The sequence below is a fragment of the Thiohalocapsa marina genome, assembly GCF_008632335.1.
GTDB classification, from domain to species: domain Bacteria; phylum Pseudomonadota; class Gammaproteobacteria; order Chromatiales; family Chromatiaceae; genus Thiohalocapsa; species Thiohalocapsa marina.
Map to the genome: position 1 here is coordinate 112,259 of NZ_VWXX01000006.1, position 55,385 is coordinate 167,643.

The window sequence follows — 55,385 nt, forward strand, 5'->3', positions numbered from 1 at the left end:
CGCGGCGGAGACTTCGGCCTGGGTGCGCCAGTTCATGGACGGACTGCCCGACGGACCCGTGCATTTCCATTACCCGGCCGCACCCCTGGAGCAGGATCTCTTTGGTGATGCGGCCGGTGTCGCAGCGATTACCGCTGCAGACGTCGCCGACGGAGAGGCGCGATGATCCGGTATCTGGGCGATCAACTGGCCAGACTGGGCCACACCGGCTTGCGGGCCATTGCCCACATCGGGCGCGCGCACCTGCTGCTGATCGGCATCCTGGGCGGCACGCCGTCGATGCTGGTCAGGCCGCGGCTGCTGATCCTGCAGCTGTACAACGCCGGCGTGCTGTCGCTGCTCATCATCCTGGTGTCGGGGCTGTTCGTCGGCATGGTGCTGGGCCTGCAGGGGCACTATGTGCTGTCGCAGTTCGGCGCGTCGGAGTCCCTCGGGGTCATGGTGTCCGCCTCCCTGGTGCGCGAGCTGGGGCCGGTGGTCACGGCCCTGCTGGTGGCCGGTCGCGCCGGTTCCGCGCTGACCGCGGAGATCGGCCTGATGAAGGCCACCGAGCAGCTGTCGGGCCTGGAGATGATGGCGGTGGACCCGGTGAAGCGGATCCTGACACCGCGCTTCTACGGCGGCCTGCTGTCGATGCCGCTGCTGGCGGCGCTGTTCAGTGCCGTGGGCGTGCTGGGGGGGTATTTCGTCGGCGTCGGCCTGCTTGGCGTCGATGCCGGCGCCTTCTGGAGCCAGATGCAGGCCAAGATCGATTTCGAAGAGGATCTGGTCAACGGCGTCATCAAGAGCCTGGTGTTCGGCGTGGTGGTGACCTGGATCGCGCTCTACCAGGGCTATGACGCCACGCCCACCTCCGCCGGTGTCAGCCGCGCCACCACGCGCACGGTGGTGCATTCGGCGCTGGCGGTGCTGGGGCTGGATTTCGTTCTCACGGCCTTGATGTTCGGAGACTGAGTATGGCAAAGATGCGCACGGTGGAGATCCTGGTCGGCGCGTTCATGGCGGCGGGCTTCGTCGCGCTGTTCTTCCTGGCCATGATGGTCAGCAATCTCAGCGCCGCCAGCTACAGCAACGGCTATGCCGTGACCGCCCGCTTCGACAACATCGGCAGCCTCAAGGTGCGCTCGCCGGTGAGCATGGCCGGTGTCCGGGTGGGGCGGGTGGAGTCCATCCACTATGATCAGGACACCTATCAGGCGCTGGTAACCTTGCGGATCGAGCCCGCCTACGATCGCATCCCGCTGGACACCTTCGCCAACATCTACACCTCGGGCCTGCTGGGCGAGCAATACATCGGGCTCGACCCTGGCGGCGATCCGGATTTTCTGCGCGACGGCGACCAGATCGAGCACACCCAGTCGGCCCTGGTGCTGGAGCAGATGATTGGCAGATTTCTATTCAGCAAGGCTGAGGAGGGTTCCGAATGACGGTCTCGACACGCAGGTTCGCACGCTTCACATCGCTTCTGGTCGCCGCGGCGTTGCTGCTGACGGCGGCCCCGTTCGTCGCCGCCCGGGCGGACGACTCCGCCACCCGCCTGGTGGAGACCACCGCGGAGGACATGTTGCGCACGCTTGAAGGGCGGCGCGCCGAGATCGACGCCAACCCCAGGCTGATCTACCAGCTGGTGGGCACCAAGCTGGCGCCGCACTTCGATTTCGAGATGATCACCCGCGCCGCCGTGGGTCGCGACTGGAACAAGGCCACCCCCGCCCAGCGCCAGGAGCTGACCAACGCCTTCCGCGAGGTGCTGGTGCGCACCTATGCCACCGCATTGCTGAAGTACTCCGGCGAAGAGATCGTCTACCAGACGGCGAAGCCCGGTAGCCGCGACCACACCGTGGTGGTGCCGACCCAGGTGCGCGCCCCCGGCTCTACGCCGATCCCCATCGACTACCGCATGCACAACCAGTCCGGCAGTTGGCAGGTATACGATGTCGTCATCGACAATGTGAGCCTGATCTCCAACTACCGTGGCCAGTTCCGCTCCACCATCGGCCGCGCCGGTATCGATGGCCTGATCCGGGAACTGGAATCCAAGAACGCCACCGGTGCCTGAGCCCGGCATGAGCGACGCCCGTACCGAATCTGGTGCCGAAGCCCGTATCGTCGAGACCGCGCCCGGCCGCTGGCGTCTCTCCGGAAACCTCGGCCTGGACGGCGTCACGGCGCTGGCCGACCAGGGTCGGCGGCTCGTCGCCGGTGTTGGCCAGGCGCGTGATCAGCTCCGCGATCAGGCCGTGTCGGACGCCGCCGAGATCCGGATCGATCTGGCCGGCGTCAGCCACGCCAGCAGCGCCGCCGTGGCCCTGCTGCTGCATTGGCGCCAGCAGGTGAGCGCCGCCGGCGGTCGGCTGCAGCTGCAGCAGGTGCCGGACGCCCTGGCCCGCATCGCCGCCTTCTCCAATGTCGACGGCCTGTTGGGCGTCGGCCCTGTCTCGCAGGACGACGCCGGCCCGATGGACGGCGCCTGATCCGGTGCCAGGCCGGTCGCCGGTTCCGCGTCGCTCATTTCCAGCATCCCCGTATTCTCGTTAGCATGTCATGGACAAACTCCTGATCACCGGCGGCACCCGCCTCGAAGGTGAGGTCCGGGCCTCCGGCGCCAAGAACGCTGCGCTGCCGATCCTGGCCGCGACGCTGCTGGCGGAGGGCGAGTCGGTGCTGTCCAACGTGCCGCATCTGCGCGACATCACCACTACCATGGAGCTTCTGGGCCGCATGGGCGTGGTGCTGACGGTGGACGAGCGCATGCGGGTGCATGCCGACGCCACCCAGGTCGACCGGCGAGAGGCCCCCTACGAACTGGTCCGGACCATGCGCGCCTCCATCCTGGTGCTGGGACCCCTGCTGGCGCGCTTTGGCGAGGCCACCGTGTCGCTGCCCGGCGGCTGCGCCATTGGCGCCCGGCCGGTGAACCTGCACATCGACGGCCTGCGCGCCATGGGCGCCAGCATCAGCGTGGAGGGTGGCTACATCCGTGCGCGGGCGGGGCGCCTGCGCGGCACCCGTTATGCGATGGATACCGTCACCGTCACCGGCACCGAGAACCTGATGATGGCCGCCGCGCTGGCGGAGGGGCGCACGGTGCTGGAGAATGCCGCCTGCGAGCCCGAGGTGACCGACCTGGCGGATTTCCTCAACCGCATGGGCGCGCGCATCCGCGGCGCCGGCACCGGTACCATCACCATCGATGGCGTCGACCGGCTGTCGGGCTGCGAATACCGGGTGATGCCCGATCGCATCGAGACGGCGACCTACCTGGTGGCCGCCGCCATGACCGGCGGGCGCGTGCGGGTGCGCGACACCCGTGCAGACCTGTTGCAGGCGGTGCTGGAGAAGCTGCGCGACTGCGGCGCCCGGGTGGACACCGGCCCCGACTGGATCGAGCTGGACATGCAGGGCCGCCGGCCGCGGGCGGTGGATGTGGAGACGGCCCCCTATCCGGCCTTCCCGACGGACATGCAGGCCCAGTTCTGCGCCCTGAACAGCATCGCCGAAGGCACCGCCACGGTGACCGAGACGGTCTTCGAGAACCGCTTCATGCATGTGCTGGAACTGCAGCGCATGGGGGCCGATCTGGAGATCGACGGTAATGTCGCCGTCTGCCGGGGGGTCGAACGCCTGACCGGCGCACCGGTCATGGCCACCGACCTGCGGGCCTCCGCCAGCCTGGTGCTGGCGGGCCTGGTGGCCGAGGGCGAGACCCTGGTGGACCGCATCTATCACATCGATCGCGGCTACGACAATATCGAGGAGAAATTCGCCGCGCTGGGCGCGGTGATCCGACGCTTGCATGGCTGAGCGGCGGATACGAACCGAAGAAATCGCCTGTGGCGGGGCACACGGAACGCACCGCGCGAATGGCATAATGAACACGAAACTGAGCCGAGACCATGGGCACAGATGAGACACTGACCATTGCGCTGTCGAAGGGGCGCATCTTCGAGCAGGCCATGCCGCTGCTGGCCGCGGCCGACATCCGCGCGCTTGACGACCCCGAGCGCAGCCGCAAGCTGATCCTGGACACCAGCGATCCGCGGGTCAAACTGGTGATCATCCGCGCCAGCGACGTCCCCACCTACGTGCAGTACGGCGCCGCCGATCTGGGCGTTGCCGGCAAGGACGTGCTGCTGGAGCACGGCGGAGAAGGCCTGTACGAACCGCTGGACCTGCGCATCGCCCGCTGTCGCATGATGGTTGCCGGCAAGCCCGATCCCGGCCTGGCCATGCATCCCGGGCGCCGGCGGCTGCGGCGCATCGCCACCAAGTACGTGCGCTGCGCCGAACGCCACTTCGCCGCCAAGGGCGAGCAGGTGGAGATCATCAAGCTGTACGGCTCCATGGAACTGGCGCCGCTGGTGGGGCTGTCCGACCTGATCGTCGACCTGGTGGAGAGCGGCAACACCCTCAAGGCCAACGGCCTGGTGCCGCTGGAGCACATCTGCGACATCAGCTCGCGGCTGATCGTGAACAAGGCCGCATGGAAGATGAAACACGCCCGCGTCAATGACCTGCTGCAGGCCCTGCGCGGTGCGGTGGCGAGCAGTGTGCCGGCCGCTGCCGATTGATCGGCCATTGTCACTGCCCGCGAAAACCAGAAGTATCGTCCGTAACGAGCCTACAAACCGGGGTAACCGCATGGTTCAGATCACCCGTCTCGCCACCACCGAACCGGACTTCGCCCAGCGGCTGGAAGGCCTGCTCGCCTGGGAATCGGTCTCCGACAAACAGGTGCAGCAGACCGTCGACAACATCATCGACGACGTGCGCGCCCGCGGCGACGCCGCGCTGCTGGACTACACCGCCCGCTTCGACGGCTGGCAACCCGCCGATGCCGCCGCGCTGGAGATCCCGCCTGCGCGACTGGCCCAGGCCCTGTCGGCCATCCCGGCGGCACAGCGCGAGGCGCTGCAACTGGCCAGCGAGCGCATCCGCGCCTATGCCGGGCACCAGGCGCTGCAGAGCTGGGAGTACCGCGAAGCCGACGGCACCCTGCTGGGGCAGAAGGTCACGCCGCTGGACCGGGTCGGGCTCTATGTGCCCGGGGGCAAGGCGGCCTATCCGTCGTCGGTGCTGATGAACGCCGTGCCGGCCAAGGTGGCCGGCGTGCCGGAACTGATCATGGTCGTGCCCACCCCCGGCGGCGAGCTGAACGAGCTGGTGCTGGCCGCGGCGCAGATCGCCGGAGTCGATCGCGCCTTCGCCATCGGTGGCGCCCAGGCCGTGGCCGCGCTCGCCTACGGTACCGACACCATCCCCGGTTGCGACAAGATCGTCGGCCCCGGCAACATCTACGTCGCCACGGCCAAGCGCGCCGTGTTCGGCCAGGTCGGTATCGACATGGTGGCCGGACCTTCCGAGATCCTGGTGCTGTGCGACGGTGACACCGATCCGGACTGGATCGCCATGGACCTGTTCTCCCAGGCCGAGCACGACGAGGACGCCCAGTCCATCCTGGTGACCTGGGATGCCGCCTACCTCGACCGCGTCGCGGCCAGTATCGACAAGTTGCTGCCCACCATGGAGCGCAGCGACCTGATCGCCAAGGCCCTGCAGGCGCGGGGCGCGCTGATCCTGGCCCGCGACGAGGACGATGCCGCCCGGGTCGCCAACGACATCGCACCGGAGCATCTGGAACTGTCGGTGGCCGACCCCGAGGCCCTGAGCCGCAAGATCCGCCACGCCGGCGCCATCTTCATGGGCCGCTATACTGCCGAGGCCCTGGGCGACTATTGCGCCGGGCCCAACCACGTGCTGCCCACGTCGCGCACCGCCCGCTTCTCCTCGCCGCTCGGCGTGTATGACTTCCAGAAGCGTTCCAGCCTGATCATGGCCTCTGCCGCCGGTGCCGCGGAGCTGGCCGGCACCGCGTCCGTGCTGGCCCGGGGCGAGGGCCTCACCGCCCACGCGCGGTCGGCGGAATACCGCGGCAGCGGCGACGCCTGACCCCGATGCACGCCCTGATCGACCGCCTGATCCGCCCGGAGATCCGGGCCCTGCGCGCCTATCACGTCCCGCCGGCCGCCGGGCTGATCAAGCTCGACGCCATGGAGAACCCCTACGCCTGGCCGGAGGCGCTGCGTGAAGACTGGCTCGAGGCCCTGCGCGACGCCGCCATGCACCGCTACCCGGACCCCCGCGGCGGCGCCCTGCAACCGGCCCTGCGCGAGGCCATGGGCATCCCGGCGGACATGGGCCTGCTGCTCGGCAACGGCTCCGACGAGCTGATCCAGATGCTGGCCCTGGCCGTTGCCGCCCCTCGGGCGGGTGAGCGGCCCAAGGTGCTGTCGGTGGAGCCGTCGTTCGTCATGTACCGCATGATTGCGCTGTTCGCCGGCCTGGACCATGTCGGCGTACCGCTGCAGCCGCAGGACTTCTCGCTGGATGCCGAGCGGCTGCTGACCACCATCGAGCAGGAGCAGCCCGCGCTGGTCTTCCTGGCCTATCCCAACAACCCCACCGGCAACCTGTTCGACCCCGACCTCATCGAACGTGTCATCGAGGCGAGCCCCGGCCTGGTCATCGTCGACGAGGCCTACGCCCCCTTCACCGATGCCAGCTTCATCCCCCGGCTCGGTCACTGGCCGAACCTGCTGGTGATGCGCACCGTCTCAAAGATGGGCCTGGCCGGGCTGCGGCTGGGCTACCTGGCCGGCCCGCCGGCCTGGCTCGAGCAGTTCGACAAGGTTCGCCTGCCCTACAACATCAACGTACTGACCCAGGCCAGTGCCGCCTTCGCGCTGCGCCGCCGCGACGTGCTCGACCAGCAGACCCAGGCCATCCGCAGCCAGCGGGCCGCGCTGCTCGCGTCCATGGGGTCCATCGCCGGCATCCACTGCTACCCCAGCGACGCCAATTTCATCCTGTTCCGCACCGCCCCCGGGCAGGCCGGCGCCGTCTTCGACGGCCTGCTGCACCGCGGCGTGCTGATCAAGAACCTGGACGGCGCCCACCCGATGCTGAGCGACTGCCTGCGCGTCACCGTCGGCACCCCGGACGAAAACGCCGCCTTCCTGGAAGCCCTGTCCGAGTCGCTGTCGTCCACCCAGCGCTAGTCCATCCTCGCACCAGCGCGCCCCTGTCCAGCACAATTGCTGACACACCAAGAGCGGGTTGGGTATCGGCGCTCAGGGGTCTCGATCGCAGGGATGCGATCGTGATGCCTACCAGGGGCTATTCCATCCCTGTCCAGCACTACTGCCGTTACACCAAGAGCGGGTTGGGTATCGGCGGTCGGGGGTCTCGATCGCAGGGATGCGATCGTGAAGCCTACAGGGATGTATTCACGGCGTCCCCAGACCGCCGATACCCAACCCGCGAAACGAAGCTATCGTCGCGATCGATCCGCCTACCAACCCAGGATATGTCCGGTTAGAGATACTGTCACTGTATTCTGGACATGCCGGAAAAAAATACTGTCACTGTATTAGGTGGGTAAAGGTACTGTCACTGTATTGCCGGGCACTAGTCCCGCGTCCGTCGGTCGCTGCTCTTCCGCACTGCCGGCTGACGCGGTCCCCGGCTAGTGGACCTGTTACTGGTCCGGTTATTGACCGCAGCTTCCTTGCTTCGGGATCCCCTCGACACCGACCCCTTCCGACCCGTGCCCGGCCTGCGCTCAGACTGCTTGCGCCCCGATTGCCTCCGCCCAGCCCTCGGCTCGCCATCCGAAATGGCCAGCGCCAGCCCCAGACCCACGAACACCGTGATCAGACTGCTGCCGCCATGGCTAATGAACGGCAGGGTAATGCCCGTGAGCGGAATCGACTTGGTCACGCCCCCGACATTCAGCAGGGTCTGCACCGCCAGCACCGTGGCGATGCCCGTGGCAACCAGTGCGCCGAACGGACTGCGCGCCCGCGCCGCGATGCCGTCCAGACGCCCAATCAGCAGCACAAAGAACACCAGCACCAGCGCGCTGCCCGCGAAGCCCAGCTCCTCCGCGATCACCGCATAAATGAAATCCGACTCCGCGATGGGCGTATACTGCGGACGGGCCTGGCCGAAACCCTCGCCCCAGAGACCGCCGGCATACATGCCCGACAAGCCCTGCAACACCTGCCAGCCCGCCCCGGTGGGGTCCTGGAACGGGTCCAGCCAGGTCTCCACCCGGCGCTGACCATGGCTGAACACCGACAACAGCGCCCAGCCCCCCAGCGTGGCCCCCAGCGCACCATAGATCGGATAGCCCAGGTGCCCGGTGCCCGCCGCAAGCAGCGCCAGCAGAGTCAGACTCAGGATCAGCGCCATCCCCAGATCGCGCTGCACCAGCAACAGCCCCAACAGCACGGCGGCAAAGGCCAACAGCGGCCACAACGGGCGCAGCGGCGGAAAGGGGATGGGCTTGCTCCATTGCGCCAGCGCCTTGGCGTGTTGCGCGATGAAGGCCGCCGCGAACAACACCACGGTCAGTTTCAGCGGCTCCGTCGGCGTGACGTAGCCGGCGGCATAGACGCCGCCGCGAAACCGCTGCCCGGTCACCAGCAGCAAAGCCACCAGGGCCACCGACAGCAGCGCCCAGAACCAAAGCGGCGGCGCCAGCAGGCGATAGCGGCCGTTCATCAGCAACAGCGTGGCACAGAGCATCAGCGCCACCCCGCCGGGCAGGATCAGCACGTCCAGCAGGCTGGCCTGATTGCCGCTGAAGGCGCCCATGCGAAACTGCCCCAGCAGACCGATGCCGCAGAGAAAGGCCGCCACCGGCAGCAGCACCTGATCGCCGCGAAAACCGAGCAACGTCAGCAACAGATGGGCGACCCCAAAGCTCAGCGCCAGGCCGGCCAGGGGCACCAGGTCCGCCCAACGCACGGCATAGCCCTCCTTGGGCCCGGCCCCCAGCAGCATCAGGAAACCCAGCGTCATCGCCACCAGCACCCAGAACAGCAGCTGCCGCTCCGGGCCCCGTCCGGCCCAGCGCTTGGCCAGCGACTCGGGTCGCGCAACCCGGCTCACGGCAGCAGCCCCCGCTGTTGCGCCCGCAGCAGCAGGTCGCGGGCGATGGGTGCGGCGGTGGTGGAGCCGTATCCGCCCTGTTCCACCAGCACCGCCACCGCCAGGCCAGCGGCCGCCTGCCCCGAACTGGCCGGTGCAAAGCCGATGAACCAGCTGTGCGACGCACCAAAGGGATTCTGCGCCGTACCCGTCTTGCCCGCGATGGCCAGCTCCGGCGTGTCGATGCCGCGGCCGGTGCCCTCGCTGACGACCCGGCGCATCATGCCGCTCAGGCGCCGGGCGGTGGCGTCGCTCATGAAGCGCCCCAAGGTCGCCGCGGGCTCGCCGGTGGTCAGGCGTGGGCGCATGGCAACGCCGTCATTGGCCACCGCCGCGGCAATCAGCGCCATCTGCGCAGGGGTCACCAGCACCTTGCCCTGGCCGATGGCTGCCTGGGCCAGGCCGTAGCGGTCAGAGGTGGCGATGGGCTCGATCCGGGCCGTGCGCATGAACTGGCTGCGGGACAGCCCCTCCGTCAGCGCGATGCGGTGATTGAACAGAAAGCGGTCGCCAGCCCGGTGGAAGGCCTCGTGGCCCAGCTGCACGCCGAGCTGGGCGAAGTAGACATTGGACGAGTCGATCAGCGCCCGATCCAGCCCGATGCGGCCATGTCCGCCCCAGGTGCGGCCGGCCCGGCGAGCGGCATAGTAGTCGTGGTCGCGGATCCTGGGGTAGCGACGCGACGTGGTGAAGCCCTCCGCCGGACAGTCCAGCACCGGATCGAGGCCGGCATCCAGCGCCGCCGCCGCCAGCACCACCTTGAACACCGAGCCCGGCGGATACAGGCCGTCCACCGCCCGATTCAGCAGCCGGGCATCCGGATCCGTGCCGCGGAACAGCCCGGCGTCCACCCGGTTGGGATCGAACGACGGGCTGCTGGCCAGCACGCGCACCGCGCCGTCCGCCGGCCGCAGCATCACCACCGCGCCGGCACGCCCGCGCAAGCGCTCGTAGGCCAGTTGCTGCAGGTCCGCATCCAGGTTCAGCACCAGGTCATGGCCCCGGGCGCGCTTGTCGCGAGTGACCAGTTGACGTGTCAGCTCGCCCCAGTCCAGCAGGGTCTCGGGGCTGCCGCCGTTCAGGCTGACGTTGGCCGCCGCCTCCATGCCCGAGGTGCCGAAGCGCGGGTGGGTGTAGCCGAGCACATGTGCACAGGCCGGACCATGGGGGTAGACGCGCCGCACCTCCAGCCGCTGCCCATCCGTGGTCGGCCCGGCGCGGCTCTCCGCCAGCACCTCGCCGCGGTGGTCCAGGATGCTGCCGCGCTCGATCCAGTGCGCCGGGTTGAACTGTCGCCGGTCGTGCAACTGCATGAAGGCAACGAACGCCGGACGTGCCGTGCCCGACAGCTGCCAGGACGCCTGATAGCCCAGCACCGCCAGAAACAGCAACGCCACACCAGCCACTGCAAACCGGAAGCCAGCCCGGGGCCGGGCCAGATGCCGCAGCCCCAACGCCGCACGCAGGTCGTAGACCTGCTTCAGCACGTAGAGCGCTACCAGCAGAAAGGCGATGTGCAGGCCCCCGCGCAAGGTGGCCCAGGGGGCAGAAACGAACAGGGCGTTGAGCAGTTCCATGGCCGCGCATGGTTACGAGTGAGCGTGGTCGACGTCAAGGGCGGGGCGGGACTGGCGTGCGTGAGCACTGATCATCCTCGCGAAAACCGTCTATCATTCCGCCCGCACTCGATTGCTGGCACTCGATTACTGGTGCTCAATCGCTGGCATGAAAGCGCCGGCACCCGGGCGCTGGCATCCAGCCCGCGACGACGGAAATCGCGCCTGCAACGGGTATATCATGCCAACGACGTTCAGCCGCTCTTCCGGTTAGGCAGCGGCATTTTCCAGTCAACCGCAGCGAGGATACCCGTGATGTCCAGACAGACGCCGGCGCGGCACGGCAAGACCGGCCAGCCCATTGATACCGACAAGCTCGACCGGGTGGTGGCGGCGGCCCGCCAGGCCAGCGACGAGCGTGCCCTTGGCTACCGGGAGCGGGCGCTGAAGCTGTATCCCTGGGTCTGCGGGCGCTGTGGGCGCGAGTTCACCCACAGCAACCTGCGGGAACTGACGGTGCACCACAAGGACATGGACCATGACAACAACCCGCCGGACGGCAGCAACTGGGAGTTGCTGTGCCTGTACTGCCACGACAACGAGCATCAGAAGTATGAGGAACACCTGGCGGCCCTGGCGGCGGGACATGCGCCGAAGGCGTCGGGCCGGCAGCAGCCGCAGACCGTGCATCGGCCCTTCGACGGCCTGGCCGATCTGCTGAAGAAGTAGAACCAGGGCGCCCGTTTGCGGGGGCAGCGTCAGCGCAGGAAGCCGGCCAGTATCTCCACGGCCTGGTCGACGCCGGTGGGCGGCGTCGGCTGGACCGGGCCGGCGTCCAGCAGGGCCTGCAGCGGTTCGGTGATCCGGCCGGCGGCGAAGGCGTCGGCATCCACGGCGCGGGTCGGCACCCGCTGCGCGAGCCATTGCACCAGATGGGGTTCCTCCGGCCAGTCGTCGCGGGGCACATAAAGCACCGGGATGCCGTTGCAGGCGGCCTCGGCAAAGGTGCTGTAGCCCGGCTTGGTGATGATGGCGTCGCAGCAGGCCAGCACGTCCAGCACATCCGGACCCGGCGGGCCGATCAGGCTGACACCGTCGCGGCCCGCGGCTGCGGCGTCGGGGGTCAGCAGATGGACGTCTTCGGGCAAGGGTTCGCCGTCGCCCAGCTGCAGGCGTCCGGCGCCGCCGAACTGCATCAGCACCAGGCGCTTGTGCGGGGCGATGCCGAGTCGGGCGCGCAGTGCCCGGGGATCGCGCCGTCGCCGCGTTGCGATGGGGCCGATGTCGCTGCCGTTGGGCAGCCAGGCCATGGGCATCGACGGCGCCGGGCGCAGGAACAGCTCTGCGCCGGCATAGGCGGATTGCATGCGCTGCACCAGCTCCGGGGGTAGCTGCGAGCCGACCGGGCTCTCAGCGAGGATGTCGTACCAGCTCAGCGAGCACAGGCCGACGGCGGGTATGCCGAGGAGTCCGGCGGCCTCCAGCGGCATCCAGGGGATGTCCGCCAGCAGCAGGTCCGGCGGGTCTTGCCGCAGGATGTCCATTTGCGCGCCAAGCTGCTGAGCGTGGGCGGCGTCGAACGCGGTGTACAGCGCCAGCCCCTGCGGCCAGCGGGCCTTTAGCGGGCCATCCATGGGGAGCGCCACGTCGGCGGCATGGGCCAGATGGCGGTAGCCCGCTGGCATCCGGGCCGCGCAGAAATCCGCCGACACCGTACCCTGCAGGGTTAGGCGCAGCCCGGGGATGCGCCCGGCCAGCGCCCGGGCAATGGGCGCGACCTGCCCCAGGTGGCCGTAGCCGTGGGCGGTGACGACGATATGCAGGTGGGGCATGGCCTGACGTCTGATCAGGAGGGCCGGTCGGGCAGTCTGGTCGAAACGTCTGGCCGGGAAGGTTGGCTGGAACGTCTGCCCGGAAAGCCCGGCAAGCAAGCCTGCTGGCCGGGACGACAGGCCGGCTGTCAGTCGGCCGGGTCGAGATGGATGGCGAGCCAGACGCAGGGCGGCTGGGCGGACGTGGCGATCACTCGGTGCCGTGTGTGGGCCGGCAAAAAGGTGTAATCACCCGCGCCCAGCTCCAGGCGCTCGTCGCCGACCTGCAAGGTGGCATGCCCGCACAGCAGCAGCACCCACTCGTCCTGCGTCTGGTCGTACCAGGTCGGCTCGGGCTGCGCGCTGCTGACAATCCGCTCGACGCGCAGGTTGCGGCAGTGCAGCAGCTGGTCGAAGCACTCGCCCGTCTCGGGTGACGGCAGCGCCTCGAACAGGTTGGCGACGCCGCGACGGGCGGTGGCTGGCGGCGGGCGGTCGATCGGAGCGCCTGCAGATGTCCCTTTGCGCCGGATGGCTTAGAGGGCCTTGATGTGGGCGTTCAGGCGGCTCTTGTGGCGGGCGGCCTTGTTGGCGTGCATCAGGCCCTTACCGGCGGCGCGGTCGATGATGGACACGGCAGACTTGTAGGCGTCGGACGCTGCGCTCTTGTCGCCGAGGCGGATCGCCTTGATCACCTTCTTGATGGCGGTGCGGTAGGTGCTGCGCTGTGCGGCATTGCGCTGACGGTGTGTCTCCGCCTGACGGGCGCGCTTGCGGGCTTGTGCAGAGTTGGCCAACAGTCGTCTCCTGAAAATGCTAATGGCTGGCGCCAAGCGCCTGGCGCGATTGACGCGTTGCGAGTGGCCTCTGGCAGGCCATTCTGGAATACGGGTGCGACCCAAAGGCGGATCGCGAAAGACTGCGCAGCATGGCATGCCGAAGACCTATTGTCAATGGCCTGCGGGGACGGTCCGGGGGGCCGGCGTTGGGTATACTCGACGCATCTTGCTGCAACAATGCGCGCTGTGCCGTTTCTCGGCGGCGGTTCGGTGACCGCCTGAGTCGCCGCTGCGCACCCTGTCCCCGGAGCCGCCGTGACCGCCCTCGCTGCCGCTGCCGCCAAGGTTGGCGGAAATACCCTGTTGTCGCGTCTGCTGGGGTTCGCCCGGGACCTGGTCATTGCGCGCCTGTTCGGGGCGGACGTGGCTACCGATACGTTCTTCGTCGCCTTTCGGTTACCGAATCTCATGCGTCGGCTTTTTGCCGAGGGGGCCTTTTCGGCGGCCCTGGTGCCGACGTTGACCGCGCATCGTGAGCAACACGGCGAGGCCGGGCTGCGGCTGCTGCTGCAGGGACTGGCGGGGACCCTTGGCGCCCTGCTGCTGCTGCTCAGCGCCCTTGGGGCGCTGGCGGCGCCGCTGCTGGTGCTGGTGTTCGCGCCCGGATTCGCCGACCAGGCGGAGGCGCGGTTGCTGGCCACGGACATGCTACGCCTGGTCATGCCGTATCTCATCTTCGTCGGCCTGACCGCCCTGGCCGGCAGTGTGCTGAACACCTACGAGCGCTTCGGTGTGCCGGCCTTCACGCCGGCATTGCTCAATCTGGTGCTGATCGCCTGTGCCCTGTGGCTGTCGCCGCAGCTGCAGCAGCCGGTGCTTGCGCTGGCCTGGGGGGTGCTGCTCGGCGGTGTCGCGCAGCTGGCGTTCCAGTTGCCCTTTCTGGCTCGGTTGGGGCTGCTGTGTCGTCCGCGTCCGGCACCGCGGGATCCGCAGGTGCGCAGCATCGGGCGTCGGCTACTGCCGGCGCTGTTCGGTATTTCGGTCACGCAGCTGGGGCTGCTCATCGACACCCTGCTGGCGTCGTTTCTGGTCAGCGGCAGCATTTCCTGGCTGTACTATTCCGAGCGTCTGGTGGAGTTTCCGCTGGGTATTCTCGGCGTTGCGTTGGGTACGGTGATCCTGCCGCGTCTGTCGCGGCGCCATGCGACGGGCCTGACTGCCGATCAGTCGGCCGGGCAGGCGATCGAGGACGCCGATCCGGCGGGTCGGACCCTGGACTGGGCCTTGCGCTGGGTGGTGCTGCTGGGGTTTCCGGCGGCCATGGGTCTGGCGGTGCTGGCTGAACCGATCCTGGCGATCCTGTTCCAGTCGGCGGCCTTCGGCGCTGCCGATGTGCAGATGGCGGGCCGCAGTCTGGCCGCCTATGCCTTGGGGCTGGTGGGGTTCATGGCGATCAAGGTGCTGGTGCCGGTCCTGTACGCGCGGCATGATCTGAAGACGCCGGTGCGGTTGGGCGTGGTGGCGTTGGTGCTGAATCTGGGGCTGAGTCTGGTGCTGATGGGACCGCTGGGTCATGTGGGTCTGGCCCTTGCCACGGCGATCGCCACTACGGTCAACGCGGCCTTGTTGCTGGGGGTGCTCGTTCGGCGGCGGCTCTATCGGCCGCAAGGGGGCTGGGTTCGGCTGTTGCTGCAGGGTGTGATGGCGACGCTGATCATGGGCCTGGCGATAGGGCTCGGGAGCGGTCCGGCGGCGGACTGGATGGCACCGGGTGAGGCCGCGGGCGTCGGGCGTCTGGTGTTGTTGATCGGCGGCGGGGTGCTGGTCTACGGTGCGAGCTTGTTGGTGCTTGGGTTGCGACCTCGGCAGTTGATGCAATCTTGAGGTGGGCTGGCGGCTGGTTTGCTTCCACTTCTGTGGGGGCGGGCTGGGGGGCTGGTTTGTTTTCACTTCTGTGGGGACGGGCTGGCGGGCTGGGTAGCGGCCGGCGGGGGACGCCGTGAATCCGTCCTTGGAGGCTTCACGATCGCATCCCTGCGATCGAGACCCCCGCCTGCCGCCACCCAGCCCACCAGCCCTGCACAACCATGGGTTGGTCGCTCGTCGTGGGCAGGGCCGATGGCCGCTTTCCGCTGGTGGCTGGCTCTGACTTCTGTGGGAGCGGGCTGGCGGGCTGGGTAGCGGCCGGCGGGGGCCGCCGTGAATCCGTCCTTGGAGGCTTCACGATCGCATCCCTGCGATCGAGACCCCCGCCCGCCGCCACCCAGTCCACCAGCCCTGCACAACCATCTGTTGGTCGCTCGTCGTGGGCAGGGCCGATGGCCGCTTTCCGCTGGTGGCTGAAGCTGGAGTCCGGCCCCGGTGTTCGGGATAATCACGCGCTACCCTCTGGACGGAGAACATGGCCATGAGGCTGATTCGGGGTCTGCATAACCTGCGCGAACAGGACCGCGGCTGCGTCGCGACCATCGGCAATTTCGACGGTGTGCATCTGGGGCATCGTGCCGTGTTTCAGCGTTTGCGCGAGCACGGTCAGGCCCTGGGGCTGCCGGCGACGGTGATCATCTTCGAGCCGCAACCGATGGAGTACTTTGCGCCGGACGCGGCGCCGGCACGGCTGACCCGGCTGCGGGAAAAGCTGGCGGCCATCCGCGCCGACGGCATCGACCGGATCGCGCTGCTGGAGTTCGGCCCCAGGCTGGCGGCCATGGAGGCGCGGGAGTTCGTGCGGCGCCTGCTGGTGGACGGACTGGCGATCCGCTTTCTGCTGGTGGGGGATGACTTTCGCTTCGGTCACAACCGCGAGGGCGACTTTGCGCTGTTGCAGGCGGCTGGCGCCGAGCATGGTTTCAGGGTGCAGGACCTGCACACCATCAAGCATGCCGAGGAGCGGATCAGCAGCACCCGTGTCCGCGAGGCGCTGGCCCTGGGCAATCTGGAACAGGCGCGGCATCTGCTGGGCCGGCCCTACAGCATCTGCGGTCGGGTGGGCCACGGCGACAAGCGGGGGCGGACCATCGGCTTTCCCACCGCCAATATCAGTCTGCACCGGCGTGTGAGCCCGTTGCGCGGGGTCTTCGCGGCCTGGGTGCATGGCATCGGCGACATGCCGCTGCCGGCGGTGACCAACATCGGCCAGCGGCCTACCGTCGGCGGTGCCGGACACCGGCTCGAGGTGCATCTGTTCGATGTCGAACTGGACCTGTACGGTCGGCACCTGGAGGTGGAATTCGCGCTCAAGCTGCGTGATGAGCAGCGCTTTGAGTCGTTTGACGCGTTGAAGACCCAGATCGGTCGGGATGCCGCGGCGGCGCGTCAGTATCTGATGGGGCAGGGCGCTGCTGAATCAAGCATGGATAGCGTCAGGCAACGCGTTCTTAGTCCGGCTCTTTCTTCCCGTCCGCCGGCTCCGTGAGCTCGAAACCAGCGGCCCGCAGGAAGCCCTTCTGGGCTTCCGCCCACAGCTCCATGTTCTGCTGCGTCATGCGCCCGAAGGTCTCCATGGGGTTTGCGCCCCAGGCGTCGGCCACCTGCTTCTGCTGCTCGGCGAAGGCGTCCAGCGAGTGTTCCAGATAGCGGGCGAAGACGCCCTGCAGGGTGCCGCCGTAGAAGCGGATGATCTGGGCCAGCATGTTGGCGCTGAACAGGGGTTCGCCGTCGGCCTCCTCCTCGAGCATGATCTGCAGCAGGATGGAGCGGGTGAGGTCGGCGTCGTTGGCGGTGTCGAGGACTTGCAGCGGGACCCCCTGCATTACCAGGTCGCGGACATCCGACACGGTGATGTAGCGGCTCAAGTGGGTGTCGTAGAGCCGGCGGTTGGGGTACTTCTTGATGATGCGGATACTGGACATGGCTGGCTACCGGGTCGGTCTCTCAGCGCGAGGGGAGCGCCGTCATCGCCGGCCATGGGGCGGCCGACAATGACGGCGGGCGGGATCAGTCGCGCTCGACAGCCAGTGCCACGCCCTGACCGCCACCGATGCACAGGGTCGCAAGGCCCTTCTTGGCATCGCGCTTCTGCATCTCGTGCAGCAGGGTCACCAGCACGCGGGCGCCGGACGCGCCGATGGGATGGCCGATGGAGATGGCGCCGCCGTTGACATTGACCTTGTCCAGATCCCAGCCCATGTCCTGGTTGACCGACATTGCCTGGGCCGCGAACGCCTCGTTCGACTCCACCAGATCCAGGTCCGCGGCGCTCCAGCCGGCCTTCTCCAGGCACTGGGTCGAGGCGGGGATGGGGCCGGTGCCCATGATGGCCGGGTCGACGCCGGCACTGGAGAAGGCGACGATGCGTGCCATCGGCTTCAGGCCCAGGGCCTTTGCCTTGGACTCGCTCATCACCACCACCGCCGCGGCGCCGTCATTGATGCCGGAGGCATTGCCGGCGGTGACGGTGCCTTCCTTGTCGAACGCAGGCCGCAGCTTGGCCAGGCCCTCTGCCGTGGTGCCCGGACGTGGGAACTCGTCCTTGTCGAAGACGACCGGATCGCCCTTGCGCTGGGGGATCTGCACCGGCACGATCTCGTCGGCAAAGCGGTTGGCGTTCTGTGCCGCCTCGGCCTTTTGCTGGGATTTTGCGGCGAAGGCATCCTGTGCCTCGCGGGAGAAGGCATACTTCTTGGCGATGTTCTCCGCCGTCACGCCCATGTGGTAGTGGTGGAAGGCATCCTGCAGGCCGTCGACGATCATGGTGTCCAGCATCTTCCAGTCACCCATGCGCTTGCCGTCGCGGGAGCCTGGCACCACGTGGGCGGACTGGCTCATGCTCTCCTGACCGCCGGCGATGACCACCTCCGCATCGCCGCAGAGCACTGCCTGCATGGCCAGGTGCACGGCCTTGAGGCCGCTGCCACAGACCTTGTTGATGGTCATGGCCGGCACTTTTTCCGGCAGACCGGCATTCAGCGTCGTCTGCCGGGCCGGGTTCTGGCCGGTGCCGGCGGTGAGCACCTGGCCGAGGATCACCTCGTCTACCTGTTCCGGCGACAGGCCGGTCTGCTCCAGCAGCGCCTTGACCACGGCGCTGCCCAGGGCGGTGGCCGGCAGCGAGGCCAGGCTGCCGGAAAAACTGCCTACGGGCGTGCGCAGGGCGGCGACTATGACGGCGGCTTCGGTCATGGAAAGTCCTCCTCGGGGATTCGGGATGGTTGGTCGGGGCAACGGAGCCTAGGCGGCGCGCAAGCGATACTGTGATCCGTTGCATCGTCGGGCAGTTTAAGCCCTTTTGTTGCACTGCACAAATCGACATGGTAGGTTGCCCTCCAACAATACCCGATGACGAAACAATCGAGGCGGTGGAGACAATGAGCAACGAGACACTGTTCAACGATGACTGGCTGAAACTGCAGCAACGCTACTGGGACGGCCTGGCCGAAATGGGTCGCAAGGCCCTGGGCACCGAGTCCGCCGGCGCGAGCAACCCGTGGCAGGCGGCCATGGACCAGTGGTGGAAGACACTGTCCCCGGGCGCCTCCCAGCCAGGTCAGGAGTTCATGGACCGCCTGATGGAGCAGGGCAAAAGCTACTTCGAGACGGTGGAAAAGCTCACCAAGGGCATCGCCGGCACCGACATGACCCAGGGCTGGGACACCATCACCCGCAACCTGGAGGACATGCAAAAGGCCTTCATGGGCGGCATGGCCGATGGCGACAACTCCATGCGGCGCATGGCCGGCTTCTGGGAGATGCCGCTGGACAACTGGCAGCGCATGGTGTCGTCGCTGTCGCCGATGATGCCGGGCGACCTGCTGCGCAACATGCCGCACAATCCCATGCAGGGCGACGTTGAGCGCATGCTCTCCGCCCCCGGCCTCGGCTACAGCCGCGAGGAGCAGGGCCAGTATCAGGACCTGATCCGGCGCAGCATGGACTACCAGCGCGCGCTGCAGGAGTACACCGGCTTCTTCAGCAAGCTGGGCATGAAGTCCGTGGAGCGCATGCGCGACTTCCTGCAGGCGCACGCCGACGGCAGCAAGCCCATCGACTCCGCGCGCACCCTGTACGACAGCTGGGTCAGCTGCTGCGAGGCGGTCTACGCCGAGGAGGTGGCGACGCCCGAATACGCCCGCATCCACGGCCAGCTGGTCAATGCCGAGATGGCGTTGAAGAAGCGCATGTCCGTCATGGTCGACGAGAGCCTGGGGGCAATGAACATGCCCACCCGCAGCGAACTGCGCACGCTGCAGGAACGGCTGCAGGAGAACCGTCGGGAGAACAAGCACCTGCGTCGCGAGCTGGAGATGATCAAGCGCAGCCTTGCCGGCGCCGAGAAGAAGCCGGCGGCGGCTGCGGCGAAAAAGGCCCCGGTACGCAAGAAGGCCGCCGCCACGCCCGCCGGCAACGCATCCCAGGGCTGAGGCCCCACCAGACAACCCACCGCATTCCCCAGAGGAACCTGAGTCATGTTCCCCATCGACATTCGCCCGGACAAGTTCAGCGCAGAGATGCTCGACTACAGCCGCAAGCTGGGTCAGGGCATGGAAAACCTGCTCAACGCAGACGCCATCGACACCGGCGTCACCCCCAAGGACGTCGTCTACAGCGAGGACAAGCTGGTGCTGTACCGCTACCAGCGCCCGTCCGACGTAGCCCAGCAGGCGGTACCGCTGCTGGTGGTCTACGCCCTGGTCAACCGACCCTACATGACCGACATCCAGGAGGACCGCTCCACCATCAAGGGCCTGCTGGCCACCGGTCAGGACGTCTACCTGATCGACTGGGGCTATCCGGACCAGGCCGACTGTGCCCTGACCCTGGATGACTACATCAACGGCTACATCGACCGCTGCGTGGACCACATCTGCGAGACCCATGGCATCGACAAGGTCAACATCCTGGGCATCTGCCAGGGTGGTGCCTTCAGCCTGATGTACACCGCGCTGCACCCGGAGAAGGTGCAGAACCTGGTCACCATGGTCACGCCGGTGGACTTCAAGACCCCGGACAACCTGCTTTCCGCCTGGGTGCAGAACATCGACATCGACCTGGCCGTCGACACCATGGGCAACATCCCCGGTGAACTGCTGAACTGGACCTTCCTGTCGCTGAAGCCCTTCAGCCTCACTGGCCAGAAGTACGTCAACATGGTCGACCTGCTGGATGACCCGAACAAGGTCAAGAATTTTCTGCGCATGGAGAAGTGGATCTTCGACAGCCCAGACCAGGCGGGTGAGACCTTCCGCGAGTTCATCAAGGACTTCTACCAGCAGAACGCCTTCATCAACGGCACCGCCAAGGTCGGCAATCACCCGGTGGACCTGAAGCAGATCACCTGCCCGGTGCTGAACATCTACGCCATGCAGGACCACCTGGTACCGCCAGATGCCTCTAAGGCGCTGAACGGCCTTACCGGCAGCCAGGACTACACCGAACTGGCCTTCCCCGGCGGGCACATCGGCATCTACGTCAGCGGCAAGGCGCAGAAAGAGGTCACGCCGGCCATCGGCAAGTGGCTGAACGAGCGCGCCTCCTGATCCAGCCGCGCCCGTCGGCTCAGCCGCCGGTCCGCGGCGGCTGACCATCCACGCCCGGGAAACGCCGAACTGGTCGGCGTTTTCCGCCTCCCTGCCGATCTCCGGCCCTAGAACCGCACCCGCACGCGATAGCTCAGCGTGGTCTCCCCCTCCGCGGGTACCTCTAGTTGCCAGCGGGCGATGTGGGCGTTCGGCCGGTCGTGGGGCGCACTCTCCTCCAGCATGGTCCAGTCGCCCGGAATCTGCTCCTGCAGGATCACGTCCTGGGGCTCCGGCTTGGCGTTGCGAACCGAGATCTCGAAGGCGCTCTCGAACTGGTACTGCCAGGGGCCGGTGCCGGAGAGCTTCTTGAACGCTGTCTGCCGTTTCTCGGCGGTGACATCGAAGGACTGGCCCAACTGCAGATGCAGGGTCTCGTTCCGCGGCGTGTGCTCGATCCGATCCTCGCCGATGAACTGGGCGTTGCCCTGGCTGTCACGCTGGTAGATGCGCACGACGCCTTCCGGCAGCGGCAGGCCCAGGTTGGAGGCCTCATCATTGGTCAGCACCAGCCGGGCCGTGACCGCGAGGTCTTCGGCAATGTCGCCACGGGATTGGCGGAAGCTGGAGGACTGACCCTGGATCAGCAATTCCTTGGCCACGGCGACCCCTGCCGCAGACAGCAGCGACACCTGCTTTGACTGATTGTCGGCGATGGTGGTGGGGAAGCCCAGGGTATAGAGGTGATATTCGAACAGGCTCTCCTCGGCCATGGGCGCAGGGGCGGCCGCCATTACCCGCATACCGTCAGCAATGTCCTCGAACGCCTGCTGCTCGGGCACCTGATTGACGTCGCCGGCAACCAGTTGCAGCGTGGCGTTGCGGTAGCTGGTACCGCTGCGATTCTGCAGGGTCACCCAGCCGGTCAGGTCCAGCCGATCCTCGCCCGGGCCGAGTTCCCCCACATAGTCCGCCTGCCAGCTCAGGCCGCCGGTGAGATAGCTCAGCTCCAGCGCCCGCGCCCCGGCGGCGGCATTGTCCAGGCGCAGCACCAGGGTCGGGCGGTCGCGCAGATTCGACGGGATGTCGCGGTAGACCAGGCGGCCCGGCAGGCGCTGGCCGCCGTCGTCGAACACCCCCGTCTCGATGCGATCGCCAATACGCAGTACCACGCCGTCGCCGCCGGCGGCGAGCACCGTCGCCTGCTCCTCGGTTTCCTCGCCGCTGGTGGGGTGGGTGCGGATGATGCCTACCTCGCGGCCGACGTACTTCTCCAGCAGCTTGGCCGGGGTCAGCAGGTCGAAGTCGAAGTTCTGCTCGATGACGTGGATGTCACCGGCCTCGTCCAGCGACCGCAGCAATGCAGTCTGAGGGCGGATGCGGGCACTGACATCGCGAAACGCCAGGTCGCTGCGGCCAGTGGGCAGGGTCACCGCGCGCTGGTCCTTCACCAGCGCGAGGTCATCGTTGTAGATGGTGACGGCGACGGACCGCTGGTCCGCCAGCGTGCTGCGCAGTTCCTGCGCGGAGGCGTCGTCGGGGGTCTGTGCCATGGCCGGCTCCTGAATCATCAGCGGGATGGAAGTCGCGACGGCAACGGCCAGCAGCAGCGGGCCAGGGCGGCGGCGGGGCGGGACTCGGGGGCTGGGGCTTACGGGGCTGGGGCTCATGGTGCTGGCCTGTTCTGAACGCGTCTGCAAACGCACATGCGCTGAGTATAGGCCAGCCACCGCGGACGGCGAGACGTGAGACGGCGGGTTCAGCCGGCGGCCTTCATCTTGGCGGCGATGAAGGCGCCGTGGGGCACATGCAGCAGGTCGGCAAGCTTGCGCGCCAGATGTTCCTCGTGCCGGTGCAGGCCCTCGTCGGCATAGGCGATGTGCCACAGCGCCTCAACGAGCCGCACCTTTTGCTCCGGGCTGTAGCTGGCATTGATCAACGACGTGAACTGGAAGTAGTCGGTGGCGTCCCGGCGTTCCGCCTCGGCCAGCGCCAGCAGCGCTGAAGTCTCCTCCGACGTCAGGTCGAAGCAGGTCAGTACCGCGGTTTCCACCGCCGCGCGCTCCTCGGCGGAGATGTCGCCGTCCATCTGCATCATCTCCAGCAGCAGCGCGGCTACCGCCAGGCGGGTCCGATGCTCGCCATCGGCCTGCGCCGCATCGGCATCCGGCAGCAGATGGGCGTCGAAGAAGGCCTTGATCTTTTTCAGCATGGGAGTCTCCTGTTCAGGCGCTAATGCACTGCGATCTATCCGTACCGGACGCGCTTGCGCTGTTTGCGCGCGCCTCAGCCGGGCTTGCCGTTGCTGTCCTTGACCTCCTGGTAGCCCGTCAGCATCGCCTTGAGATAGGCATTCCAGGGGGTACCGGTGGTGGCGGCCATATAGACGTGCCCGATGAGGAAGACCACCAGCGCATAGGCGGCGGCCAGGTGCGCGGCGGCAACCCAGTCCGGCTGCAGCCAGTCGCCCAGCAGGCTGGTCTTCCAGGCGCCGACGAACATCAGCAACAGCCCGGAGACCCAGAGCGCGGGCGCGATCAGCAGCTTGAAGCCCAGATAGGCCAGGCGCTGCAGCGGGTTGTGCCGGGCGGCGGGGGTCACGGTAAAGGGCTTGGGCTCGCCGGAGAAGATGCCGTAAGCATAGTACAGCACCATGGGCAGCAGTCCCCGGGTGGTGGGCAGGTACTGCCGCCACTGGCCCGTGGTCACGTGCCAGAAGATGGCGAAGGCCCAGAGCCCGATCAACAGCCAGGCCAGCGCCAGGTGGACCTCCAGCGCCGTGCCGAAGGGCATGAGGTGGTGGATACCGTAGATGGCGAAGCCGGTGAACAGCAGGCCGAAGATCAGCGCCGCCTGGGTCCAGTGCCAGAAGCGGATGAACCCGGTGTAGAGCTTGACGCGCGTGGTCATCGTGAGAGTCTCCGTTGGGTACGGCGGTCCGGTGCGGCTGACCTGGAGGGGCGGTTCAGGTGCGCGCGCGAGCGCGGCGCGCCATCAGAAAGCGCCCGAGCCCGTGCAGGAGCACGCCCAGCAGGGTCGCGGCGATCACAAGCCCGCCGATACGGTCGACCTGCGGATGGCTGTCGCGACCGGGCAGATAGACGCCGGTGAGCCCGTCCATGCGCCCCTCCGGGCTGTGACAATCGGCGCAGTCCAGAGACTGATTGGCCGGCGCCACCATGTGGTTCAGCGACCAGAACATCTCGGTGCGCACGAAATCGTGGCTGCCGCTGTAGGCAACCGGGCTCTCGCCGGCCTGCATGGCGCCCTCCATGCCGGCGCGGATCGCCGCATCGCGGTCGAACCCCTTCCAGAAGGCCGCATCGGTATCGCCGAACAGGTGTTTCACGACCAATGTCTTGTGCTCCACATCGTATGGCTGGACGCCTTGCATGACCTTGAACGGCCAGATGCGCGCCGCGGGGTCATCCGGGCCGCCGTCGAGGTGGTTCAGGGCCACCACCGTCTCCGGATCGATGGCGTCGCCCACCAGGGTATAGCGCACGGTGCCGTTGAACCAGCGGTATTCGGGGATCAGGTCCTCGCCCCAGCGCAGGGCCCCCTTGGCGCTGTTGTAGACCACCCGGCCGTTCTCCTCCAGCTTGAACGGCTTGCCGTCCGCGTCGAGGTGGCCTGCCTCGGACCAGTCCCACCACAGCATGGTGGGCACCCCGCCGCGGGAAAAGCTGGGGATGTGGCAGGTCTGGCAGGCGATGCGTTCCACATGCTGGTTCAGCGTGTCACCGATGCCGGACGCATGCGGCGCCCGACCATGGCAGGACTCGCAGGCCGGGCGCTCGCTGTCGCGCCCGGGGATGGCGATGCGCCCCTGGGCATCGGTCTTGACCAGGTAGCGACTGCCCTGCTGGCGATGGGCGATGAACTCATGACAGGTGGAGCAGCTGAAATCCAGGCTATCCGCGGCCATGTGCACGTCCAGGGTCTTCGGCGGCTGGATCAGGGACGAGTCCAAGTCGCCGTGTTTCACACCGTCGCCGCCGCCGCCGTAGAAATGGCAACTGCCGCAGCTGGCGCGGGTGCTCTTGCCGACGTGCTGCGCGATCCGGGCCAGGTCCGCCACGGTGGCTTCTGTGGGGTGGCCGGCGCCGGTGGGCGACTTGGTGTAGTCGCCGGTGGTGTCGTGACAGGCGAGACAGTCCACGCTGTTCTCGTCGCCGAAATCGAAATCCGCGTCGTCCCAGCCGAAGCCCACGTGACAGCTGCTGCAGCGTGCGTAGTTGGTGGCCACGCTGCCGCAGTAATTGTTGATTACATGTCGCTTGCCGAGCTGCTGCCCGGTCCGCGGGTGGGCGTACTCCCAGGTCCAGTGGATGCTGTCGTGGATCTGTTTCGCCCCCTCGGTGTGGCATCTCAGGCAGGCGGCGGTGACCTCGGGGCCGCTGCTGAAGGGGCCCTGCAGGCTCGGGAACTTGCTGTGATCCGCGGTTGAGGCGCCGGAACGCGGCGGCGATCGGTCCGCCCCGCCTTCAGCGGCGAGGGCCTGGGCCGCCGTCGTGGCGGCGAACAGGACGGCCACCAGAGTCGCGGCCGCGGCTGGAGTGTTTTGCTCCGGGCTGCGATAGGCCAGGACGATGAGGAGCGTAAGCCCCAGCAGGATACCGATCAATCCCATTGCTTCAATGCCTCCTCGAGCAGGTAGTCCAGATCGAAACTGGCGCGTTGTCCCAGGTCGGTGCCGTGTTGTTGCAGGAAGGTCTCTGCGCGCCCCTGCAGCGCCAGGTCCGCGGACAGGGGCTCGCAATGATCCACCGGCGGCGGTGAGGACTCTGAACTGGCCATGGGTGTTGCCCTGATTCTTTGCTTAGGCACGATTCAGAAATAACCTACACGGATGCACGGTAGGGCGGATAAGCGAAGCGCATCCGCCACAGGCCACAACGGCGGATGCGCTTCGCTTATCCGCCCTAGAGTGTTCACCTTGTTTTGGGCGCGTTCCTTACCGTCCCTCCTCCGCCGGCGGTGTGAACAGCCCCAGCCCGCGCGGCCGGGCGGCGTTGCCGCCGCTGGCAAACTGCCGGGCCGCGGCCAGCAATTGCTCGTCGGTGGGCTCGGCGGTGGGTGACATGGTCTGGCCGGGCAGATTCTCCACCGCAACCGTCTGGGTCGGGAAGGCGAAGCGCACGTCCAGCTGCGCCGCCAGGCGCACGATCTCCAGCAACACCCGCTGGCGCTCCACCAGCTCGGCGGACCAGTCGGGCACCTTGACGAAGAAATACAGCATGATCTTCAGGCTGTGTGGGCCAAAATCGTGCAGCACCACGTGGAAGTAGTCCTTGCGGGTGCAGGGGTTGGCCTTGATGACCTCCTTGATGCCCTCCAGGAAGGCCTCGATGGCGGCCGGTGGCGTGTCGTAGCGGATGTCGACGAAGGTGCGCACGCGCCGGTACTTGCGCCGGCCCATGTTGTCGATGGTGGCGTTGGTGGTGACCGAGTTGGGCACCGAGAGCAGGGAGTCGTAGAAGGTGCGGATGCGCGTGGTGCGAAAGCCGATGTCTTCCACCGTGCCTTCGTCATTGCCGATCTTGATCCAGTCGCCGATGCGAAATGGCCTGTCGAGCATGATGGAGATGGAGCCGAGCAGGTTGGCCAGGGTCTCGCGCGCGGCCAGCGCCACCGCGATGCCGCCGACGCCCAGACCGGTCAGCACCGAGTAGGCCGGCAGGCCGATGCGATCGGCGGCGTCGATGACGATGGCGGCGATGGCGATGAGCGCCAGCAGCCGGAAGCCGAGCCGCAGCAACTGGCTGTCGATGCCGCGCGGGCGCAGTCGGCGCGAGCTGATGATGGCCTCGGGGATGCTGGTCAGCAGCGAGGCCGCGATCCAGGCGGCGAGGCTGTAATTGAGGATGACGAAGGCGCGCAGCTTGAAGAACAGCACCTCACCGGTGAAGTTGACCACGCTGTTGATGAAATACCCCGTGGCGTTGGTCAGCAGCAGGGCCAGTGCCAGCGCGAACAGGGTGGGCCAGCGGGTCTTCACACCCTGTGATGCCAGGCGCTTCTCGCGCCGGCGGGCGAGCCGGTAGACACCATAGGCGACGAGCAGCGTCAGGAGGATGGACAGCAGCGCCAGCAGCCATTGCCAGAGCGCCTGTTCCAGCGCCACCTGGCTGAGCCAGCCGGGAAAGTGTGCATGCTCGGCCCAGTAGAAACTGATGCCGGCCCCCGGGGTCAGGGTGTAGGCCTCCAGCAGGCCGGGCGTGGCCCCGGGGAGGTAGGGCAGATCGGCCACCAGTTCGTGGAACTCGCGCGCGTTCTCCACCGTGGCCGGGCTGAACAGCCATTCCCCGGTGCGCGGCCCTGACGCGACCCGGTGTATCACCATCTCGGTGTGGGGGATGCGCCATTTCTCCAGTTCCTTGTCGACCACGGTGTCGGCATCGGGAATGCTATCCAGCGGCGGCAGGCCGACGCGATCCAGAACCTCCTTCAGCAGCAGCGCCGTTTCGGTGCCGGTCTCGTTGACCAGGCTGCGCGGCACCTCGCTGAGGTCCAGGGTGCGCTTCGCACGGCGCAGCGGCGCAAGCGTGGCCTCGGCGGGCTGGCTTTCGTCCTGGCCGATGCGGTAGGCCTGCTCCAGATTGCGGAACAGGCTTTCCAGCGTCGTGCGGGGGCTCGAGGTGTCGGGGGTGCGCAGCGGATTGGCCTGCGGGTCGATGGCCCTGGGTGGAGCGGCGGCCAGGGACTGCCATGCGACGACCAGCGCCAGCAGCAGCATGGAGAGGGCGGTCGCGATGCGACGGTGGGGCCGAACACGGTCTAGCTGAGTCATGCAAGATCCCTGCGGGTGATGATTCGGCCCATTGTAGTCGAGGTTCAGTCCAGCCGGCCCAGTATATTGCGCGCGACGGACCAGCGCGGCGGCCGTGATGGCGAAGACATCGTTGGGGCGAGCCGGCCGATGAAGTCGGTCATGGTCATCAGGGTGTCGCCGGCGGTGGCGAGCAGGTCGATGAAGCGCTGCTTGCACTTCACCCTGATCAGGGCCACGCCGAACAGGATGCAGCAGACCACGATAGCCTTCGCGGTCGGGTACTATCGAGACATCGGCGCCTCATGTAAGCGTCAAGTGAAATCAGCCCGCGATTCTGCCCGGGTCCGGGCGCGGTCGGGAGGGCGCAGGCGCAGATGGTTTGCATTGGCTAAGTATTGATTCAGCCGGGCTCATTTCCTGGTCCGGGCAAGCATCCAACGCAGAGGTCGTCCATGGAAGCACTCATCTCAACCTTCGTGTTCTTTTTTGCGGTCATCGACCCCATCGGCACAGTGCCGGTGTTTCTTGCGGTCACGCGTGGTTATGACGCCAGGGACAAGCGGCAGACCGCGCTGATCGCCGTGCTTGTCTCCGCGGGCGTGCTGCTCTTTTTTGTCGTCGCCGGAGAGTTCATTCTCAAGGCCATTGACATTCCATTGCCGGCGTTTCAAACCGCGGGCGGCCTTGTGCTGTTCCTGTTTGCCATGACCATGATCTTTGGCGAAGGCAAGCCCGAGGGCGAGGTCCGGATTGCGAAGAAGACCAGCGAGACCGCGATCTTTCCGCTGGCCGTGCCGTCGATCGCCAGCCCGGGCGCGATGCTGGCGGCGGTGCTGCTGACGGAGAACAGTCGCTACAGCATCCTGGAGCAGGTGCTGACCAGCCTGACCATGCTGGTTGTCTTGTTCATCACCCTGCTGCTGATGCTGGCGGCCAGCCCCGTGCACCGCCTGATCGGCGACAGCGGGGCAAGCATCATCAGCCGCGTCATGGGGCTGATCCTGGCCTCGGTGGCCACGGCCAGCGTGATGGCCGGGATCAAGGCCTACTTCGGGCTCTGATCGGCGGTCAGGCGCTGACCGGGTTTTTTGCCGAGGGTTCAGTTATTGTCGGGTGCGGCTCAGATCCGTTCTCAACGAGATTTTGCTCTTCGTGGTTTACGTGTCTGCTGTGGAGACCCCCCGACGGCCGGCACGCAGATGACGAAGCTGTGAACATTCGGCCCCGGTCGCGCCTTGGCAGGCGCCGCGACGGGTCATCTTGATTGGGGTCATAGACAGCTTTGCGGCCCACGACTACCCTGACATCCAAGTCGTATCCGTCCGCCTCCAATGCCCTTCGTAAACCGCCCGCGGGCGCGTCTGAACCATGGGGTCGGTCACCACACTGCATGAGCTTTCCGGCCTCACCATGGTCCCCCTGCTTGCGATCCTGCTGCTTTTCTGGGTGGCGCTCAACGCCTCCCTGTCCTGGCAAGTGCTGTCGGTCGGGATCACGGTGTCCCTATTGATCGGCTGGCTGTTCCGTCGCGGCTTGTCGCCGCTGACCGAACTGCGCGCCACACCGGCCTCCTATCGAGCCGGCCTCGGCTTTGTCTGGCACTTCCTGCGGGAACTGGTCCGCTCCAATCTCAACCTCGCCCGAGTGGTGCTGTCGCCGGACCTGCCGGTGAATCCCGGTATCGTCAAGGTACGTACCCGGCTGCAGAGCCCCATGGGGCGGCTGCTGCTGGCCAACGCCATCACCCTGACCCCGGGCACCCTGACCGTCGAACTGCAGGACGAATGGCTGTATGTGCACTGGGTGCAGGTGGAATCGGCTGACATCGACGCGGCCACGGCCCGCATCGTCGCCGGCTTCGAGCGCTATCTGGAGGTGATGTATGGTTGACGTCCCGGTCGTGACTTCGGTGGCGGCGCCGGTGATGTTGCTGGTGTCGCTTGCCGCCATCCTGGCGGGCGTGGCCTTTCTGCTTGCACTGTGGCGCTTCCTGCAGGGGCCGACCGCCGCGGATCGCGTGGTGGCCTTCGATGTGCTCACCATCGTCTCCATCACCGGGATCCTGCTGACCGCCCTGGCGGAGGGGCGGGGCATCTACCTGGACGTGGCCCTGATCTATGGTCTGCTGTCGTTCCTCGGGGTCATCGTGGTGGCCAGACACCTGGAGGGCGGGCTGTGATGATCGCTGCCCTGCTCGATCTGCTCGGCGCCCTGCTGCTGCTCGTCGGCAGCGTGTTCATGCTGCTCGGCGGGCTCGGGCTGGTGCGCATGCCCGATGTCTTCAACCGCATCCAGGCCGGCACCAAGACCACCACCCTCGGCACCCTGCTGACCCTGTCCGGCGTCGGTCTGCTGCAACCGGACTGGGCGCTCAAGCTGCTGCTGATCGGCCTGTTCATCCTGTTCACAAATCCGCTGTCGGCCCAGGTCCTGGCCCGGGCGGCGCACCGCATCGGGCTGCGCAAGACGCCGCTGACCCGGGTCGATCGGCTGGCGGAAGACACCGGAGAGGACGCATGAGCAGCCTCGGCATGGATCTGGCGTCCAACCTCACCTCGGGCCTGGCCCTGCTGCTCGGCCTGGCGATGGTGCTGGCGGCACTGGTGGCCATCCTGGTCCGCAGCACGCCCATCGCCATCCTGTCCGCCGGGCTGGTGAGCCTGTTCGCGTCGGTGCTGTTCCTGATCCTCGCCGCCCCGGACGTGGCCATGACCGAGGCGGCCATCGGCAGCGGGCTGACCACATTCCTGTTCTTCTTCGTTCTGGCGCGGGTGCGCGGCGGCGAATCGGAGGCAAGCGACGATGATTAGGCGGGCCCTGGTGTTGGTGCTGCTCGCGGTGCTCGGTGCGCTGTTCGCGGCCCTGTGGCTGGGCTTCACGCCCGCCGAGGAGCTGGGCCTGACGGGCCGTTACTATGCCGAGCACACCGCCCCGGACCTGGGCGCGGCCAACCTGGTCACGGCCATCATCGTCACCTATCGCGGCCTGGACACCCTGGGCGAGGTCACGGTGCTGTTCCTGTCCGCGGCCATCGTTGGTCTGGTGCTGGCGGGTGGGCGACCCGCGGCGCGGCGCAAGCCGCCGGTGCCCGCGGGCGAACTGCTCGCCACCGGCAGCCGGCTGCTGGTGCCGCTGATCCTGCTGCTTGGCGCCTATGTCATCGTCAATGGCCACCTGACGCCGGGTGGCGGTTTCCAGGGCGGCGCCATCCTGGCCTCGGGCACCCTGCTGCTGTTGCTGGCAGAGCCGCTGAAGCGCTTCAGCCATGGGCTGATCACGCGCATCGAGTCGCTCTCGGGCGCCACCTTCGTCGCGCTTGGCCTGCTTGGTCTGGTCTTTGCCGGCGGCTTCCTCGACAACCGCCTGCTGCCCGTCGGCACCCTCGGCGAGCTGTTCTCCGCCGGGCTCATGCCGGTCATCTCGGTGCTGATCGGGCTCAAGGTGGGCGCCGAGTTCTCGTCCATGCTGGCCAGTCTGTCGGAAACGGAGGATTCCTGATGCCGGAGGTCGCCCACATTGCCCTGGCTACCGGCTTCGCGCTGGTGCTCATCGGTTTCTACGGTGCGCTGACGCAGCGCAACCTGCTGCGCATCATCGTCGCCTTCACGCTGGCCACCACGGGCGTGAATGTGGTCATCGTCGCCATCGGCCACATGAGCGGCCGCACCGCGCCCATCCTCGACGCGGCCGTGCCCGCCGCCGAGGCCGTCAGCCGGGTCATCGATCCGCTGCCCCAGGCGCTGGTGCTGACGGCCATCGTCATCGGCGTCGGCATCACCGCGCTGATGCTGGCCTACGCCTACCGGCTGTTCGAGACGCGCGGCACCCTGGATATTGCCCGGCTCACGGAGCTCAAGTGGTAAGCGCGATGCCAAGCCCGATCCTCATCATCGCCTCGGCGCTGGGCGCCGCCTTCCTGCTCGGACTGCTGGACGAGCGGCGCACGCGCACCGCCTGGGCCATCACGCTGGCAACCCTGGGCTTCATGGGCCTGGTGTCCGCGCTCTGGCTGCTGGCGCTCGCCACGGGCCAGAGCAGCACAGTGGACGTGTTCACCGCCGGTACCCCGCCGCCGTTTGCCATCAACCTGCGCATGGGCCTGGCCGAGGCGGCGTTGAGCACCCTGGTGACCCTGACCGGGCTCTTCGCGGCCATCGCGCTGAAGGCGCCCCTGTGGGCACACGGTCGCCGGGCCATGGCCGTGCTGCTGATCCTGGTGATGGCGCTGGCCGGCATCATCCTGACCCGCGACCTGTTCAACCTGTTCGTCTTCTTCGAACTGGCGGTCATCGCCACCGCCGGCATGATCCTGCTCGCCGACGATGAGCGCGCCTTGTCAGCCGGCTTCAAGTACCTGATCGTGGCGCAGTTCTTCTCGGCGTTGCTGCTCATCGGCATCATCTTCGCCTACCAGGTCACGGGTACCCTGAACCTCGACGGCATGCTGCCGGACGCCGGCGGTGCCCACGCCGGCGTGACCGCAACCCAGGTCGGCGCCATCGCCTTCTTCCTGATGCTGATCGCGCTGATCGCCGAGCTCAAGCCCTTCCCGGCCAACGGCTGGGCGCTGGATATCTACGAATCGGCGCATCCGGCATTCTCGGCCATCTTTTCCGCCGCCAGCGGCGCCGCGGCCCTGTTCGCGGTGGACAAGCTGCTGGCCATCGGCGGCGACGCCTGGCTCGGCATCGCCACGGGGGTCGGCATCGTCACCTTCCTGGTTGCCAATGTGCTGGCCCTGCCCCAGCGCAACGACCGGCGGCTGCTCGGCTATTCCTCGGTGGCCCAGACCGGCCTGGTGCTGGTGGTCATCGGTCAGCGCGACATCCTTGGCGACGGCTATCTGTTCATCGCCTTCGGCATCCTGGTGGCCCATGCGGTGGCCAAGGCCGGGCTCTACTGGCTGTCCGGCCTCATCGCCGGACGCGGGCTGGAGGACTGGGCGGCGCTGCGCACACGGCCGCTGCTGATGCTGGCCTTCGCGAGCTTCCTGGCCCTTTTGACGGGCCTGCCACCCTTCCCGAGCTTCTATGCCAAGTGGGACCTGGTGCATCTGCTGGCGAGCCATGACCGTCTGGCACTGCTCGGGTTCGTGCTGTTCGGCACCCTGATCGAGGCCGGCTATCTGTTCCGCTGGTTCGGCCATGCCATCAAGCGCGCGGCGCCGGCGGATAGCGTCGCCTGTCCGGCCGAGCGGCTGATCCCGATCCTGACAGCGCTGGTGGCGGCCTGGGGTCTGGGCTATCTCTGGGGCGCCTTGTCCGGTCAGGCCAATCTGCTGCTGTCGCTGCCGCTGCTCTTCGCACTGGCCTTCGTGCTGCTGGACTGGCTGCCGGCGCGGATCAAGAACACCCTCGCCATCGCCGGCATGCTGGGCTACTTCGCGCTGACCTATCAGGACTACGATCCGCTGCGGCTGATCTTCGCTCTCATCTTCCTGGTCGGTGGCGCCATCGTGCTGCTGGCCAGCTATCACGCCCCCGGGCGGCGTGCAGGCTTCTATCCATCGGCGATGCTGATGTATGCCGGTCTGGCCATGCTGGTGCAGGCCCAGGACAGCTTTGCCTTCTTTGCCGCCTGGGAACTGCTGACGGTGGGCTCCTACTTCCTGATCCTGCGCGGCAAGGCCTCGGAGCCCCATGCCCTTTCCTACATGCTGTTCTCGCTGGGCGGCGCCTTCCTGATCCTGGCGGGCTTCGCGCTGGCGGCGCAGGGTCAGCTGCAGTTGCCCCTCGAGGCCCTGGGCGCAGTGGTCGAGCCGCTCTCGGGCTGGGTCTTCCTGCTGCTCGCGGTGGGCTTCATGAGCAAGACCGCGGTGCTGGGGCTGCACATCTGGCTGCCCGGCGCCCATGCCGAGGCCGAGACCGATGTGTCCCCCATGGTTTCGGGCATCCTGCTCAAGGCCGGTCTGCTCGGGCTGTTCATCCTGGTCATGAACATGGGCAAGCAGCAGCTCTACGGCGTGGAGCTGACCCATCTCATGCTCTGGCTTGGCGCCCTCACGGCCCTGGCGGGCAACCTGCTCGCGGCCTTCCAGGAGGACGCCAAGCGGCTGCTGGCCTATTCGTCCATCGGCCAGATGGGCTATGCCGTCTTCGGTCTGGCCCTGATGAACCACCTGGGCTGGCTCATGGCCCTGATGTTCGTCATCAACCACTACATCTACAAGTCCATGCTGTTCCTGTCCGTGGGCGGCGTGGCGAAGCGCACCGGCACCCGTGACATGTACCGCATGGGCGGCCTGATCACGCTGATGCCGCTGTCGTTCATCGCCGTGCTCATCGGCATCATCGCCATCTCTGGCGTGCCGCCGCTGTCCGGCTTCGGCGGGCGCTGGATCTTCTATAACGCCATCCTGGACAGCGATGCGCGGCTGCCTATGATCGTGCTCTTCTTCGCCGGGCCCATCGCCTTTCTGTACCTGTTCCGGCTGATCCATACCATCTTTCTCGGCCAGCTGAAGGACGAGCATCGCCGGGTCAGGGAGGCCCCGTTCTGGATCGTGCTGCCGCAGATGCTCTTCGTCACCATGCTCATCATCTTCGCCGTGGTGCCGGGGATGGCGCTGCGCCATGTGGACGCCTACATCAGCCAGTTCATCCCCAACGGCGCGCTGAGCTGGCAGGGGCTGACCATCACGAGCCAGTACGGCTACTGGAGCCCCGTCTCCATCATGATCATCATCGGCGTGATCTTCATGCTGGTGTTCGGCTATCTGCTGCTGATCAACCGCCGCGCGCAGAAGGTGAAGCAGTTCAACATCGCCTTCGCCGCGGAGCGCCCGTACCGCCCCGAGACCACGCACTTCGCCTGGAACTTCTTCGCCCCCTACCGCAAGGCGCTGGGCTTCCTGATGCTGCCGCTGGTGACCCGTTTCTGGTCCACGCTGACCGATCTGCTGAATACGGCGGGTGATCTGGGCCGGCGCCTCTACACCGGCAACGGGCAGACCTACGCCATCCATTTCCTCGTCTTCGTCGTCATCGTCTTCCTGCTCGGCATGGGTGGCCAGCCATGAGCTTCGACTGGATCAAGATCCCCCAGGCCCTGCTGACGGTCTTCGTCGTCTTCAACTTCGGCCTGCTGCTGAATGCGCTGATCGCCAAGATCGCCGCCCGCGTCGGTCGCCGCCAAGGCATCCCGATCTGGCAGAACTACGTCGATCTCATCAAGAACATCGGCCAGCGCAGCCTCATCACGCATGGCGTGCATTTCTACCTGGGACCAGTGTTCCGGCTCACGGGTGGTGTCGGCCTGCTGTTGTTCGTGCCGACCATCTACGGCAGCGAGATGTTCTCGAACCTCTCCTTCGCCGGCGACCTGATCCTGGCGCTCTACTTCGTCTTCTTCGGCACCCTTGGCATGGCCCTGGGTGCCGCCGAGAGCGGGCATCCCTACTCGGCCATCGGCGTGAGCCGCGGCCTGTCGCAGGTCACCGCCGCCGAACTGCCCTTCGCGCTCGCGGTCTTCGCCGTGGCCCTGCAGTATCAGACCCTGTCGGTCACAGACATCGTCGCCGCCCAGCAGGGGGGCATCCTGCACTGGACCCTGTTCACCAATCCGCTGGCCGTGGCCGCCGCCATGCTGTCCTTCCTGGGCTCGATGATGCGCCCGCCCTTCGACGTGGTGCTGGCGCCCCAGGAGATCCCCATCGGCCCGCCGACCGAGTACCACTCGTCCTATCTGGCCCTGCTGCAGACGAACCGGGCGATTTTCCCCATCGCCAAGATCGTCATCTACATGAACCTGTTCTTCGGCGGCGCCGCCAGCTGGCCGGTGTTCGCCCTGAAGGTGTTCCTGATCTACATGGTCTCGGTCTTCGTCGGCGTGGTCTTCCCGCGCTTCCGTGTCGAGCAATCGATCCGCTGGTTCCTGATCTGGGCCGTGCCGCTCGGCGTGTTGGCGATCCTGTGGGTTTGAGCTGCGGAATTTGAACCGTGGAAGTTGAACCGCAGAGGCGCAGAGAACGCAAAGGTAAGAAGAGAAGGTGTAGTTGGGAAGGGCAATAAATGGAATTCTTTGTGTCTTCTCTGTGCCCTCTGCGCATCTGCGGTTAATCTTAAGAGCCGTCGAATTCGAACCGCTGAGGCGCAGAGAGTGCGAAGGCAAGAAGGGGAACATAATGAATAAGACAATCACTCTGTGTCTTCTCTGTGTCCTCTGCGCCTCTGCGGTTAAACCTTATACTGCGACCATTGAGCTACCGGACTTGGAATGAAAGAAGAGCTGCAGAAACGCGTCGTCAAGGGCCCGGACGGTGTCGAGTTCGAGGTCGAGCCGCTGCGCGACTATTACTGCGAGGCGCTGCCCCAGGTGGAGCGGCCGGCCTATGCGCAGATCATCGAGGACCTGTTCAACTGGGCCCGGTCGGAGTCCATCTGGATCCTCGGCTTCGGCACCGGCTGCGGCGCCATCGAGATGCGTCCGCTGATGACGCCGCGTTTCGATGCCTATCGCTACGGCATCCAGTGGCGGCCGACGCCGCGCCAGGCCAACCTCTTCGTCATCTCCGGCTATCTGTCGGTGAAGACCCTGAAGCGCGTCATCCGCTCCTATGAGCAGATGCAGAATCCCAAGTATGTCGTGGGCCTGGGCTCCTGCACCATCAATGGCGGCATGTACTTCGACTCCTACAACACCATCAAGCGCCTGGACCAGTATCTGCCGGTGGACCTCTACATCACCGGCTGCATGCCGCGGCCCGAGGCCCTGCTGGCGGGCTTCCTGGACCTGAAGAAGCTCATCCGCGCGGGCAAGGCGGACGGCGCCAACCACTACGCGGAGAATTTCGCCTGGTACAAGGCCAACCAGAAGCAGGTCATCCAGGACTGGGACATGCCGGACTACAACTGGTGAGCGTGATGCAGACGAACCTCCTCGACATCCATGCGCGCCTGCAGGCCCTGCTGCCCGTCGGTGAGCTGCAGACCCAGCGAGCGGATCTCGCTTTCCTCGACGTGCCGCCTTCGCTGCTGCGCGCGACGCTGCTGCAGCTGCGCGACCGCGAGGGCTTCACCCATCTGGTGCTGCTCACGGCGGTGGACTGGATCGAGCAGGAACAATTTCAGCTGACCTATCTCGTCTGCAACCGCAGCGCCCGGCTGGACCTGGGCCTGCGTGTGCGCATCCCCCGCGAGCCGGCCAGCATGGAGAGCATCCATGAGCTCTGGCCCACGGCCGCGACCTATCAGCGCGAGCTGCGCGAGATGTTCGGCATCGACTTCCCGGGCAGTCCGCGTCTGGACGAGGACTTCATCCTCGAGGGCTGGACCGCCACCCCGCCCTACCGGCGCGACTTCGATACCCTGAAATACGCCGAAGAGACCTACGCCGAACGGCCGGGACGGGTGACCTACGATCCCGCCGCCCACATGCAGCAGCAACTCTATCCCGGTGAGCGTTGACATGGGACTCTTCACCCCCGACCGCAGCCAGTATCCGGCCGAAAAGGTCGACGGCAGTCTCGATATCGACCTCAGCTCGGGCAAGTACCTGAAGCTCTGGCAGGGGCCGCAGCACCCCGGCATCACCGGCAACATGTCGGTGGAGCTCACCGTCTGCGGCGACGAGGTGGTGGAGGGCAAGACCCACGTGGGCTATCTGCACCGCGGCTTCGAGAAGCTCATGGAGCGGCGCAGTTTCATCCAGTGCTTCCCCATCGTCTGCCGCATCTGCGTGCCCGAGCCGGACTTCAACGAATACTGCTATGCCGCCGTGGTGGAGGAGCTGGCAGGGCTCGAGGTGCCGGAGCTGGCCCATTGGATCCGCAACCTGATCCTGGAGATGGGCCGCATCAACAGCTACATGATGTATCTGGGCGGCCAGGCCGGCGCGCTCGGCATGGGCGTCATCGGCCAGTGGACCACCTATGCCCGCGACCTCATGCTCGACCGCTTCGAGGAACTGACCGGCGCGCGCATCTACCACATGTTCATCCTGCCCGGCGGCGTGCGCGACCGGCTGCCGGAGGGCTTCGCCGGGCGGATGGAAGAGACCCTGCGCGAGCTCGAGGACATCATGGTCGACGTGGAACAGACCATGTTCCGCAACGCCGTGTTCAAGCGCCGCACCGTCGGCATGGGCGTCATCGATCCCGACTGGCTGGAGCCCTACGGCATCACCGGTCCCAACGCCCGCGCCGCCGGCGTGCCGCGCGACGTGCGCAAGGACTTCCCCTACCTGGTCTACCCGCAGCTCGACTTCGAGCCCGTCACGGGTCAGGACTCCGACATCTACACCCGCGCCGACGTGCGCCGGCGCGATGTCTTGCTCTCGGTGGACCTGATCCGCCAGATCCTGGCGCGCATGCCGCGTGGCGGCGAGGTCATGACCCGGCTGCCGAACGTGCTGCACTGGAAGATCGATCCGGGCGAGACCTATATCCGCGGCGAATGCTCCCGCGGCGAGTACGGCTACTACCTGGTCACCGACGGCAGCGGCTATCCGCGCCGGGTCAACGTGCGGGGCCCCTCCTACACCCATGCCATGGCCCTGCTGGAGCGCATGATCGTCAACGTCAACATCGCCGATGTCGCGGCGCTCATGGTGTCGCTGCACACCTACCCGCCGGAGATCGAGAGATAGCCATGAGCGTATCCGACGTCCTCTCCCCCTTTACCGCCTGGAAGAACCTGCTGCGCGATCCGGTCACCATCCGCGACCCGCTCACCGAGCGGCCCGGGGCGCCGCGCTACCGCGGCTTCCACCAGAACGACATCGACAAGTGCATCGGCTGCGGCACTTGCGAGGCCATCTGCCAGAACGCCGCTATCGACATGGTGCCGGTGCCGGGCATCGACACCCGCCAGGGCGACTCGGGCCTGCGCCCGCGCATCGACTACGGCCGCTGCTGCTGGTGCGCCCTGTGTGTCGATGTCTGCATGACCAGCTCACTGGGCATGTCCAACGAGTACGTCTGGGTGGAGGCCGATCCGGATGCCTTCCGCTTCATTCCGGGCGTGGATGCCAAGCCCTGGGACCAGCAGCCGCTGGGCTATCACCGACCCGATGGCCACCGGCTCACCGCCGAGGACCGCATCGAGATGCGGGAGATGGCGCCGGAGCTGCGCATCGACTCCTTCGCCGAGATCGTCGATGGCTACTCCATCGAGCAGGCGCGGCTGGAGGCCAACCGCTGCGTGTCCTGCGGGCTCTGCATCGCCACCTGCCCGACCCACATGGCGATCCCGGACTACATCGCCGCGGTGCGCGACGGGGACTACGAGCGCGGCGTGCGCCTGCTCTACGAGACCAACCCCTTCTCCGCCGTCTGCGGCAGGGTCTGCACCCATAAATGCGAGACCAGCTGTGCCGCCCGACATGAGGGCGATCCCATCGCCATCCGCTGGCTCAAGCGCCACATCATGGATCAGGTGACCCCCGAGCAATGCCGCGCCATCGTCGGCGGGCCGGGCGCGGCAACGGGCAAATCGGTCGCCATCGTCGGCGCCGGCCCTGCCGGTCTGACCGCGGCCTTCGACCTGGCGCGTCAGGGGCATGCGGTCACCGTGTTCGAGGCCCTGGACCAGCCCGGCGGCATGACCCGCTGGGGCATCCCGGAATACCGGCTGCCCTACGACGCCATCGACCGCGACGTGGACATCATCCGCTCCGTGGGGGTCGACATCCGCTGCAACATGCGCATCGGCCGCGACATCAGCCTGGATGCGCTGCATCAGCAGCATGACGCCGTGCTCCTGGCCCTCGGCCTGCAGCTCGGTCGCGCCACGCGCATCCCGGGCAGCGACCATCAGGACGTGCGCCGGGCCGTGGATCTGCTGCGCCGCATCACCGCCGGCGAGGACATCGGCACGCCGCGCCAGGCCGTGGTCATCGGCGGCGGCAACGTGGCCATGGACATCGCCCGCAGCCTCGCGCGGCTGCAGCGCCAGGCCTACGGCGAGGTCCGCGTCACGCTGACGGCCCTGGAAGACCTGGATCACTTCCTCGCCGACGCCGAGGAGATCAAGGAGGCCGGCGAGGAAGGCGTCGAGATCCTCGACAGCCGAGGCCCGCAGCAGGTCCTGATCGAAAACGGCCGCGTGACCGGCTTGAAGACCTGGCGCGTGAAGGCCATCTTCGACGAGCAGGGGCGCTTTGCACCGACCTATGACGAGACCGACGAGCGCCTCCACGCGGGCGACATGGTGGTCGAGGCCATCGGCCAGATGGCCGACACCGACCTGCTCGGCGAGGCCCTGACAGAGCAGCTCGAATGGCAGCGCGGCCGGCTCCAGGTGGACGCCGCCGGACGCACCAGCGAGGCCTGGCTCTGGGCCGCCGGCGACATGGTGCGCGGCCCGGACGTGGTCACCGCCGTCGCCGACGGCCACCGCGTCGCCGCCAGCATCCATGCCGCGCTGGGCGCAACTGCCGCTACCAAGGCAGAGGCACCCTAACCCACGAAGGTCCGTCGAGCCGCCAACGCGTAGGAGCGCCGCACCCGGCGCGACACACAGGTCCCGGCTCGGCCCGAGGGCGGGCCTCCTACGGACCATGAATGTCCTGCTCACATCGCTCAAGACGTCTTGCTAAGGAGTCCACCCATGACCGAAGGCACCCACGGCATCGAGCTGTTGCGCGAGAAGACCACGCTCGAAGAGGTTCTGGAGGTCGCCACCAGCTTCGAGGAAAAGGCGCGCGACTTCTACACCGCCCTGATCCCCAAGGTCAGCAAGCGCATCCGTTACCTGGTCGAGGAACTGGCCGAAGAGGAACAGGCCCACTACGACCTCTTCAGCGCCCTGGCCCAGCGCGGCGACATCGCCGAGCAGGTCAGGCAGGAGATCACGCGCACCGCCAGCGACAGCAAGTTCTCCGACTGCCTGCACCTGCCCGACCTCGGCGAGCACCCGGACGACCAGGCCGTGCTGCAGTACGCCATGGGCCGCGAGCACGCCGCCATGTCGCACTACACCGAGCTCGCCGAGACCACCCCCGAAGGCCCCATCAAAGACCTCTTCCAGTATCTCGCTAGCGAAGAGACCAAGCACAAGCTCGAGCTCGAGAAGCTCTACTATGAAACCGTCCACCGCGGCGGCGGGGTTTAGCGCCAGCGAAGCCGCCAGTCGGCATAGAGACGACATGCGGGATCGAGCGGGGGAGATGACAGATGGAAGCCCTCAAGCTCAAGACCATCGGTGATCTACTGATGTGCGGCGACGAGCGCGTCGAGCTGATCGGCGGCGAAATCGTGCGCCGCCCCATGGCGCGGTTCCAGCATGGCATCGCCCGGGCTGCCAGCGACAGCAAATGCTTCCACTGCCCACGCCGACCCGACTCAAGCATCTGAGTTGGCCTGTTCTTCCATCGACTCGCAGGCCAATCCGCGCACATGGAGCCAAATAACCATCGCGAAAAACAGTAGGGCCGGCGCGAGCTGCAACATGATGCGATTGTCGGCGGTGTGGCGGACCGCCCCGCCCGCGTAGCCCGTGAACAGAAACAGCGCGAAGAACAACGCCATCGCCATGGCCAAGGCGGCGCCCACGGCTGCCAGCGTCCCTTTGAACGCGCTGTTTGATGGCTCGGTTCAGTTCCATACGCGCGACGTCAGCTTCATGCTCGGACTGCGCTATCCCTTGGTGACCGACCTGCCGGTCATCACCGAGGTCGTCTATATGCTGGACTTCGTGCCCCAGGCGCAGCGGGACTTCCTCTTCTGGGCCGCAGGGGCTGTGACGATCGACACAAAGACGCGCGGCGACCTCCCAAGAATCCGCGCCTTGCTGGAGAAATACAGCGATCTCCCGGCGGATTTCGCCGACGTCTCTCTGGTCGCGCTGTGCGAACATCCGTGGAGCACCACGGTCGCCAGCGAGAGTTCCGATTTCACCATCTATCGGATGCAGGACCGGAAAGATTTCCGCAATCTGTTTTTCGAGGATTGATAGCAAATCAGAGCAGTTTCCCGTGAGCTCAATACGCTCTGCGACGAGCACCTGCACCGGGGTAGTGGGCTCTGAACAGTTTCTCCCCGCATCAGCGCGCGGGGAATTATAGCATTGGCGAGCGGGTACTTACTCGGACAGGTCCGGAGCCTGGTCTAACTTCTGCTGCTTGCGCGTATGCTTGAGCTGCTTGATTTGCTCCGGCGTGAGCACGGCCTTGAGCGTACGGGTATTTCCACCCTCCGCCAGGATATTCTTGATCCGCTCGACTTGGGCGGGTTCGAGATCCAGCGTCGCCTGCCAGCTCGCAACGACCTCCGCAGGTGACTTTCGCTGCTCTCTCCTCGATGCCACGTACGCTTTCCACTGCGCACGCTGCTCGTCGCTGAGCACCGTCAGCAGCGCCGGGTTCTTGGCACCGACCTCCATCATCGACAGAATCTGTGCAGACTGCTCATCGCTCAGGTCGAGCACGCTCTGCATGCGTGCAAGGAGCTTTTGGCCTTTGGTCTTACGCGGAGTTTTGGCCTCATCAGCTTCAGACTCGGCCACATGCACAGGAACCGATCGCGTATCGACCACGGCAGGGGCCACGGCCTCGCGATCGGATGCCGCAACGGAGCTGGGACTTTCCGGCGGGGAAGACTGTTCACAACCAACTAGGATGGCCAGAAAAAAAAGTAGAAAGCCTCTGTGATTCATCAGGTTACACCTCTCAACCTCTTGGGATCTGTTGGTCCGGAGTTGGCAGCTGCTCCAGTGACAGTGCTATTTCATTTGGAGTCGCATCCAAAAAGTCGATATGACTTGCCACAGCATGCTATCAATTTCGGCGCTACGTAAATTCCCGGTGGTGACCGTAGCCTGGCTGCCCCCGGATAAACGAGTGCTGCTGCGACATCACAACCGGATGTTCCGGCGCTATCGGAGCCGGCCGTTGGCTGACGATGTGGACCCGATCACCCGCTGCGGCGCCCTCAACCCGGCCGATCCGCGCCTAGCCGTGTTGCTGGAGCTGCAGCGCAGATACCGGGGCACCTACCGCTGGACAATCTGCGTCCACGCCCGCGCGACATCCGAGTCGGCACGCTCGCGTCGGAACCGATCGTCCGGCTTCCGTTTCGGTCTCGCATTGTAAACGACGCCGCCATGGTATGGGCGACAGGTGCCTGCCCCGAGCGACCGGCCGGATCATACAAATCCCTCCTGCACCGTCGAGCGCCATACCGCTGCGATGACCCGCGCGCTCTGCTCCGGCGTCGGGTTAGGTTACATCAGATGCGGTATCATTAATTGTTGGTGTGCCTCTCAGAAGCTTCGGCGCGTGGCATTGCGCTTCGACATGACGCGAGACCAATCTGTATGCGGGTATGTATCGACGGACATAATCTAGCTCTGCCTACCGGGACGGGTATCTCGACCTATGCAAACAGTTTGGCCAAGACAGCCCGTCGGCTGGGACATGAGACATCCCTGCTATTTGGGCATCACGATGTGGGCAGCAAGGACCCGTTGCTGCGGGAGATTCAGTTCATGGAGACATCGGGTTACCAGCCATTTCGCAAAGACAGCCGAGGACGACGCTTGGCGCGATTGGCTCGCACGCTTTCCAGCGCGCTCACCGCCCGGCTCGAAGCAAGGCCTATCGAGCTAACCGGGCGGATCATCCCCACATCCAGTGTGCGCCGCCTCCCGCCGATGGATGCACTCTTCAATGCCCGCGATTTGCATTTTTGCGCCCGTCTGACCTTTCAAACCAGCGGCCGGTGGCTTGAGGTCGAGATTCCAGAGCCTCCGGATATCATGCACTGGACGATGCCAATCCCGGCGCGTGTGCGCGGTGCCTTCAACCTCTACACCCTGCACGACCTACTACCACTGAAGCTGCCGCACACCACAAAGGACATCAAACGCGAGTATTTGTCTGTGTGCCGCAAGATCGCGCGAGAGGCTGACGCGATTCTGACCGTCTCCGAAACTTCCAAGGCCGATATCGTTGAGCTGTTGGATGTTGCACCAGAACGTGTCATCAACACCTATCAGACCGCAGGAGAAGATCTGCTCGATGCCTCCAAGGACGCTGAAGCGGGCGCGAGGCGGTTGGCGCGTCGATACGGTCTGAGCAAAGGAGGCTTTCTGCTGTTCGCTGGTGTATTGGAGCCCCGCAAGAATATCGACCGCCTGATTCGAGCCTATCTGGACTCCGGCGTGACGATGCCGTTGGTCTTGGTCGGTCCGGTGACCGATGCATCCGATCAGATGATCAAGCACATCCCATCGGTCTCGCCTCTCGACATTCGCAACGGAGCCGGCCCCGTGGGGTCGGGGATGAGCCTGCTGCGGCTGGGGCACGTGCCCAGACCAATCCTGATCGACTTAATGCGGGCGGCCAGGGCGGTGCTGATGCCATCCCTCTACGAGGGCTTTGGTCTGCCGCCTCTTGAGGCCATGTCGCTTGGCACACCAGTGCTCACCTCGAACAACAGCAGCCTCGGTGAGCTGTTCTCATCAGCCAGTCTTTCGGTTAATCCATATGATAGCGAGCAGATTAGAGCTGGCATCCGGCGCCTTAGCGAGGACGATGCCCTGTGCTCTGAGCTGGTCGAAAAAGGCTATGGACTCGCCAAAGAATTCTCCCAGGCGCATTTCGCCGAGCGCCTGGCCTCTGTCTATCGCCGCTATGGGCGTAACGTAAGCTAGTACGAATCCGTAATTGCTAGGATCACCCTCGTTGCGCTTTCTGAGCCGCGTTTTTCCTGGGTCGCATCTACCGCGGCCCTGTCGGCGGCTAATTTTTAATGACATGCCGTTTCACAGCGCCATGCGCATGATAGCCGCCGTGGGGCATCACGAAACGCATGATCTTCTCGCGGCTTGCGAACATCGGGTGCAGGATCTCGACCATTTGATCAGCGAACGCGCCAGGGTCCGCCTGGATCGCTTCGAGCTGAAACACGTGATGCGGCAAATGCAGCGACGCCTGGAACCGACGCACCTTGGCACTGTGGTTGAAGGCAACCTCGATCAGATGTTCGCCTTGCGCCGTCCAGTTGCGCCCGTCGTGACGGGCGGAAGATCGGGCGATCTCGTAGAGGTCGCGATAAACGAACAAGAAGCAAGGATTGATCAGCAAGGGAAGGACCCGCTCGATGTAGTAGATGTTGTTCGGGAATTTCCATCCCCAATAACGGTGCGTCAGGTTACGGGCCCGAATGACAGGCGCCAACTGCTCGGGCGCCTCAGACGCCAAGTGTGGTTGTATCTTGAACTCGGGATCTTCGTATTGCAGCGTTCGGTACTTCCCCATATACACTCCTGCCGCGTCCAGCGCGCCGGCCAGCAGACTGGTTCCGCCGCGGGGGCAACCGAGCACGACGAAGGTTCGGCGAGTGCGGGTCGGCCAAAGCCCCAACAGGCGCGCGACGATCGTTCTCGAAGTTCGGATCATCTCGACATCACCTCGAGGCGGGCGGAAAAGTCATTCAGCCAGTGCTCGTATCGGTCGTTCACATAATCGAAGATTTGATAATCCAGTCGGTTGGATCGGATGAACAGCTCTCGGCCGTCATCGCATGTGGCATAAGGGGCACCGACGTTTCGGGTCACCCCGGTCGGCTCCTGCGCGTCCAGGGCGTTGGCCAGGCTGGCAATAAGGCGCATCACCTGTTGGTGCGGGACGACCGCGATATAGCGCTCCTCCAGGTGCGTCCGCACCCGCGCGAACCGCTGCCATCCGGTCGCGCCGCCGAAGTACCGTGCCAGGTAGTCTACCGCGCAGGGGTGGTGCTCCTGTAGCGCGGTTTCTACCGCCTCGAACAGCGAGCGCTGACCGATCAGTCTGTAGGCAGGGTGTTCCGGACGAGCGCTGACGAAGGCATGAAAGCTGCGGAAGCGCTCGAAGGGCTCCCGAACTGCCGCCAGGTAGATACAGCGCCGATTGAAGCACCGCTCCCAGTGTCCGAAATGAAAATGTCCGGATATGAGTTGAATCAACTCGCGCTCGGTCGGCGCTAGATCGGTCGGGCGTTCGACGTCCTGCTTGCGCAGATCGAGTACTTTTTGTGGAATCAAGATGCGCCTCAGAGAGTGGACGAGCGTCGAGCCTGCCGTCTTCTCCAAATGCGTATGGACCAGCAGATTGCGTTCGAAAAAATTGGTCATGCGCGTTGACATGGCAGCGGTGCGCCTTCCTTTGGCGGCCGATATCGACCGCGGCTGCACCACTGACCCTTGCTCGGCATCCAGATCCACCGGCGGCAGCTGACGCGATGCGTTGAGTAAGGCCTGGTCGGCCGCATCGAGATCTTCAGCCATCTGTTGCTCGATCTGGCGACCGAAGCGTTGCAGCAGGAACAGCGTCTGGTTGACCGTGAGCTCGTCACGATGGCGACGGATGATGCCTTTGTTGAGCTGCGTAAAGGCAGTCGCCTTGACCCGGTCCGCGAGCTGGGTCAAGTCCAGGTCGTCCGGCAAGGCTAGCTCCAATTGCGCCGCAACCCGGCTTAAAAAGGTCTCGCTGCGAAAGGCAACCTCCTCGTAGTGGGTTGCAATGAAACCGGGCAGGCGAACCCACTCCTCGAATCGGGCAAGCTGAGCTCCGTACCGCTCGAGTGCCGCTTGCCAGGTCTGCATGCGCTGGAAGGCACCCCGGCCGCGCTGGCGTGCACGCTGCCCCGCGTCGAGTAAGGAGAGGAGGTTGTCACGGGGGTCGCGGAAATTTGCCTGTCCTTTGATTCGACCTTCAGCAACGAGCTCGCGGATCGCGTCATGGGGAGCGCCATGGGTCTTGAAGACGACAATGCGTGGGCATGGCGCGATCTCCTCGATAACCTGCAATCCGTTGCGATCAAGCTCGCGGATCTTGCGATTCGACAAGAAGTTGACCTTTTTTCCATCTTCGATCAGAGAAATCTGCATGCGTTCCTGCGGATGGCCCAAGGATTCCAGTAAGGCCCGAGTCAGCTCAAAGGCGAGCGTGCTGCCGGACTTGGTAATGCCGTAACAGAGATAGATCATTGAGTCCCGGCCCCGTCCTTAGTCTCGGGAAAACCATAGCCGAATAGCTCGATATCGAGCGCATAGCGTGCTGTGACGCTGGCTCGGCCGGGATCCGTATACATGTTATAAACAGTGGCTAACGCGGGGCGTATATGCGATTTTTTTCTGCCTAGCCGTTGGGGCTCGAAGGGAATCCCAAGCCGTGAGCAGATTCGTTCCAGATCGGGTAGGAGAGATTCGAAGCGAATCACATCGGAGAGACAGTATTGCTTCCCAATCATGAATTTGTCGCGATCGATGGGCGGCTTGTCGTCAGCGAGCCAGACCTCGAAGGCCGCGCGCTCGGTGGCCAGATCGGCAATGGGCACTCGTCGACGATGCTTCTGATGGAAATAGGCCGAGATGGCCTTTTCGTAGGGATTCCGAATCGTAGCGAACCGAAAATAGCTGGACCAAATGTCCTCGCCGATACCTTCGCGAATCTTTCTCGCTGGCATGTGCGCCAACCATCCGCTTTGCTCCAGACCTTTGCTGCCGCGTGCGCCGATAATGCCGTGCTCCGAGATATAGGCTCGCTTGCCATTCCGTTCAGACGGGGCTTTGGGATCATCGGGCGCCATACAATATGGTTCGAAATAGCACTCCACCGAAGTCCCTGCGGTCTTTTTGGTCTTCATGAAGATGAATTGATAGCGGTGGCTGATCAACAACGTTTGGTTCCTCCGAGTGTCAAGTGCGATGTCCCGGTCCCCGGAGTCCACCTCCGGGAAACCGGCAAGGAACGATGGCTTCAGAGCACATCGCCCTCGTCTTCCGCAGCGGATCCTGCCTTCCTTGCAAAGGGGCATCGGGGCGACGATACGCCCTGTTGCAGGTCTGCGTAGCATTGCAGCAGCGGGTGGATGCGGCCAACGAACATGAACTGCCCCGCGAGTCGCTGCAGCAAGCCGATTGCCTTGCGGAGCAGCAGCAGATAGGTGACGGCGGGCGCCAGGAGCGTGCTCAGACTGTTGTCCGGGTCCCCTGTAGTCAGCATCAGGAGCGGAAAGACAACGAGCGCGACTGGGAAGAGATACTCGACTAGCATCGGCCCGCGCTTCATTTCGCGTCGGATGTGCAGCTTGCTTGCCATGAGGTCAGCGACCGGCCCTGTCCGGAGCATGGCCCGCACGCGACCGTCCCAGTGCTCGTTTCGATCGGGATCAGCGCGCTCGGCCTCGAGATCCTCGGCTAGTGCATTGATCTCCTCGCGTGCGCGAGCGGCCAGTGATTGGGTGTCGCTGATCGCCCCGGTCACTGATCCAAGTGAGCGGGCGTAGAGCAACGCGGCGAGCGCCGCACCGATCAGGAAGATCGCCGTGAATCCAGGACTCAACCACAACAGTACGCTCAAGAAGACCATCAGCTCCAACAGGTCGGAGAGACCGGTCGCCAGCTGGCGCATCAAAATACCGCAGGCAAAGGCCACAGAGCCCAGGACATCGTGGACCGCCAGCCGTCGCTGCTTGCGGCGTTGCAGGCCCCCAGTCATTTCGAGTCCCCGTAGCGCGGCTGCGTTCGCGGTTCCACGCACCAGCCTCAATGCGAGTTGGTATCTAAGATAGTCGACCTGCAAGGCAGCGACCATGAGTAACACGATGAGACCAATCAGCAGCCAAAGTAAGGTAACATTGGCAGGCAACGACCAAGGCCCAAGCGCTAGATCCACGCCATCCTGCGTTGCGAAGCCGATCAGCGGCATGAGCGCCAGGTAACCCGCGGCGTTTAGAGCCGAGGCGAGGATACCGAGAAGGCCGATCTTCGTCAGCGTCTTGGTTTGCCTGGGAGCGAAGGTGCCCAGGACCAAGGTGACGGGCAGGAGAAACTCGCGCAACCTGCTGATGCTTGGGTGGATGATGAGTTTCACGGTGGTCCGCAATGCATCGCATAATGGTCTGGCCAGCCCGGCTCTATTGTACCCCACTCAGCGATCTGTCCTGGCCTGCTGCCGCGTGCTGGAAGGCTTACCCGTTGAGTTGCGCGCTTGGATTGGGTGCCTGAGAACCGGTCTTCGGCAGTTCACGGCACGTTGCAATCGATCGAAGATGATGTGAATTATGGGGTTAAATGGCCATCGCGCTACCGAACCTGGCCTCTGGAAGCGGCCCCCGACCTTTCCCGCTCAGGATCCTTGCTGGACAGCAGCGTTGAGACGAGTCCGACGACTCGTAGATTCGTGTCGGTTCGAGCGCGTTTACGCACCGATCGAGTTCGTCGCTCTCTTGGGTGAGTCGGCTTCCTGTGCTGTCGAGACTTATCTCGAGCTGCCGCGTGACGGCGACCTGCTGCTGATACATAAGGGCCAGACTGAGCACTGGTCGCTGCAGTCCCTGCAGCAGCTTGGCCAGTTCAGCTGTCTCTGGGCGAATTCGGTATTCGCGCTCTATGCGCATCGGAGCCGGCGACGCTGGTCGGACTGGCCGATCGCGCGTCACGTCCCGCGCCGGGGGTCTCTGGAGCGGCTTCCGGTAAAGCGTCCGGGGACGCCAGAGGTCTTGCTGATCAGCGCCGGGAATATGGGGAACCTTGGTGATGATGCCGTCACCACCTGCGCGGCGCGCATCATTGGCGCCGCTGCTGGCGCTGCCCACATCGTGCGGCGTGGACCGCCGATCATGCGCGCCGACGTCGCACGGGCGTCATGCGTGGTGCTCGGCGGTGGCGGTCTGCTTTATGATGCCTGTCCCCACAACCTCCAGAACTACGCGCTGCCCCTGCTAATGGCCGCCGAGCTGCATCGACCCGCGGTCTGTCTGGGAATCGGCACCCAAGGCGTTCGCACCGATCTCGGTCGGCGTTTGCTCGCCCATGCGCTGAGCAACTGCCGCTGGGTCTCCGTGCGAGATCCCGGGGATGCAGATCGATTGCGAGATATCGCCCCAGACGCCAAGCTGTCCGTCGACCAGGACCTCGCGTTTCACCTTGGGACCGTCGCTGTCCGGACGGGCAGCATCAACCCCGAGTATCCACGTATTGGCGTGTCCTGGGTATCTCCGGAGCCAATGCTTGCAAAGGACAACATGCGAAAATATCAACGCGCGATCGACGAGACGGCCGACCTCGCTCCCCCTGGGGCGTCCATTGAGCTAGTCGTTCAAAGCCGTGACGATTTGTCGATGTATCAAAGATGGCAAAATCATAAGGGCCTACGGATCAGGACCTTCAAGGGCCAGGCCATAGAAGCGGTTCTGGAATACTATGCTTGCTTGGACTTGGTTCTTACCTCACGTTATCACGGATTTATTTTTGCGCTTTTGACGGGGCGCCCCGTGATCTGCACTGGCAGTTCGCAGGGAAAGATCGCTAGACTCATTAAATATGCGGTACCGAGCGCCGAGCCCTGCTTTATTGCCTTAGCAGAATTCGACAGCTCGGTCTTACATGAAAGATTGATAAGATACATGAATGACCCACATGCCTTGATGCCAAAGGCCAGTGAGGTCATAGCTTGTGTCGAGCGAGCCAGGGCTCTCGATCAGCGCCTTGCATATGAATGTGGAAAAATCAGCGGGCAATAGGTCGAACAATTCACGGCTGTCGTGACCTGCCACCTCTGTTACGGTGCTAGATTAGATGCAACAAGGCCGTATACTCTGCTTGACGTCGAACTTCCCGCGTTGGTCTGGAGATTCTACAACTCCGTTCGTCCTCCATCTCGCCCAAGACCTGCAGGCATTCGGCTGGCAAGTGGACGTGCTTGCGCCGCACGCATCTGGTGCAAAACGGTCCGAAGTCATTGACGGCGTACGCATCGATCGCTTTCGTTATCTCTGGCCGGAGCATCAACAAACCGTCTGTTATCAGGGCGGTGCATTGGTCCAGCTGCGCAACAATCCCCTCAACAAGCTTAAATTGCCAGCCCTGATTGCTGCGGAGATGCTCGCAACCGTCCGTCGACTCCGTCTGGGTCACTATGACCTAATGCACTCACATTGGATTCTGCCGCAAGGCTTTACCGGGATGGTAGCACGGCGCGCGCATTCTCTCCCGCACGTAGTGACCGTGCATGGCGGGGATATCTTTGGTCTAAAAGGCAGATTCATGGAGTGGTTCAAGCGGGCACCCCTGCATGATGCTGATGCGGTCACTGTCAACAGTTCCGTTACCGAGCAGGCGGTCAATCGCGTCGCCCCTGGCGTTAGGCTTTTAGAGCGTATCCCGATGGGTGTTTCCATTTCTCCACTGGACGAACGCCAGATAGCCCTCGCGGCCCAGTTGCGCGAGCGTTACAGGTCCAGCACTGGACCGCTTCTATTATTCACCGGGCGCATTGTAGGTGAAAAGGGCGTCGAAGACCTGTTGCTTGCGACCAACCTTCTGCGACGAAGTTTGCCAAACGTCCGTACGCTCATTGTCGGTGACGGGCCAGATCGCCCGGCGCTGGAACAACTCGCCCAGAGTCTAGGCGACGCTGATATCATAAATTTCAGCGGTTGGGTCGCACCCCACGACATTCCGGCTTATCTTCGAGCGGCGGACATCTTCATTGGCCCTTCACGCACCGCTGCCGATGGCTGGATCGAAGCTCAGGGACTTGCGATCCTGGAAGCGATGGCCGCGAGGACCCCTGTGATTGCCTCACGTTCGGGTGGCATTATCGATACCGTACAACATGAGGAAACTGGGATCTTAGTCGATGAGCGTGCCCCGGAACAGATAGCCGCCGCCATCGAACGCATCGTCCACAATGGCAATCTACGACGGAAGATCACCGAGAATGCGGCCCGCTGTGCGCAATCGCGCTTTTCTCGCGACAGCTCGGCCAAGGCCTTCTCCGCCCTGTTTGCGCAGCTTGTCCCACATTGTAAATCAGGTTCGCCGGAGCCCACGCATAGACGACTTAAGTGACGAAGTTCGGGGCAGCATGTGATTCATGGCACAAAACGTACAATCGGACGACTCCGTCGTCTGCAATCGTTCCTGGCTTACACCCGCTTTCAGCTTCCTAGAGAGCTACCAGAAGCGATCACTCGCCAACGTTTCAGCTGGCTGGACGAACAGCTAGACACGGATTTTGCCCATTTTCGTAACCAAAGCAACCGCCAGGTCCTCGACAACTGCTGGCCGGCTGCGCAGAAGACGTCCCGAGCGTATCTACGTTTCACAGTGAAGCGTGGCGCACTTTACGTCAATGCCACCAAGGCTGCACGAATGCGCGCTTCCTCGCGATCTCGCGTGCTGACGATGTTAATGCGCGCTATTCATCGCTCGAGCCTGTTGCCAGAAGGACTCGACATGATCATTCTCCTCGAGGATGGTTACGAACCAGACGAAGACCTTGGTCTACATGCCCCCATTTGTGCTTTTAACTACAACGCCAGCCTGGACCGCCGCGCTATTCTCATACCAGACCCTGTCACACTGCTCTATTGGCGACCCCTGCATCAAGCGATTCAATCGGCGAACGGGCGATCGCGGTGGGAGATGAAAGCCCCGCGGGCTTTCTGGCGCGGAAGTACCACCGGTGCTGTACTCACCGAGGCCAACTTCGCGTCACTACCCCGCGCCCAACTGGTTGCGCTTTCTCAGCTTGACGCACGCATCGATGCAGCGTTTACCAACCTCACTCAAGGAGATGAGGCGGCCTATCGCGCGTTGCGCCGCACCTATCGACTTAGCCCCTGGATCAGCCCGGAAGATCACGTCCGCTATCGATACCTCGTGTGCGCGGATGGAAACTCTTCGACATGGCCCGGACTTCTCTGGCGACTGGCGACTAACTCTTTGGTGATCAAGCAGCGCAGCGACAACATCCAATGGTTCTATCGTGCCTTGCAGCCAGGCGTTCATTATGTCGAGGTTGATCGTCAGTTTCGTAACCTGCCTCAAGTTCTCGATAAGTTGTACGACGAGGAGACACCCGTTAGGCAGATCATAAAGAATGCCAACAAGTTCGTGGAAGAAAACATGCAGATGTCGGATCTCTGTGCGCAGATGTATTGGACCATTCAACGTTACGCCCGCGAGATACAGAAGCTCGATTTACCCGATAAGCGGCGGGGTGAGCGTCCTTGAAAATCTGGCTACCCTATGTTCATGCGGGAACAGGTGCGGACGTGTATACGCTCTCCCTCGCAGAAGCACTGGAGCAGCTCGGTCTGAGTGTCGTGGCTTCGCCGTATCGGCATCAATGGCAATACTTTCCATGGCGCCTACGTCTTGCAAGGATCCCCGAGAAAACGGACCTCATCGTGGCGAACAGTTGGAACGCATTCGCGTTCACTGGGCGAGGTAAGCCAGTGATTGCTGTTGAGCACCATACCATAGTCGACTCGGAAAACGCCTCTTACACAAATATCCTGCAGGACATCTTCCATAAAATCTTCGTCAAGTTTTTCCTGTGTCGATCGAACGACACTGTCTCTCGCGTGGTGGCTGTAAGCCAGTACACCGCAAGCACCTGGCATCGCAGTATCGGAGGCGAAGAGCCGATCGTTATCTATAATGGCGTCGACACTGACTACTTCTCGCCAGAACCCGGGCATGCCCTCAACGCCAAAAATGATAAGTTCCGACTGCTGTTTGTAGGAAAGCCTTGCCGTCGGAAAGGGGTTGACTTATTACCTGAGATCATGTCGTGTCTAGGCCCGGACTTCGAGCTTCGTTGTGTCGGATCTCACGCACTGCCCCGGCGTCTTCGAGAGCACCCTCGTATCCGTCATCTCGGTCGGCTCAGCTTAGACGGTCTCAGGTCGGAATACCGGCGCGCCCAGCTATTACTCGCGCCGAGCCTACTGGAAGGCTTTGGCCTTGCAGCGGCCGAAGCCATGAGTTGTGGAACACCAGTTGTCGCGAGCAACGCGCATGCGTTCCGCGAACTGATTCGGCACGATCAAACAGGCGCGCTTTGCATGATGGACAGCGTAGAAGACTTCGTGCGTCAGATTAAGAGACTCGCCACAGACCCTGAGCGGCTCGATCGCCTCTCGCTCATGAGTCGCGCGCGGGCTGTTCAAAATTTCTCTCGTCGGCGAATGGCATACGAATACCTCAGACTTTTTCAGAACGCCTTGTCAAGACCCGCTGCATAAAATGGCGGGCCTAGGCCAATAATCTCATTCAATCAATTGCTGCTGAAGCTAAGTAGCTCCATAAGACGACCGAGAATAGCAACGCATGAATTTCAGAGGTAATCTTAGGATCGGTCTCGATGGGCGTCCACTGACGCAGCGGCGTAGCGGAATTGGTCGATACGTCTTTGAACTGAGCAAGGTATTGCATGAGGAGCTGCCGGATGCGGAGTTCTTTGCTTTTGGACGCTCAGAAATGACGACTCCGGTGCAAAGCTCGCGATGGCATTGTCTCGAGGAAAAATCGCGATTGTCCTCGAAACTCCCCGGGCAGTTCTGGATTCGTTGGCGAGTGCCACAGTTGATGAGGCAACTCGAGCTTGATGTTTTCTGGGGTTCCGCAGGTATCCTACCAGCCCGCACCTACTCCACGAGCACATTGCTCACGATCCACGATTTCAACGTTATCGTGGCGCCGAAAACGATGCCGATGATTAACTGGGCGGCATCCAGATTGTTTCAGCGCAAGGATATATTGTCAGCCGATGCCTTAGCCACAAATTCGTTTGGTACGGCTACACGGCTCGGTCAATACTACAGCAAGAACGCTGTTGCAGTGGTTCCGCCCGCGGTTTCAGAACCGTTCTTGGCTTGGGAACGGGAGCCTGCTTGCTCTTTGCTAGAGCAGTATGGACTCGCCGCCGGAAAATATTGGCTTATGGTCTCTAATCTTGAGCCACGCAAGAATATCGAAACAGCTGTTCAGGCGTTTCTAGCCATGAAGCGCGCCGGCGAGATTGACGGTGTCAAGCTTGCAATATGCAGTGCTTCGGGATGGAAAAATCGAGGGTTGATCCGACTGCTCAACGATTCTCGAGCACTCGGTGTGACTCAGCTGAGTTACGTTCCTGATGAGCATCTTTACACCCTGTTACGAGGCGCGAAGCTTTTTCTTTTTCCCTCTATCTACGAAGGATACGGTATGCCGGTGCTTGAAGCACTCGCATGCGAAACGCCGGTAGTCACCACAGATCTTCCCGAATTAAGAGAAGCTTCTTTCGGACTAGCGAACTACGTTTCCCCGACCATCCAGGGTGTAATCCTTGGGGTACGCGCGGCCATGGAGCGGCCCCGGCCGACGTTAAGAGGTGTGCCTGAAGTGCCCACGTGGAAAAACAGCGGAAGACTATTGGCAGGCGTAATCTCAGACATGGCTCGGAAGAGATCAGATGCGTAAATCGCTACAGTATTGGATCGAGAGACGGCAGTGGGAAGGCCTGGCCGAGATCGACGCGCTCGGTTCAATCTTGAATGACCCCTCGCTCCAAGACGGGGGTTGGGAGCTAGGCTCATTCCTTGCAACCGGCACACGCGAGATTGCGAGTTTGTTGGCACTGCTTGAGTCGATAAATGCATCACCACCGGACTGGGATTCCGCGCTTGACTTCGGATGTGGTGTCGGCCGCCTGACGCGGGCATTGGCGTTTCGGTTTGCCTACGTGACGGGGGTGGATGCGAGCGCGACCATGCTTTGCAAAGCCCGTTCTATTAACGGTGACTTGACGAATGTCGAGTTTATTACTAACACCTCGAGTGGGCTCGAGAACGTCACCAATAGCGCTTACTCAATTGTGGTTTCTTCCATCGTGCTACAGCATATTCCACCACCTCATGCGGAGCGCTTCATCTCGGAATTTTTTCGGGTTCTGAAGCCAGGCGGAATTGCTGCATTTCAAATCCCGGTTGAAGATTTACGTCAAGTCTCGCTTTTGAGGCGTATTCTATGGAAGATTCGTCCTAGGGCTTTGCTTGCCTTGCTAGGGGTAGGGAAGGAATTCAGTTTCTCAATGCATACGGTTCCGGAAGATCGAATACGTGAGATCATTGAGCGGGCGGGAGCTGATGTATGCGCGGTACTAAGTACGAATCATACGAACAGCGACTTTAACGGAGCCATCGAAATAGTCGAAAAAGGAGGCCATAATGGTGGCCTTGCGAGCCGGCTTTTTGTGGTGAGAAAGCCACTGACGTGGGCTTGATTTGGTTAGCAATTCAATCATGGCTAGATATTTTCGTCTCC

At 64.5% G+C, this 55,385-nt stretch carries 57 protein-coding genes and 1 pseudogene (2 of these 58 running past the window's edge); 37 read left to right on the plus strand and 21 right to left on the minus strand.

Annotated elements, in window-relative coordinates; translation table 11 throughout:
- The 9 genes from F2Q65_RS06675 to hisC form a co-directional block, all read left to right on the plus strand.
- Positions 1–166, plus strand: partial view of an ABC transporter ATP-binding protein gene (locus tag F2Q65_RS06675; RefSeq protein WP_150091680.1) — the final stretch only. The gene continues 737 nt to the left of window position 1, outside the view; only the last 166 of its 903 coding nucleotides appear in the window; the start codon falls outside the window, past its left edge; it ends in the stop codon at positions 164–166.
- Positions 163–954, plus strand: a complete 792-nt coding sequence (mlaE, locus tag F2Q65_RS06680) for a lipid asymmetry maintenance ABC transporter permease subunit MlaE (RefSeq protein WP_150091682.1) — start codon at positions 163–165, stop codon at positions 952–954. The genes F2Q65_RS06675 and mlaE overlap by 4 nt, the downstream gene beginning before the upstream one ends.
- Positions 955–956: 2 nt before the next feature.
- Entirely contained in the window at positions 957–1,427 is a 471-nt protein-coding gene (mlaD, locus tag F2Q65_RS06685) for an outer membrane lipid asymmetry maintenance protein MlaD (RefSeq protein WP_150091684.1), read from the plus strand.
- Positions 1,424–2,059: an MlaC/ttg2D family ABC transporter substrate-binding protein gene (locus tag F2Q65_RS06690; RefSeq protein ID WP_150091686.1), complete on the plus strand. Its 636-nt coding sequence runs from the start codon at positions 1,424–1,426 to the stop codon at positions 2,057–2,059. The genes mlaD and F2Q65_RS06690 overlap by 4 nt, the downstream gene beginning before the upstream one ends.
- A 7-nt stretch (positions 2,060–2,066) precedes the next feature.
- The gene (locus F2Q65_RS06695) at positions 2,067–2,474 is read left to right on the plus strand and encodes an STAS domain-containing protein (RefSeq protein WP_150091688.1); all 408 of its coding nucleotides are present in this window, start codon (positions 2,067–2,069) and stop codon (positions 2,472–2,474) included.
- A gap of 70 nt (positions 2,475–2,544) precedes the next feature.
- Positions 2,545–3,804, plus strand: a complete 1,260-nt coding sequence (gene murA, locus F2Q65_RS06700) for a UDP-N-acetylglucosamine 1-carboxyvinyltransferase (protein ID WP_150091690.1) — start codon at positions 2,545–2,547, stop codon at positions 3,802–3,804.
- Between the two features lie 92 nt (positions 3,805–3,896).
- Entirely contained in the window at positions 3,897–4,571 is a 675-nt protein-coding gene (hisG, locus tag F2Q65_RS06705; protein ID WP_150091692.1) for an ATP phosphoribosyltransferase, read from the plus strand.
- Positions 4,572–4,641: 70 nt separating this feature from the next.
- The gene (hisD, locus tag F2Q65_RS06710) at positions 4,642–5,949 is read left to right on the plus strand and encodes a histidinol dehydrogenase (protein ID WP_150091694.1); all 1,308 of its coding nucleotides are present in this window, start codon (positions 4,642–4,644) and stop codon (positions 5,947–5,949) included.
- A gap of 5 nt (positions 5,950–5,954) precedes the next feature.
- Positions 5,955–7,058 (plus strand): histidinol-phosphate transaminase, encoded by a 1,104-nt coding sequence (gene hisC, locus F2Q65_RS06715; protein WP_150091696.1) that lies wholly within the window; start codon positions 5,955–5,957, stop codon positions 7,056–7,058.
- Between the two features lie 409 nt (positions 7,059–7,467).
- Here the strand turns inward: hisC and F2Q65_RS06720 are convergent, their stop codons facing one another.
- Entirely contained in the window at positions 7,468–8,955 is a 1,488-nt protein-coding gene (locus F2Q65_RS06720; protein ID WP_246156028.1) for an FtsW/RodA/SpoVE family cell cycle protein, read from the minus strand.
- On the minus strand, positions 8,952–10,571 hold the full coding sequence (locus F2Q65_RS06725; protein ID WP_150091698.1) for a penicillin-binding transpeptidase domain-containing protein: 1,620 nt from the start codon (positions 10,569–10,571) through the stop codon (positions 8,952–8,954). Before F2Q65_RS06725 ends, F2Q65_RS06720 begins: the two co-directional genes overlap by 4 nt.
- A gap of 294 nt (positions 10,572–10,865) precedes the next feature.
- On the opposite strand from F2Q65_RS06725, the gene F2Q65_RS06730 reads away from it, so the two are divergent.
- Complete coding sequence (locus F2Q65_RS06730; RefSeq protein WP_150091700.1) at positions 10,866–11,279, plus strand: YajD family HNH nuclease; 414 nt, start codon at positions 10,866–10,868, stop codon at positions 11,277–11,279.
- 29 nt (positions 11,280–11,308) lie between these two features.
- Here F2Q65_RS06730 and F2Q65_RS06735 read toward each other — a convergent pair whose 3' ends face one another.
- The 3 genes from F2Q65_RS06735 to rpsT all read right to left on the minus strand — a co-directional run bounded on the left by F2Q65_RS06735 (position 11,309) and on the right by rpsT (position 13,158).
- Positions 11,309–12,382, minus strand: a complete 1,074-nt coding sequence (locus F2Q65_RS06735; protein WP_150091702.1) for a glycosyltransferase family protein — start codon at positions 12,380–12,382, stop codon at positions 11,309–11,311.
- A 128-nt stretch (positions 12,383–12,510) separates the two neighbouring features.
- Positions 12,511–12,894 carry a cupin domain-containing protein gene (locus tag F2Q65_RS06740; RefSeq protein WP_342782225.1) on the minus strand — a complete coding sequence of 128 codons (384 nt, stop codon included), beginning with the start codon at positions 12,892–12,894 and terminating at the stop codon, positions 12,511–12,513.
- Positions 12,895–12,897: 3 nt separating this feature from the next.
- The gene (gene rpsT / locus F2Q65_RS06745) at positions 12,898–13,158 is read right to left on the minus strand and encodes a 30S ribosomal protein S20 (RefSeq protein WP_150091706.1); all 261 of its coding nucleotides are present in this window, start codon (positions 13,156–13,158) and stop codon (positions 12,898–12,900) included.
- Positions 13,159–13,455: 297 nt separating this feature from the next.
- Between rpsT and murJ the strand changes: the two genes are divergently transcribed.
- Both murJ and ribF read left to right on the plus strand, forming a co-directional pair.
- A complete protein-coding gene (gene murJ, locus F2Q65_RS06750) occupies positions 13,456–15,024 on the plus strand; it encodes a murein biosynthesis integral membrane protein MurJ (RefSeq protein WP_150091708.1) in 1,569 nt (522 codons plus the stop codon).
- A 523-nt stretch (positions 15,025–15,547) separates the two neighbouring features.
- Positions 15,548–16,555 carry a bifunctional riboflavin kinase/FAD synthetase gene (ribF, locus tag F2Q65_RS06755; RefSeq protein ID WP_150091710.1) on the plus strand — a complete coding sequence of 336 codons (1,008 nt, stop codon included), beginning with the start codon at positions 15,548–15,550 and terminating at the stop codon, positions 16,553–16,555.
- Here ribF and phaR read toward each other — a convergent pair.
- Entirely contained in the window at positions 16,518–16,991 is a 474-nt protein-coding gene (phaR, locus tag F2Q65_RS06760) for a polyhydroxyalkanoate synthesis repressor PhaR (protein WP_150091712.1), read from the minus strand. The two genes, ribF and phaR, sit on opposite strands and share 38 nt — an antisense overlap.
- Positions 16,992–17,076: 85 nt before the next feature.
- The gene (locus F2Q65_RS06765) at positions 17,077–18,261 is read right to left on the minus strand and encodes an acetyl-CoA C-acetyltransferase (RefSeq protein WP_150091714.1); all 1,185 of its coding nucleotides are present in this window, start codon (positions 18,259–18,261) and stop codon (positions 17,077–17,079) included.
- A 185-nt stretch (positions 18,262–18,446) separates the two neighbouring features.
- Between F2Q65_RS06765 and phaE the strand changes: the two genes are divergently transcribed.
- Positions 18,447–19,499: a class III poly(R)-hydroxyalkanoic acid synthase subunit PhaE gene (phaE, locus tag F2Q65_RS06770; RefSeq protein ID WP_150091716.1), complete on the plus strand. Its 1,053-nt coding sequence runs from the start codon at positions 18,447–18,449 to the stop codon at positions 19,497–19,499.
- A 45-nt stretch (positions 19,500–19,544) separates the two neighbouring features.
- Positions 19,545–20,615 (plus strand): class III poly(R)-hydroxyalkanoic acid synthase subunit PhaC, encoded by a 1,071-nt coding sequence (locus tag F2Q65_RS06775; protein ID WP_150091718.1) that lies wholly within the window; start codon positions 19,545–19,547, stop codon positions 20,613–20,615.
- Positions 20,616–20,722: 107 nt separating this feature from the next.
- Here F2Q65_RS06775 and F2Q65_RS06780 read toward each other — a convergent pair whose 3' ends face one another.
- The 7 genes from F2Q65_RS06780 to F2Q65_RS06805 all read right to left on the minus strand — a co-directional run bounded on the left by F2Q65_RS06780 (position 20,723) and on the right by F2Q65_RS06805 (position 27,629).
- A complete protein-coding gene (locus F2Q65_RS06780) occupies positions 20,723–22,147 on the minus strand; it encodes a DUF4139 domain-containing protein (RefSeq protein WP_211353974.1) in 1,425 nt (474 codons plus the stop codon).
- A gap of 206 nt (positions 22,148–22,353) precedes the next feature.
- Complete coding sequence (locus F2Q65_RS06785; protein WP_150091720.1) at positions 22,354–22,806, minus strand: tellurite resistance TerB family protein; 453 nt, start codon at positions 22,804–22,806, stop codon at positions 22,354–22,356.
- A 74-nt stretch (positions 22,807–22,880) separates the two neighbouring features.
- Positions 22,881–23,504, minus strand: a complete 624-nt coding sequence (locus tag F2Q65_RS06790; RefSeq protein ID WP_150091722.1) for a cytochrome b/b6 domain-containing protein — start codon at positions 23,502–23,504, stop codon at positions 22,881–22,883.
- 55 nt (positions 23,505–23,559) lie between these two features.
- Complete coding sequence (locus tag F2Q65_RS06795; protein ID WP_211353975.1) at positions 23,560–25,227, minus strand: tetrathionate reductase family octaheme c-type cytochrome; 1,668 nt, start codon at positions 25,225–25,227, stop codon at positions 23,560–23,562.
- Positions 25,218–25,394: a hypothetical protein gene (locus F2Q65_RS19410; RefSeq protein WP_170265562.1), complete on the minus strand. Its 177-nt coding sequence runs from the start codon at positions 25,392–25,394 to the stop codon at positions 25,218–25,220. The genes F2Q65_RS06795 and F2Q65_RS19410 overlap by 10 nt, the downstream gene beginning before the upstream one ends.
- 157 nt (positions 25,395–25,551) lie before the next feature.
- Positions 25,552–27,387: a mechanosensitive ion channel family protein gene (locus F2Q65_RS06800; protein WP_246156030.1), complete on the minus strand. Its 1,836-nt coding sequence runs from the start codon at positions 27,385–27,387 to the stop codon at positions 25,552–25,554.
- Positions 27,388–27,431: 44 nt separating this feature from the next.
- Positions 27,432–27,629, minus strand: coding sequence for a dicarboxylate/amino acid:cation symporter (locus tag F2Q65_RS06805; RefSeq protein WP_150091724.1), 198 nt, complete (start codon positions 27,627–27,629; stop codon positions 27,432–27,434).
- Positions 27,630–27,821: 192 nt separating this feature from the next.
- On the opposite strand from F2Q65_RS06805, the gene F2Q65_RS06810 reads away from it, so the two are divergent.
- From F2Q65_RS06810 to F2Q65_RS06880, 15 genes and pseudogenes are all read left to right on the plus strand, one after another.
- On the plus strand, positions 27,822–28,430 hold the full coding sequence (locus F2Q65_RS06810; protein WP_150091726.1) for a MarC family protein: 609 nt from the start codon (positions 27,822–27,824) through the stop codon (positions 28,428–28,430).
- 349 nt (positions 28,431–28,779) lie between these two features.
- Entirely contained in the window at positions 28,780–29,259 is a 480-nt protein-coding gene (locus tag F2Q65_RS06815; RefSeq protein ID WP_211353976.1) for a Na+/H+ antiporter subunit E, read from the plus strand.
- Positions 29,252–29,548: a monovalent cation/H+ antiporter complex subunit F gene (locus F2Q65_RS06820; RefSeq protein ID WP_211353977.1), complete on the plus strand. Its 297-nt coding sequence runs from the start codon at positions 29,252–29,254 to the stop codon at positions 29,546–29,548. The genes F2Q65_RS06815 and F2Q65_RS06820 overlap by 8 nt, the downstream gene beginning before the upstream one ends.
- Positions 29,548–29,889 (plus strand): monovalent cation/H(+) antiporter subunit G, encoded by a 342-nt coding sequence (mnhG, locus tag F2Q65_RS06825; protein WP_211353978.1) that lies wholly within the window; start codon positions 29,548–29,550, stop codon positions 29,887–29,889. Before F2Q65_RS06820 ends, mnhG begins: the two co-directional genes overlap by 1 nt.
- Positions 29,886–30,179 carry a Na(+)/H(+) antiporter subunit B gene (locus tag F2Q65_RS06830; RefSeq protein WP_211353979.1) on the plus strand — a complete coding sequence of 98 codons (294 nt, stop codon included), beginning with the start codon at positions 29,886–29,888 and terminating at the stop codon, positions 30,177–30,179. Before mnhG ends, F2Q65_RS06830 begins: the two co-directional genes overlap by 4 nt.
- Positions 30,172–30,867, plus strand: a complete 696-nt coding sequence (gene mbhE / locus F2Q65_RS06835; RefSeq protein ID WP_150091730.1) for a hydrogen gas-evolving membrane-bound hydrogenase subunit E — start codon at positions 30,172–30,174, stop codon at positions 30,865–30,867. Before F2Q65_RS06830 ends, mbhE begins: the two co-directional genes overlap by 8 nt.
- A complete protein-coding gene (locus F2Q65_RS06840; RefSeq protein WP_150091732.1) occupies positions 30,867–31,232 on the plus strand; it encodes a sodium:proton antiporter in 366 nt (121 codons plus the stop codon). The genes mbhE and F2Q65_RS06840 overlap by 1 nt, the downstream gene beginning before the upstream one ends.
- A gap of 5 nt (positions 31,233–31,237) precedes the next feature.
- The gene (locus F2Q65_RS06845; RefSeq protein ID WP_150091734.1) at positions 31,238–34,387 is read left to right on the plus strand and encodes a proton-conducting transporter transmembrane domain-containing protein; all 3,150 of its coding nucleotides are present in this window, start codon (positions 31,238–31,240) and stop codon (positions 34,385–34,387) included.
- Complete coding sequence (locus F2Q65_RS06850; RefSeq protein WP_150091736.1) at positions 34,384–35,289, plus strand: respiratory chain complex I subunit 1 family protein; 906 nt, start codon at positions 34,384–34,386, stop codon at positions 35,287–35,289. Before F2Q65_RS06845 ends, F2Q65_RS06850 begins: the two co-directional genes overlap by 4 nt.
- A 294-nt stretch (positions 35,290–35,583) precedes the next feature.
- Positions 35,584–36,225, plus strand: coding sequence for a NuoB/complex I 20 kDa subunit family protein (locus F2Q65_RS06855; RefSeq protein ID WP_150091738.1), 642 nt, complete (start codon positions 35,584–35,586; stop codon positions 36,223–36,225).
- 5 nt (positions 36,226–36,230) lie between these two features.
- On the plus strand, positions 36,231–36,773 hold the full coding sequence (locus F2Q65_RS06860; protein ID WP_150091740.1) for an NADH-quinone oxidoreductase subunit C: 543 nt from the start codon (positions 36,231–36,233) through the stop codon (positions 36,771–36,773).
- A 1-nt stretch (position 36,774) separates the two neighbouring features.
- The gene (locus F2Q65_RS06865) at positions 36,775–37,953 is read left to right on the plus strand and encodes an NADH-quinone oxidoreductase subunit D (protein ID WP_150091741.1); all 1,179 of its coding nucleotides are present in this window, start codon (positions 36,775–36,777) and stop codon (positions 37,951–37,953) included.
- A gap of 2 nt (positions 37,954–37,955) precedes the next feature.
- On the plus strand, positions 37,956–39,767 hold the full coding sequence (locus tag F2Q65_RS06870; RefSeq protein ID WP_150091743.1) for an FAD-dependent oxidoreductase: 1,812 nt from the start codon (positions 37,956–37,958) through the stop codon (positions 39,765–39,767).
- A 147-nt stretch (positions 39,768–39,914) separates the two neighbouring features.
- Positions 39,915–40,418, plus strand: coding sequence for a ferritin family protein (locus tag F2Q65_RS06875; RefSeq protein WP_150091745.1), 504 nt, complete (start codon positions 39,915–39,917; stop codon positions 40,416–40,418).
- Positions 40,419–40,480: 62 nt separating this feature from the next.
- A pseudogene (locus tag F2Q65_RS06880) lies at positions 40,481–40,603 on the plus strand (Uma2 family endonuclease); the annotation flags it as partial.
- Positions 40,604–40,648: 45 nt separating this feature from the next.
- Here the strand turns inward: F2Q65_RS06880 and F2Q65_RS06885 are convergent.
- On the minus strand, positions 40,649–40,834 hold the full coding sequence (locus F2Q65_RS06885) for a hypothetical protein (protein ID WP_150091747.1): 186 nt from the start codon (positions 40,832–40,834) through the stop codon (positions 40,649–40,651).
- A 4-nt stretch (positions 40,835–40,838) separates the two neighbouring features.
- Between F2Q65_RS06885 and F2Q65_RS06890 the strand changes: the two genes are divergently transcribed.
- The gene (locus tag F2Q65_RS06890; RefSeq protein ID WP_150091749.1) at positions 40,839–41,258 is read left to right on the plus strand and encodes a type II toxin-antitoxin system VapC family toxin; all 420 of its coding nucleotides are present in this window, start codon (positions 40,839–40,841) and stop codon (positions 41,256–41,258) included.
- Positions 41,259–41,387: 129 nt separating this feature from the next.
- Here F2Q65_RS06890 and F2Q65_RS06895 read toward each other — a convergent pair whose 3' ends face one another.
- Positions 41,388–41,960 (minus strand): hypothetical protein, encoded by a 573-nt coding sequence (locus tag F2Q65_RS06895; RefSeq protein WP_150091750.1) that lies wholly within the window; start codon positions 41,958–41,960, stop codon positions 41,388–41,390.
- 831 nt (positions 41,961–42,791) lie between these two features.
- Between F2Q65_RS06895 and F2Q65_RS06900 the strand changes: the two genes are divergently transcribed.
- Complete coding sequence (locus F2Q65_RS06900) at positions 42,792–43,958, plus strand: glycosyltransferase family 4 protein (RefSeq protein WP_342782224.1); 1,167 nt, start codon at positions 42,792–42,794, stop codon at positions 43,956–43,958.
- 88 nt (positions 43,959–44,046) lie between these two features.
- Here the strand turns inward: F2Q65_RS06900 and F2Q65_RS06905 are convergent, their stop codons facing one another.
- The 4 genes from F2Q65_RS06905 to F2Q65_RS06920 all read right to left on the minus strand — a co-directional run bounded on the left by F2Q65_RS06905 (position 44,047) and on the right by F2Q65_RS06920 (position 48,162).
- Entirely contained in the window at positions 44,047–44,706 is a 660-nt protein-coding gene (locus F2Q65_RS06905; protein ID WP_150091754.1) for a hypothetical protein, read from the minus strand.
- The gene (locus tag F2Q65_RS06910; protein ID WP_150091756.1) at positions 44,703–46,274 is read right to left on the minus strand and encodes a calponin homology domain-containing protein; all 1,572 of its coding nucleotides are present in this window, start codon (positions 46,272–46,274) and stop codon (positions 44,703–44,705) included. Before F2Q65_RS06910 ends, F2Q65_RS06905 begins: the two co-directional genes overlap by 4 nt.
- Positions 46,271–46,966 (minus strand): sulfotransferase family 2 domain-containing protein, encoded by a 696-nt coding sequence (locus F2Q65_RS06915; protein WP_150091758.1) that lies wholly within the window; start codon positions 46,964–46,966, stop codon positions 46,271–46,273. Before F2Q65_RS06915 ends, F2Q65_RS06910 begins: the two co-directional genes overlap by 4 nt.
- 80 nt (positions 46,967–47,046) lie before the next feature.
- A complete protein-coding gene (locus F2Q65_RS06920; RefSeq protein WP_150091760.1) occupies positions 47,047–48,162 on the minus strand; it encodes a hypothetical protein in 1,116 nt (371 codons plus the stop codon).
- A 355-nt stretch (positions 48,163–48,517) separates the two neighbouring features.
- Between F2Q65_RS06920 and F2Q65_RS06925 the strand changes: the two genes are divergently transcribed.
- The 6 genes from F2Q65_RS06925 (at position 48,518) to F2Q65_RS06950 (ending at position 55,344) form a co-directional block, all read left to right on the plus strand.
- On the plus strand, positions 48,518–49,813 hold the full coding sequence (locus tag F2Q65_RS06925) for a polysaccharide pyruvyl transferase family protein (RefSeq protein ID WP_170265570.1): 1,296 nt from the start codon (positions 48,518–48,520) through the stop codon (positions 49,811–49,813).
- Between the two features lie 79 nt (positions 49,814–49,892).
- Positions 49,893–51,143: a glycosyltransferase family 4 protein gene (locus F2Q65_RS06930; RefSeq protein ID WP_246156032.1), complete on the plus strand. Its 1,251-nt coding sequence runs from the start codon at positions 49,893–49,895 to the stop codon at positions 51,141–51,143.
- A gap of 18 nt (positions 51,144–51,161) precedes the next feature.
- Positions 51,162–52,310 (plus strand): glycosyl transferase family 90, encoded by a 1,149-nt coding sequence (locus F2Q65_RS06935; protein ID WP_150091766.1) that lies wholly within the window; start codon positions 51,162–51,164, stop codon positions 52,308–52,310.
- A complete protein-coding gene (locus F2Q65_RS06940; RefSeq protein WP_150091768.1) occupies positions 52,307–53,326 on the plus strand; it encodes a glycosyltransferase family 4 protein in 1,020 nt (339 codons plus the stop codon). The genes F2Q65_RS06935 and F2Q65_RS06940 overlap by 4 nt, the downstream gene beginning before the upstream one ends.
- A gap of 85 nt (positions 53,327–53,411) precedes the next feature.
- Positions 53,412–54,542: a glycosyltransferase family 4 protein gene (locus F2Q65_RS06945; RefSeq protein ID WP_150091770.1), complete on the plus strand. Its 1,131-nt coding sequence runs from the start codon at positions 53,412–53,414 to the stop codon at positions 54,540–54,542.
- Positions 54,535–55,344, plus strand: a complete 810-nt coding sequence (locus tag F2Q65_RS06950; RefSeq protein ID WP_150091772.1) for a class I SAM-dependent methyltransferase — start codon at positions 54,535–54,537, stop codon at positions 55,342–55,344. Before F2Q65_RS06945 ends, F2Q65_RS06950 begins: the two co-directional genes overlap by 8 nt.
- A gap of 13 nt (positions 55,345–55,357) precedes the next feature.
- Here the strand turns inward: F2Q65_RS06950 and F2Q65_RS06955 are convergent, their stop codons facing one another.
- Positions 55,358–55,385, minus strand: the end of a protein-coding gene (locus tag F2Q65_RS06955; protein ID WP_150091774.1) for a flippase. 1,364 nt of this gene lie beyond the right edge of the window; the window shows 28 of its 1,392 coding nt (coding positions 1,365–1,392); its start codon lies off the right edge, out of view — the gene reads right to left on this strand; its stop codon occupies positions 55,358–55,360.

What these genes read in the sequence shown, in the direction of transcription:
- F2Q65_RS06790 (WP_150091722.1), bottom strand. Translation starts at nt 23,504, where the DNA reads ATGACCACGCGCGTCAAGCTCTACACCGGGTTCATCCGCTTCTGGCAC.
- F2Q65_RS06910 (WP_150091756.1), bottom strand. Translation starts at nt 46,274, where the DNA reads ATGATCTATCTCTGTTACGGCATTACCAAGTCCGGCAGCACGCTCGCC.
- F2Q65_RS06775 (WP_150091718.1), top strand. Translation starts at nt 19,545, where the DNA reads ATGTTCCCCATCGACATTCGCCCGGACAAGTTCAGCGCAGAGATGCTC.
- F2Q65_RS06815 (WP_211353976.1), top strand. Translation starts at nt 28,780, where the DNA reads ATGGTCCCCCTGCTTGCGATCCTGCTGCTTTTCTGGGTGGCGCTCAAC.
- murA (WP_150091690.1), top strand. Translation starts at nt 2,545, where the DNA reads ATGGACAAACTCCTGATCACCGGCGGCACCCGCCTCGAAGGTGAGGTC.
- phaR (WP_150091712.1), bottom strand. Translation starts at nt 16,991, where the DNA reads ATGTCCAGTATCCGCATCATCAAGAAGTACCCCAACCGCCGGCTCTAC.
- phaE (WP_150091716.1), top strand. Translation starts at nt 18,447, where the DNA reads ATGAGCAACGAGACACTGTTCAACGATGACTGGCTGAAACTGCAGCAA.
- mlaD (WP_150091684.1), top strand. Translation starts at nt 957, where the DNA reads ATGGCAAAGATGCGCACGGTGGAGATCCTGGTCGGCGCGTTCATGGCG.
- ribF (WP_150091710.1), top strand. Translation starts at nt 15,548, where the DNA reads ATGAGGCTGATTCGGGGTCTGCATAACCTGCGCGAACAGGACCGCGGC.
- F2Q65_RS06865 (WP_150091741.1), top strand. Translation starts at nt 36,775, where the DNA reads ATGGGACTCTTCACCCCCGACCGCAGCCAGTATCCGGCCGAAAAGGTC.
- F2Q65_RS06900 (WP_342782224.1), top strand. Translation starts at nt 42,792, where the DNA reads ATGGAGACATCGGGTTACCAGCCATTTCGCAAAGACAGCCGAGGACGA.
- F2Q65_RS06875 (WP_150091745.1), top strand. Translation starts at nt 39,915, where the DNA reads ATGACCGAAGGCACCCACGGCATCGAGCTGTTGCGCGAGAAGACCACG.
- F2Q65_RS06795 (WP_211353975.1), bottom strand. Translation starts at nt 25,227, where the DNA reads ATGGGATTGATCGGTATCCTGCTGGGGCTTACGCTCCTCATCGTCCTG.
- hisC (WP_150091696.1), top strand. Translation starts at nt 5,955, where the DNA reads ATGCACGCCCTGATCGACCGCCTGATCCGCCCGGAGATCCGGGCCCTG.
- F2Q65_RS06800 (WP_246156030.1), bottom strand. Translation starts at nt 27,387, where the DNA reads ATGACTCAGCTAGACCGTGTTCGGCCCCACCGTCGCATCGCGACCGCC.
- hisG (WP_150091692.1), top strand. Translation starts at nt 3,897, where the DNA reads ATGGGCACAGATGAGACACTGACCATTGCGCTGTCGAAGGGGCGCATC.
- F2Q65_RS06830 (WP_211353979.1), top strand. Translation starts at nt 29,886, where the DNA reads ATGAGCAGCCTCGGCATGGATCTGGCGTCCAACCTCACCTCGGGCCTG.
- hisD (WP_150091694.1), top strand. Translation starts at nt 4,642, where the DNA reads ATGGTTCAGATCACCCGTCTCGCCACCACCGAACCGGACTTCGCCCAG.
- F2Q65_RS06855 (WP_150091738.1), top strand. Translation starts at nt 35,584, where the DNA reads ATGAAAGAAGAGCTGCAGAAACGCGTCGTCAAGGGCCCGGACGGTGTC.
- F2Q65_RS06905 (WP_150091754.1), bottom strand. Translation starts at nt 44,706, where the DNA reads ATGATCCGAACTTCGAGAACGATCGTCGCGCGCCTGTTGGGGCTTTGG.
- F2Q65_RS06850 (WP_150091736.1), top strand. Translation starts at nt 34,384, where the DNA reads ATGAGCTTCGACTGGATCAAGATCCCCCAGGCCCTGCTGACGGTCTTC.
- F2Q65_RS06820 (WP_211353977.1), top strand. Translation starts at nt 29,252, where the DNA reads ATGGTTGACGTCCCGGTCGTGACTTCGGTGGCGGCGCCGGTGATGTTG.
- mbhE (WP_150091730.1), top strand. Translation starts at nt 30,172, where the DNA reads ATGATTAGGCGGGCCCTGGTGTTGGTGCTGCTCGCGGTGCTCGGTGCG.
- F2Q65_RS19410 (WP_170265562.1), bottom strand. Translation starts at nt 25,394, where the DNA reads ATGGCCAGTTCAGAGTCCTCACCGCCGCCGGTGGATCATTGCGAGCCC.
- F2Q65_RS06690 (WP_150091686.1), top strand. Translation starts at nt 1,424, where the DNA reads ATGACGGTCTCGACACGCAGGTTCGCACGCTTCACATCGCTTCTGGTC.
- F2Q65_RS06890 (WP_150091749.1), top strand. Translation starts at nt 40,839, where the DNA reads ATGGCCAAGGCGGCGCCCACGGCTGCCAGCGTCCCTTTGAACGCGCTG.
- F2Q65_RS06895 (WP_150091750.1), bottom strand. Translation starts at nt 41,960, where the DNA reads ATGAATCACAGAGGCTTTCTACTTTTTTTTCTGGCCATCCTAGTTGGT.
- F2Q65_RS06785 (WP_150091720.1), bottom strand. Translation starts at nt 22,806, where the DNA reads ATGCTGAAAAAGATCAAGGCCTTCTTCGACGCCCATCTGCTGCCGGAT.
- F2Q65_RS06950 (WP_150091772.1), top strand. Translation starts at nt 54,535, where the DNA reads ATGCGTAAATCGCTACAGTATTGGATCGAGAGACGGCAGTGGGAAGGC.
- F2Q65_RS06695 (WP_150091688.1), top strand. Translation starts at nt 2,067, where the DNA reads ATGAGCGACGCCCGTACCGAATCTGGTGCCGAAGCCCGTATCGTCGAG.
- mlaE (WP_150091682.1), top strand. Translation starts at nt 163, where the DNA reads ATGATCCGGTATCTGGGCGATCAACTGGCCAGACTGGGCCACACCGGC.
- mnhG (WP_211353978.1), top strand. Translation starts at nt 29,548, where the DNA reads ATGATCGCTGCCCTGCTCGATCTGCTCGGCGCCCTGCTGCTGCTCGTC.
- F2Q65_RS06730 (WP_150091700.1), top strand. Translation starts at nt 10,866, where the DNA reads ATGTCCAGACAGACGCCGGCGCGGCACGGCAAGACCGGCCAGCCCATT.
- F2Q65_RS06860 (WP_150091740.1), top strand. Translation starts at nt 36,231, where the DNA reads ATGCAGACGAACCTCCTCGACATCCATGCGCGCCTGCAGGCCCTGCTG.
- F2Q65_RS06735 (WP_150091702.1), bottom strand. Translation starts at nt 12,382, where the DNA reads ATGCCCCACCTGCATATCGTCGTCACCGCCCACGGCTACGGCCACCTG.
- F2Q65_RS06725 (WP_150091698.1), bottom strand. Translation starts at nt 10,571, where the DNA reads ATGGAACTGCTCAACGCCCTGTTCGTTTCTGCCCCCTGGGCCACCTTG.
- F2Q65_RS06765 (WP_150091714.1), bottom strand. Translation starts at nt 18,261, where the DNA reads ATGACCGAAGCCGCCGTCATAGTCGCCGCCCTGCGCACGCCCGTAGGC.
- F2Q65_RS06840 (WP_150091732.1), top strand. Translation starts at nt 30,867, where the DNA reads ATGCCGGAGGTCGCCCACATTGCCCTGGCTACCGGCTTCGCGCTGGTG.
- F2Q65_RS06945 (WP_150091770.1), top strand. Translation starts at nt 53,412, where the DNA reads ATGAATTTCAGAGGTAATCTTAGGATCGGTCTCGATGGGCGTCCACTG.
- F2Q65_RS06885 (WP_150091747.1), bottom strand. Translation starts at nt 40,834, where the DNA reads ATGGCGTTGTTCTTCGCGCTGTTTCTGTTCACGGGCTACGCGGGCGGG.
- F2Q65_RS06845 (WP_150091734.1), top strand. Translation starts at nt 31,238, where the DNA reads ATGCCAAGCCCGATCCTCATCATCGCCTCGGCGCTGGGCGCCGCCTTC.
- F2Q65_RS06810 (WP_150091726.1), top strand. Translation starts at nt 27,822, where the DNA reads ATGGAAGCACTCATCTCAACCTTCGTGTTCTTTTTTGCGGTCATCGAC.
- F2Q65_RS06780 (WP_211353974.1), bottom strand. Translation starts at nt 22,147, where the DNA reads ATGGCACAGACCCCCGACGACGCCTCCGCGCAGGAACTGCGCAGCACG.
- F2Q65_RS06870 (WP_150091743.1), top strand. Translation starts at nt 37,956, where the DNA reads ATGAGCGTATCCGACGTCCTCTCCCCCTTTACCGCCTGGAAGAACCTG.